The following is a 57671-nucleotide window of genomic DNA, read 5'->3' as shown; positions in this document are numbered from 1 at the left end:
TGCGGAGTATTGTAAGAAGATTGCTCCTGCCAAGCAGCAACCGAAAATCATTGCATGCGGGGGACGTGACCAGGCTTTTACCCGCTTCAAGACCGCAGTTCAAAATGGCAAAGCAGGTGAATCCTGTGCCCTGCTGGTTGACTCAGAAGGACCTGTGAGACCAGATTCTCCTCCAGCGATCTATCTTCAGACCCATGATGGATGGAACTTCGCTCATTTACCGGGCCATCAGGTATTTCTTATGGTTCAGGCTATGGAAGCATGGTTTCTTGCCGATCGCAATGCCTTGATCGCCTATTATGGTGCAGCATTTCGCCCCAATGCCCTTCCTGGCGATGAACGACACATAGAAACTATCTCCAAAGATGATTTAGAACCATGCCTGGTGAATGCGTCTCGGGCCACAAAAACCAAAGGTTCCTACCATAAGACCAGACATGCCTTTGCACTTCTTGCAGAGATCAACCCAGACAAAGTTGCAGCTGCCTCTTCCCACGCCGCTGCACTACACAATTTCATTCGATCACAATGACAGCTTGCAATACCCAAGGCCTAAACGGCACCTACAACTCTAGGTATTGTGCGGATCGATGCTCTTGAACCCATAGGTTTCGTACCGCGTCGTAAGCTTGCCACCGCGCAGCGACACCACCGTAAAGCCCTCCGCCGCACCCAGGCGAGTTCCCTGCCACCAGTTGCCGCTGACCGCACCGCTGGTGATGTAAGGAACGCCGTGCCACTCCACACGCTCGTTGACGTGCGTATGGCCTTGCAGAACGCCGAGCACATTGTGCCCCTCAAAGAGCTGAATCACTTCGCTGGAGTTGGCCACCGTATTCCCGTGGTGTGCCGGGGGCGTCGCCGGCACAGGGGAATAGGAATCGATGGCGCTGACGATAGGAATATGGCTGGTGACAATGATCGGCGTTCCCGCAGGCTGCGCCTTCAGATCGTCCGCGAGCCACTGCAACTGCGCCGCATCGATGCGGCCCTCATACGCACGGTCGGGCGTGAGACCGATGGAGTCCAGCACGATGAAGTGCGTGCCCTTGTGTTCGAAGCTGTAGTACAGCTTGCTGACGTGCTCTTCGTAGTACTTCTTGCCGTACTGCGGGTCCGTGGGCTCGATGCCGCTCTTGGTGTAAATGCCAAGGCAGTCGTGGTTGCCGATCGTGTGATGGACCGGCAGGCTCAGATCCTGCTGTGTCTTGTCGTAAAGATCGAAGAGGCTGATCGAACGCGTTTTGGGTACAGCTAATCCGTCGAAGATATGATCTCCACCCTGGATGGCGAAGTCAGCCTTGAGCGTGCGCATCTTCTTGAACGCCATATCGCAGCCTTTGGTGGCATCGAGTTCCGGCTGAATATGGGTATCGGTCAGGAAGATGAAGTCGAAGTCCTGTGCAGGGGCGGGAGCGGGTTCAGCCTGCGCCACCGGCGAATGACCGAGTGTAGCAACGGTTCCAGCGGCTCCTAGAAGCGAGAGAAAGTGGCGACGATCCATAGACATGATTTCAGCTTATGAATTGAATGTTGCATTGGCGTAAATCTTGCCCTTAGCTATTCCTCAAGACTCTCGTCAGGCCGATCGGGCTGCGTTTGATACACCGCTTCCACCTGCTCCAGCGTGTCGATCTCGCTGACCGGCTTGTCCCGCCGGATATGCAGGATGCGCGGAAAGCGCAGCGCAAAGCCGGAGGCATGACGCGTGGACCGCATGATGTTGTTGAAGGCCACCTCCAGCACGATCTGCGGCTCGACCGTGCGGAAGTATCCGCGATCCTCAAGTGTGTGGGCCTTGAGCCATTCGGTCATCTCCAAAATCTCCGCGTCCGTCAGGCCAGAGTACGCTTTACCAACGTTCAGCAATTGGCCAGCTTGTCCCCGCACGGCAAAGGTGTAGTCGGAGAGCAAACCCGCACGTTTGCCGTGTCCGAACTCCGCCCCGGTAATGACCACATCCAGCGTCGCGAGTTCGCGTTTCAGTTTCACCCACGCCAGGCCACGACGCCCCGGCAGATACGCCGAGTCGGCCCGCTTCAGCATCACGCCTTCGTTCGCTCGTGCGCGCGCATCCCGGTACGCCTGGTCGATGGCCGCCGCGTCCGTCACAGGTTGAGAGGGTGACAGCATCCACCGTGTCTTCTGTTCAGCGACTGGAGTTGTCTCCAAGAACAATCCAGCCTGGTCTGTCTTGCGAGTCGAGTCAGCGGTCAAAGCGGAACGCGCACGCTCGCCCCACCGCCCTACAACTTCCTCCAGAAGCGCGCGCCTCCTGGTCAGCGGAAGAGGCAACAAAAGCTCGTCTCCCACAAAGAGCAGGTCGAAGGCCATAAAGACAGCGGGAATCTGCCGACGCACTTCATCGCTCACCACCTTGCGTCCGATTCTCTGCCCCATCACCGCAAACGGCAGCGCCTGCGCCTTCCCATAGTCCCAGCCAAGAATCTCTCCATCCAGAATCATGGGCTCCTCTACCTGCGCGAAGGCTTCGGCAAGCTCCGGAAAGCTCTGCGTAATGTCCTCGCGATTGCGCGAGTAGATCGCGACACGCCCCGGTTGCGAGGAATCACCGCAATGCACCTGCGCCCGCATCCCGTCATACTTGTCTTCCAGAAAGGCAAGCACTCCAGAACTCCCGGCAGACGGCTCTCCGCTCACCGACGCCGCAATCTGCGCATCCTCTGCGAGCCCCTCCTCTGCCGCATCCCTGGCGACCACCTCCTGCACGGGAGCAAGATCGACAAAGTCCTCGCCAACACGCTTCTTCCGCGTCTTCTTCGGCTTCGCAACCTTCGCAGGCTTTTCCTTCGCGGGCGCCTCGGTAAATCGTTCCACCGCAGCCTCGGGCGTCTCCACTGGCGACGCCAGCATGAACCCCAGGGGATGAAACAAGGTCATGCGTGCCGCGGCCAGCGTTCCCGCAAAGGCGCGCCCTACGGCACGCACCAGGTCCGCCTCCAGCATCACGGCATGACGTACCGCAGCCACCTCAGTGCCCGACGCCACAGCAATCGCTTCTTCGATCAACGATTGCTTCACGCCGATTCTCATGTCGCCGAGCATCAGCTTCAACAGATACTTCGCCTCGAGCGCCGTAGCGTGTGTCAGCAGCCCCTCCACCAGAGACGAGCGCGCAGCCGTCGTACGCGCCACGGCCATCACGGCAAACGCATCCGCCACATCGTCGAGTGTCAGAGTGGCCGTCGACGAGGCTTTGCCATGAGGAGCCACCAGCAGGTCATGCGCCGCAGCCCCAAGATCGCCGTGCCGTCGATACGCTGCGGTGAGTTGAGCATGATCCACGCCTGCAACCGCCAGCACAGCGCGACTCAGCAACGCACCGCCTGCATTCAGCTTGCGTGCATCGTTTTCCGCAAAAGGCTGGCCTGCCAAATACAGCGCAAATCGTCCCGCATCGGTGCTCTCCGGAGCAGCCGCATGCAGAGACGCAATCGCCTCGGCGATCGCCGCACGTTTTTTCAGGCGGCTGCCCTCCCGCGAGAGCTTCTCCGCCAACGTCGCCAATGACACAAAGAAAGCCATAGAACCTTCAGGTCCTCGTCCTTCAGTAGGATGCAGCAAGCCGCTACAGCGAGAAGGGCCATTCTTTCCAGGGGACAGCCAGGATTTCTACCCTAAACCCCAAACTGCTGCAGATGATGGTCCACATGTTTGTACATCAACCTCGCCCACTCCTCCGGTGTTAGCCACCCAAAGAAGCTATGCGGATGCTTCGTGCACCCTGCGGGACCGTTCTCTGCGAAGCAGCCAATCATCTCCTGCAGCCTTTGCCGTTCTGTATCGAAATCGCGATCGTCATTCACCACCAGCTCTTTGTCCGTCGGCATGCTGTGTCGAAACGGTTTCTCATTCAGTGCAATCGATCTCGCGAAACGCCCGAACAACCGGCCAGGCATGCTGCGCGGCGGAAAGGTTCGTCCCGCGATCATCTCGAACTGAGCAGAGAGATGGGCCAGCGCCTGCGCTGGATTCATCTCGCCCCATAGCCGTTCGCTGTCAGGCCGCAGCCTCGCAATCCTCCCCTTCACCTCTTCTACCGTTGCTGCTTCAAATAAATTTCGCATGGAAATTCTCCTCGCAGTCGTCTCGCTCAAGGCTTGTATGGAAAGAGAATAACGAAGCTTTGGCAGTTCTGTCCTCTCACAAACATCATGGGAAGCAGAGTCGTGAGTTCTCACGGGCTGACGAATATCTCGTATCTCGAAACTCGTGACTCGAAGCTGAAAGCAGCCATTCGAATGCCTGGAAGTTCAACCACACTACTCGTTAGCAAGCCGTTTAGAAGCCACAAAGGAACGCCGCTATCTAGGTCGTCTGCAGCTTCAGATCCTTGAAGGTAGCTTCAAATCCTGGACCGCTCGGAGCAGCGCACATAATCCCCACCTCTACCGGTCGAGTCGGCTGAAAATATCCCATACGAACGGAGGTGAATTGAACGCCGTTCAGCGAACAGAGCGTCTCAATAGAATCCCGCTTGCGAATCACTCGCCACCAGACAGGTTCCGTGTCAGAGAGGTCCGGCAGAGTCGACCCGTCGGAATAGTTGCGTGTGAAAACAACGCTCGCAAATCGCTTTCCATCGATGAACTCGGTGCCGCATCTCATCCAGTTTTCGCTGTCCAGCCTGACCATCAGCCCCGCCTGATCGTACTGCGTTGCATACTTGCCATTAATGCAGGCTGTGAAGGTAAAGTCTCCGGGCACTGAAAGATGATCGAAGTGCCCGCTATCGGCGATATAGCCATCGAATGTCTTCTGCCAGAAATCCGTCTTGGCACGGCTGCGAACGACAATCTGTTCGCCGGCAATCTTTGCGGAAGCGGGTTCGTTCAGCCACGTCATGCGTGACAACAAACTATCCTGAGTGGTTGGAGCAGCTTCCGCCTTGCGGGCCTGATCGAATAAAACCACGCCTGCAGTAAGCGCCAGGGAACCTTCGATAAATCTCCGTCTATTCACCAAAATTCCGCCCTATCCTTTGTGTGGATTTTTCGATCAATCAAACCATTCAATACGGCTGCTGGGAATGCGCCAGCTTAACACGTACGTTGGCGTCCTGGCTGAGGCGATAAGGAGGTCGAGCAGAAAAACCGGCGAAAGTCGCAGAAGCAGGGTTATTTCTACCGGGATTCTTGGCCCTGCGCTTTTCAACCACGGTCTGACTAGAATAAGGTCACGACCCCAGCGAGGATATTCCAAAGCCATGCCCGCCAACGAAAACACCGAGAACAGTGTCTGGAACAATCCAGAGTATCGACAGGACCTCGCCTTCGCCAAACTCACCGAAGAGATGCTCGAGCGCCTGCGTTCCTATGGCCGGGAGGAGGCCTTCCCCGCGAACGTCCCGCTGTTCACTCACGGAGAGCGGCAGGTCGATATGTACGTCGTGCTCGACGGGCAGGTCGATATCTCTCTGCCCGCAACGAATGGCGAATCCAAGGTCATAGCCCATCATCAGAGACTTGATTTCTCCGGCGAATTGAATCTTCTGACCTCACAGGGATCGCTTGTAGAAGCGCGAACGGTTCGCGCAAGCCGCCTCCTCCGCATCCCGCGTAACGAGTTGCAGAGACTCATGCGCGCAGAAGGCGATATCGCCAATCTCATCACCTCAGCGACCATCTGGCGTCGCATCGGCATCATCGCCGAAGCGACCAGTGGAATCATCCTCATGGGACGCGCCAACGATGCGGAGACTACGCAACTGCAGCGCTTCCTTATCCGCAACAGCTATCCACACAGAATCGTTGAGGAGCCTGCCGAGGAGACCGCACAACTCGATGACCTATCCGATCATGAACCCACGCCGACCTTACCTGCGGTGGTCCTCTCCGATGGCCGCATCCTGCGGCGGCCCACCATCACGCAGCTTGCCGACGAGCTAGGCATCACCGAGCTTCCCGATCCCGAGATGATCTACGACGTGGCCGTCGTCGGCGCCGGACCTTCAGGGCTCGCCGCTGCTGTCTATGCAGCATCGGAGGGGCTCTGCACCATTGTGATCGAGGGCACCGCTCCCGGAGGCCAGGCAGGCACCAGCTCCAAAATTGAAAACTACCTCGGCTTTCCAACCGGAATCTCCGGCCAGCGCCTGGCGAGCCGCGCCCAGTTGCAGGCGTTGAAGTTCGGCGTACGCTTCGCCATCTCCAGAGATACGGTCACGGCGGAACAGATCGATGGCATCCACAAGCTGACCCTCGCGGGTGGTATCCCGGTCTGCTCACGATCTGTCGTGGTGGCCTCCGGAGCGCAGTACCGCAAACTTTCGGTGGAGAACTACGGCCAGTATGAAAACCGCGGGATCTACTATGCGGCCACTGCGATGGAGTCCCTGCTCTGCCGCGACCACGAGGTAATCGTGGTGGGTGGTGGCAACTCAGCGGGACAGGCCGCGGTGTTTCTATCCGGCATCGCAAAGCATGTGCATCACATCGTGCGTGGCAAGTCGCTGGCAAACACCATGTCGCAGTATCTTATCTCGCGCATCGAGAGCTCCTCGCATATCACGCTCTATACCAACTCGGAGATCGTGAAGCTCGAAGGCGAATCGTCCCTCGACTGCGTCACCTGGATCAATCGCGGAACCGGCGAGTCGACAAGAAAGCCGATCGGAAGCGTCTTCGTGATGATCGGCGCCGAGCCCAACTCCGGCTGGCTCTTCGGCACGGTACGGCTGGACAAGAAGGGCTTCATCCTCACAGGAGGAGAAGACGGCTTTGACGGTACTCCCTACGCGACCAGCGTGCCAGGGATGTATGCCGTCGGCGATGTGCGCTCCAACTCCGTGAAGCGCGTGGCGTCAGCGGTCGGCGAAGGTTCCGTAGTCATCTCAGACGTTCATCGCTATCTTGCAGACCATCGCAACAAGTTCGCCGCCGAGCCGAACTCAGCACTGGCAGCCTTGCGATCGGTAAGTGCCGCAGCTACCCAGCAAAGCTAGAACAGCCCCGAAGGGGCGACATATCCCAGCCCAGGGCGAAGCCCTGGGTTCCGTGGCGAAAAAGAAGATGAGCCCTGAAAGGGCGTCCTATCGATGCTCGACGAGATAGATCGCATGTTCAGCGCTCCCCCTATTCGTTGAGCATTGTTACTCTGACGGATAAGGCGCTGTAGCCTATTGATAAAATCGCCGGATGAATTCTCCAGCAGCCAGTTCGATATCCGGCAATGCGCAAGGGCCCTCCGATCAGGATTTGATTCGGGATATACGCAACACCTCCAATCAAGCCATTGCCGCTGGCGATGCCGCAAACTTCGCCGCCAGCCTGGACGAAGACTTTGTGGTCGTAACTGGAAACGGATCACTCCTCTCACGCGAGGCGTACATAACAGCGTTCGCCAAGGACTTTGAAGATCCGCATTCGATTCGATTTGAACGCATCGTCGATTCGATTGAGATCTCGGATCTGCTTCCGCTGGCCGCCGAACACGGCCATTGGGCAGGACGCATCTCCGGCGGCCCGATCCTTTTCGGTGGAACCTACCTGGCCATGTGGCGCAGAACGGAACACGGCTGGAAGCTGCGGTCAGAGCTATTCATTGCACTCGCATGCAAGGACGCTGCCGCGGGTGAAAGCTATCGTCGGCGGTACGGAGCAACGCTTACAAAATCTGAGCCGTAATGTCGGCACTCGCCGTGCGCACAAGCGATTTAGGCATAAACTATCGGGAACATTTGGGACACGATGCTCGTATTGCCAAACGATGACCTGTCACGGAGTCAACTTTGAAGCCTTTGAGTAGCTACCGAGTTCGGCCATTGGGACTTATATTTGCGCTGACCGTGTTTCTCTTTTGCATGTCCTCTTCTCTCTGTGCGCAGGAGAAGAGCGATACAGCCAGACAACATTTCGCCCTGGTGGGTGGCCGAATCTATCCTGACCCTTTTTCCAAGCCAATCTCTGATGGCACCGTCCTGATTGAGAATGGAAAAATCACCGCCGTCGGAACGAAAAACAGAGTGCATGTCCCGCCGGGCTTCGATACCGTGGATTGCACCGGCAAGACAATCGTCGCTGGCTTCTGGAACAGCCACGTTCATTTTACCGAGCCAAAATGGGAAGGTGCCGCAAGTCTTCCGGCCACGCAGCTCAACGCGCAGCTTCAGCAAATGCTCACGCGCTATGGCTTCACTTCAGTCGTTGATACTGGTTCCGATCTGCCCAATACCGTTGCCATTCGCAAGCGAATTCAATCCGGCGAAGTGATGGGGCCGCGCATCCTGACGGCCGGTTTTCCGCTGTATCCCCACGACGGTATCCCCTACTATGTGACCGAATCTGTACCTTCAGCGCTGGTGAAACAACTTCCTCAGCCGGCCACACCGGAAGAGGCCGTGCGGGCCGTGGATGAAGACGTCGCTCAGGGAGCAGACATCATCAAGTTGTTCGTGGTCTCTATCGTCACCCGCGATGGAAAGCACACGACTTTGCCCATGTCCCTTCCGATTGTGCAGGCCGCAACCGCCGAGGCCCACCGGAAGGGCAAGCTGGTGTTCGCACACCCGTCTACTAACGAGGGCGTGGAACTGGTTCTTCAGGGCAAGGTAGATGTACTCGCCCATACAACGGAAGAAGCTGTCGGGTGGACCCCAGCAATCGTTAACCGCCTGAAGGCCGCCAATGTCTCCCTGATCCCGACTCTCACCTTATTTAGTGGCGAAGATGGCCCTGACACCAACCATCAGGGAATCCTGCAAGAGGTGAAGAGTTACTCCGATGCCGGCGGGCAGATTCTCTTTGGCACAGATATCGGCTTCATCACCGACTATCGCCTTCTTACCAGGGAATACGAGTTGCTTGGTCGCGCAGGCCTGAACTATCGGCAGGTTCTGGCCACACTCACCACTGCACCTGCCAAACGGCTCGGGTTTGCCGCAACGGCTGGCCGTATTGCTACAGGTCAAGATGCCGATCTGGCCGTCCTTGATAGCGATCCGGCCGATGACATAACGGCATTTTCGCGGATCAAGATGACCCTGCGTCGCGGACAGATCATTTATCGAGCAGAAGGTCAGTAAGCAAAGAATTGCAAAGCCAAACCTGGTCAAAGCGGAGACCAGTTGACGTGGTGCTAAAGCATTTTCGCGAAGCGGTTTGTCATCACCTATCGCCCTCGATGGGCTCGATACCAAGAACCAGCAGGATCGCCTCCGTCACGAAACCTTTTCGTAGAGGTCCTTGCATGCTTGTTCCTTGTAGAGAAAGACCCGTGGTCAACGCCATAATGATGTCGGCAAGATCTTTCGGGTCAGAGGGTGGCTTTCGATCAAGCTTGGCAAACAGTTTCGTAACCAATCCAGCCATAGTATCCCGGTGAGTGCGGTGTAGCTTGGCATAGGTCTTCGCAAATGTCTTATCGCGACAGGCTTGCAATTGGAACTCCGCAGAAAGTAAACCGAAGTCGAAATCTGAGCCACGTATGGTTTCAGAGCTGCGGATTTGCGAGAGAAGCTCCGGCGCGGGAATGTCCTGCGCAAGAAGCTGAGCCAGAGCTTCAATCTCGCGCCGCTTATGGGCGTCGAGAAGTTCGAGGAAGATAACTTCTTTGCTCTCAAAATTGGAGTAGAACGCTCCCTTGGAGTAGCCCGCACTCTCCGCGATCAAATCAACCGATGCCCCCTCATAGCCAACCCGTGCAAACAATTGCGCTGCGGACTCCAGAAGCCTCGTCCTGGTCTCGAGCCGGCTTTCCTGCCGGGTCAATCTCTGCTTCATCGCTTTAGTCACGTTTCCAGCATAGCGCACGAAAACTATTTGCAACCCAAATACCGTTCGGTATATCTATACTGAACAGGATGTACAAAAAAGCAACGAACACGAGGATCAGCAGCTAATGGCTAAAACAATTTTGATCACCGGCGCCTCCAGCGGTATCGGACGAGCTACCGCACTTTATTTCGCCGAAAAGGGCTGGAATGTCTCAGCAACCCTGCGCGACCCGCTCAAGGCCGACCCCATTCTTCAGCATCCGCAAATCAGCCTGTTCGCTCTGGATGTAACGAATGCGGATTCCATCGCGCAGGCGATCGCCGATACGTTGAGCCGCTATCAAAAGATCGATGTGCTGCTGAACAACGCAGGCTACGGCCTGTTCGGCCCGGTGGAAGTTCTGGACAGTCAACAAATCCAGCAGCAATTCGCAACGAATCTCTTCGGCCTGATCTCGGTCACGCAGCAGGTTCTTCCCTTCATGCGGGCCGCGGGCGAAGGTTTGATCCTCAATATCTCTTCCATCGTTGGCCGCATGGCGCTTCCTTACGCCTCGTCTTACATCGCGACAAAATTCGCAGTGGAAGGGTTGAGCGAATCGATGCGCTATGAGTTGGAACCGTTTCATATCCGCGTCAAGCTAATCGAACCCGGCAGCATCAGCACCGAGTTCGGCAAAGGCAGCATGCAAATGGCGGTAAGTGGCCCTTATCGAGAAAGCATGAACAAGTTTCTGAATGTATTCACGAAAAGCAGCTCTAAAGGAGCCAGGCCGGAGGAGGTTGCGAAAATCATCTACCGTGCTGCGAACGATGCGAGCAATCGATTACGTTACCTCGCCAAACCCGGCCCATTCTTTTGGATGAATCGAATTCTGCCGGATGCGATTTGGCGCCGGTTGCTGGTGAAAGCCATGGTGAAGTAACGCTCGCATGACTCCAGACACTCTCTACAGACTCGCTCCCACGTTGTTCAGTATTTGATATTGCGCCGCTCTTTAATATTCTCTATATTCGGCATATGTCGAATATAGAGAATATTAAAGAGAAAGAGAGTCGCCAACATTTCATTCGGGATATTGCCAGGATCCTCGTTTCAGCCGGAGTTCCAGAGGCCGCGGCGCGGCTATACGGTTATCTGCTACTGAGTGAAAGCCCAGTCAGCCTGGATGATATTGTTGCCGAACTCGAAGTCAGTAAGAGTACCGCAAGCGTAGCAGCGCGGCTATTGGAGACGTTTACACTTGCGCGCCGTCAGAGCCAGCGTGGTACGCGCTCCATTTTGTACGAGGCCTCGGATGATTTCGACGGCATTCTCAAGACCCAAATGCGGTATATGGAGCAATTGACTGAACTCCTCAGACAAGGCGCTCGCAAGACCCGCAGCAAGGCGGCGCGCAATCGACTGGACGTCATGGCCGATTTTTACTTACTGAATCGCAACGCATTGGAATTGGCACTGCAGAAATGGGCTGCGCGCAGGTAGTAGAGGTCCTGCGAATGGCTGTGCCACTCAACAGAGTGGAGCGAACATCGAGAATTGTGAAGTTTGCAAACGGCATCAAGAGTGAAACAGATCACAGGCATCACTCCTCTAGTCGACTAAGTCCCCACAATGGGATTCAAACACAGAAAGGCTGATGTGATTTCAAACCCAAGGATTCAGCTCAATAGCGAAAACACAACCGCAGCCGTGAAATATTTTGTGGGCAGTGAAACCTCGGTATTTTCGATATCGGATCTGCGAATTCCCATCTGGTCGATCTTGGCGACCCTGGGGCTTGGTCTTCTGGTCCTATTGCCAGGCGGCTTCGTATATATGTGGGTCGCACGACACATCAGCGCCGAAACCAGCCATACGATGCCGTGGCTGGGTGGCTATGTTGACCATGCTGTAATGCTGGTGATTGCGCTTGTGTTGTCCGCCTGGTTGAGCAAAGGGCGGCTTGCTGAGTATGGGCTGCGATGGCCACAAGGCAAGAGTTACGTGCTGTCTGCGCTGGTCTGGGGCACTTCGTTTGGGGTGTTGATGACGGCAGTAGACTATTTCCCGCAGATACTGAAACGTATTCCTCCACCAGAGCATCTTTCACTAACTCCTTTGAGCCTGATCGGGTGGCTTGGCGCGTATGGGGTCGTTGTTGGATTCACTGAAGAAATTCCGTTCCGCGGTTTGCTCCAAACATTCCTCATGCGACACACCTCAGGTCGAATACGTTGTGGGGAGTTCGACATGCACGTGGGTGGAGTGATCCTGGCGCTATTGTTTGCACTTGCTCACATCACCAGTTTCTGGCAGGGAAACGTTTGGCTAGCCATTGGACAACAATCTTACGGCTTTGTGCTCGGCATCGTGTATGCATATTGGCGCGAAAAGTCTGGCAGCTTGTTGGCGCCCATTCTTGGGCACAACATAAGTGACGGAACGGAGTACGCCTTGATGTTTTTGATGACTTGGTTATGGCGCTAGCTTTCGCGTGCCGTTCCTTCATCCTGAAGGAGTGGATCGGTATACCAACGGAAATTTGATGGCAATCCTGCGCAAACGAAAAAGCGACAGCGGCTACGATAAAATCGTAGCCGCCGTCGCTTTTGATACTTCCTGTTCTTAGTGGCTCTTGCCCTGTGCCGAAGCTAGCTTCTCTTCCGCCACACGTGCCACAGCGTTAGCCTCGTCGTACTTGACCTGATCGTCGCCAGCCTCGTTCCAGAGCTCCTGCGAGTGCTTCAGCTCTGTCTCAGCCTCGGCTGGATCAATCTCTTCCGGATGCAGCGCCGTCTCGGCGAGGATCGTCACGCGCTCGGGGAGCACTTCGACAAAGCCCCAGGCCACGAAGAAGATCTGCTCACCGGCAGTACCACCGTGCAGGCGAACCTCGCCCGCACCAAGCTCCGCCAGCAGCGGAGCCGCGCCGTAGAGCGCCTCAAGATAACCCGACATCGAGGGCAATTCAACCGCCGTCGCCGTTGCATCGAGCAGCACGCGATCCGGCGTCACCAGCCGTACCTGCAGCAACCCCGAGTTGTTCGTAGTATCAGCCATTCTTTTGAAGCCTCGGATCAGGGACTAGCGTTTACTAATCCCTGATCCCTGTTCCCTAATCCCTGCCTTTAAGCCGTCTGCTTCATCTTCTCGGCAGCGGCGAGAACGTCCTCAATGCCACCCTTCAGATAGAAAGCCTGCTCCGGAATCGAATCATGCTTGCCTTCGATGATCTCCTTGAAGCTGCGCACCGTATCCTCGACCTTGACGTACGCACCGGGGATACCGGTGAAGATCTCGGCGACGTGGAACGGCTGCGACAGGAAGCGCTGCACCTTACGCGCACGCGACACGGTGAGCTTGTCCTCTTCCGAGAGCTCGTCGATGCCGAGAATCGCGATGATGTCCTGCAGGTCCTTGTAACGCTGCAGAATACGCTTCACGCCCTGCGCCACATCGTAGTGCTCCTGGCCCACAACGCGAGCCGAAAGCACACGCGAGGTCGAGGTCAGCGGGTCCACAGCCGGATAGATACCAAGCTCCGACAGAGGACGCGAGAGCAACATGGTCGCATCCAGGTGAGCGAAGGTCGTCGCGGGAGCCGGATCGGTAATATCGTCGGCGGGCACGTAGACGGCCTGCACGGACGTAACCGAGCCCTTCTTGGTCGACGTGATGCGCTCCTGCAACTCACCCATTTCGGTCGCGAGGTTCGGCTGGTAACCCACGGCGGAAGGCATACGGCCCAGCAGCGTGGAGACCTCGGAACCCGCCTGCGTAAAGCGGAAGATGTTGTCGATGAACAGCAGCGTGTCGGCGCCCTCGACGTCGCGGAAGTATTCCGCAACCGTCAGACCGGTCAGCGCCACGCGCAAACGTGCCCCCGGCGGCTCGGTCATCTGGCCGTAAATCAGTGCGGCTTTACTCTTATTGAAGTCGTGTACGTCGATAACGCCCGACTCCTGGAACTCATGCCACAGATCGTTGCCCTCACGGGTGCGCTCGCCGACTCCAGCAAACACCGAGAAGCCGCCATGCTTCATTGCAACGTTGTTGATGAGCTCTTGAATCACGACGGTCTTGCCGACGCCGGCGCCGCCGAACAGGCCGATCTTGCCGCCCTTCAAGAAGGGCAGGATCAGGTCGACGACCTTGATGCCCGTCTCGAACATCTCCTCCGAGGTCGACTGTTCGTCGAACGCGGGAGCCTGCCGATGGATCGGCATATGAGTCTTTGCATTCACCGGGCCGAGCTCGTCTACAGGTTCACCCAGCACATTGAGCACACGACCAAGCGTCTCGCGACCGACCGGCACCGTGATGCCTGCGCCGGTGTCGATGGCCTTCATGCCGCGAACCATACCTTCGGTCGCCACCATCGCGATGCAGCGCACGCGGCCTTCACCGAGATGCTGCTGCACCTCGACGATGACGTTCACCGGCTGCGGCGTGACAAAGCCGTCTCCGACGATGCGCAGCGCCTGGAAGATAGGAGGCATGTGCGCCTCTTCAAATTGCACGTCAACGGCCGGGCCGCTGATGCTGATCACTTTTCCGATGTTCTCTGCCATAACTTGTCTTACTCCGAACTCGCTGTTGCTTTTCTTTCTGTCATTCCCGGAGGGAATCTGCTTTCCCTACAGCGCTGCAGCCCCACTGACAATTTCGATAATTTCCTTGGTAATCGCAGCCTGACGAACACGGTTCATGGTGAGCGAAAGCTTATCGATCAGATCGCCTGCATTCTTCGTGGCCGCATCGGTCGCGGTCATACGGGCCGCATGTTCCGCAGCCGTCGATTCCAGAAGCGCATGGAAGATCTGCGTCGTCACATAACGTGGCATCAGGTGGCGGAACAACCGTTCGGGAGCCTGGTCGAAGATGTAATCGACTTCAGCCGTGCCAAACTTCTTCGCCTCTTGATCGATCTCCGTCTCTTCCGGCTCGTTGATCGAGACACCAGCGCTCTGCGCAGCCTTACCCGCTGCTTCCTTCTGCTCTTCGGTCATCTCTTCGAGAGCCGTCACTTCGTGCGATCCCAGCTTGCGGATGGGTAGAAGCTTCTCCACCACAACGCGCTGCGAGATCACCGACTTGAACTCGTTGAAGACGATGTAAACCGAATCGATCTCACAGTGCTCGTACCGGTCGACGATCGAATGCGCCAGTTTGGTCACTTCCTCGAAGTCGGTCTTCACCAGCAGTGTCGGATGTTCAGCCGCCACTTCAATCGGAACCTCACGATGCCGGATGTTCTCGATATGCTTCGAGAGCTCGTTGTCGTAAAGCTCTTCCGTGTGCTCATACACTGCAGCCGGAAAACGCTTCTTGTAAAAACCGATCGCCTTCTTGCCGATCGGTTCCAGGTCGAGATTCTGTCCCTGGGCACGGCGCTCGTCGATGAACTTCTGCGCTGCTTTGCCGATGTTCGAATTGAAGCCGCCGGCAAAGCCCTTATCGCCCGCCACTACCAGCACGAGCACATTCTTTTCTTCGCGCTCCACCAGCAGCGGATGCAAGATGTCGCCGGTCGCTTCATTGAAGAGGTCCGTGCGGCGCACCAGCGATTCCAACACGTTGGTCAGCATCTGCGCGTAAGGCCGCGCCTGCATAGCGCGCTCCTGGGCGCGGCGCAGCTTGGCAGCCGAGACCATCTTCATGGCCTTGGTAATCTGCCGCGTGTTCTTCACGCTGCGGATGCGACGCCGTAAGTCGAGTACGTTTGCCATGCGTTCTTAGGCCTTTGCCCCCGCGGTTGCGGCTTCCTTGCGTGCTGCGAGGAAGTCCTGCTTGTAAGCGGTGATTGCGTCCTTCAAGCCCTTGCGAAGATCGTCGTCCAGAGCCTTCTTCGACTCGATGCCCGACAGAACCTGGGGTGCCGCCGAATCCATGTACGAATAGAAGCCATCCTCAAACGCGCGAATGTCCTTCACTTCAACATCGTCCAGCAGACCCTGCGTTCCGGCGAAGATGATCGCCACCTGCTGAACCCATGTCAGCGGCTTGAACTGGGGCTGCTTCAGCAGCTCCGTCAGGCGTGCGCCACGGTTCAACTGGTTCTGCGTAACCTTATCGAGATCGGAACCGAACTGGGCGAAAGCCGCCAGCTCGCGATACTGTGCGAGGTCGAGCTTCAGCGTCGATCCAACCTGCTTGGTCGCCTTGATGGCGGCAGCAAATCCCACGCGCGACACCGACAGACCGACGTTTACGGCAGGGCGAACGCCCGAGTTGAACAGATCGGTCTCGAAGAAGATCTGGCCGTCGGTGATCGAGATCACGTTGGTCGGAATGTAGGCCGAAACGTCGCCAGCCTGCGTCTCGATGATCGGCAGTGCGGTCAGCGAACCGCCGCCCAGCTCCTTCGACATCTTCGACGAACGCTCCAGCAGACGCGAGTGCAGATAGAACACATCGCCGGGGTACGCTTCGCGGCCTGGCGGACGGCGCAGCAGCAGCGAGATCTCGCGGTACGAAGCGGCGTGCTTCGAGAGATCGTCATAGATGATCAGCGCGTGCTTGCCGTTATCGCGGAAGTACTCGCCCATCGCCGTCGCGGCGAACGGGGCAAGGTACTGCATCGGAGCGGGCTCGGAAGCCGTAGCGGCAACCACGATCGTGTAAGCCATCGCGCCGTACTCTTCGAGAGTCTGTACCACAGCAGCAACCGACGAGCGCTTCTGGCCGATCGCGCAATAGATGCAGATCAGGTCGTTCTTCGCCGAGTTGATGATCGTATCGAGCGCGACCGAGGTCTTGCCGGTCTGGCGATCGCCGATCAGCAGCTCGCGCTGACCACGGCCGATAGGAATCATCGTATCGATGGCCTTGATGCCCGTCGCCATCGGCTCCGTAACCGACTGGCGCGCAATCACGCCGGGAGCGAGGCGCTCAACCGGAAGCGTGTGCGGCGTATTGATCGGGCCCTTGTCGTCGATGGGCTGGCCGAGCGCGTTGACCACGCGACCGATCAGCGCTTCGCCCACGGGCACGGACATAATCTTGCCCGTACGCTTGACCTCATCGCCTTCCTTCAGCTCGCTGTAGTCACCGAGAACGACCGTTCCTACCTGGTCTTCGTCAAGGTTCATCGCAAGACCCATGATGCCGTGCGGGAACTCGATCAACTCACCGGCCATAACCTTGTCCAGGCCATGGACGCGTGCGATACCGTCGCCGAGGGTGATGATCGTGCCGACCTCGTCGACCTGCACGCGCTGCTCGTAGTTCTCGATCTGCTGGCGAAGGAGTTCTGTGATCTCGTTTGCCTGAATCTGTGCCATGCTCTTCCCTTTTCTTCCGTCTCTTCCAAACTCTTAATGCTGCGCTTTGTACTGTCTAAGCTCGTGCGGCAACTAGCCGCTGCTTCAACTGTTGCAACTGTCCGCGAACCGAACCATCGTACACAGTCGATCCGATACGGACCACTGCGCCGCCCAGCAACGAGGCATCCTCACGATACGTAGCCCGCACATGCTGACCACCCGCAAGCTTTGCCACCTGCTGCTCCAGCAGATGACGATTGTTATCGTCCAGCGGACGAGCCGTAACGATCTCGGCCTCCGCCACTCCCGTCGCCTCATCGGCAAGCGCCAGGTAGGCTTCCAGAATCTGCCGCAGTTCATGCAGACGCTGATGATGCGTAATCACAGCAAGAAAATTACGTGTCGCCGAGCTCATGCCGAGCCGTGCTGCAATCGCATCCAGCACGCGCAGCTTCTGCTGTTCGGGAATAGAGGGGTCCTCAAGGACCTCACGCAGATCGGCGCTGCCCTCAAGGGTAGCGGCAAAATCATTGAGCTGTCCCTGAACAGCAGCCACATCAAGCTTCTGCTCGGAGACCACAGCGGCAAAGGCACGGGCGTAGCGGAGATCGACGATTGCCATTAGTTCTGGCCTCCCTTATCCGCGCCTAGACGATGCGCAAAGCTTTCGACCAGCAACCGGTCCGTCTCAGCCGTAACCACCAGCTTGCGCGCTGCCTGCTCCACAGCAAGCTCCGCAGCGTACTGCTGAATCTGACGCTGGGCCAACGTAGTCGCAGCCTGAATCTCAGCCTCAGCCGCGGCGATAATCTTCGCCTTCTCATCTTCGACAGTGGCCTTGATACGCTGCTCATCGCGAACAGAGTCGGCCTCAGCCTGCGTGCGCATTCCTGCGATCTGCGCATCCAGCTTGGCCAGCCGCTCTTCCACTGAACTCAAGCGAGCCGCAGCTTCCTGCGTTGCCGTACGAGCATCGACAAGCTTCTTCTGGATCGAGGTGCTGCGATTGCGAAAGGTCTTCGGGAGCGTCTTCAGCAGGCCGTAACCGACCAGAATTGCCAGAACGATAAAGTTGAAGACCTCGAAGGCCGTCGCAGCCTGGCCAGACTTCATCCCCAGCATGGCGCCAAACTTCTGCACCGTCGGAGACTGGCGATACGCCTCGTTCTCGTCCTTGATCTCTTCCTTCTTCTCAGGAACCGCGCTATCCGGCGCGCTCCGCTCTCCGCCATTGGCGAGAGATCGCGACTGAGGCTGGCTTGCAGCCTGCGCAAACAGGACATGAGTTGGCGCCGAGAGTAGAACAGCAGCGAGTGAAAGCAGTGCGAGCCCACGGAGCCCGGTACGGAGTGAGAAACGAAGCATTACTGGTGCGCCTCCGAGATGTTGGTTCCGGCGGGGAGCACGGCACGGAGAATGCTATCGCTCAACTGCGCGGTCGCGCTTTCAATCTGAATACGTGCGGTAGCAGCGGAGGTCGCAATGTCCTTGCGCGCCACACGAATGCGCTCCTGGGCAACTTCACGGGCAGAGGCCAATGCAGCATCGCGCTCGCTATTCCACTGATGCAGCTTCTGCTCGCGCGCGGCGACGATCTCAGCACGCGCGGCACGCAGCTTGTCCTCATAGGCGGCCGTCTCGGCTTCCGCCGCGGAGATTGCTCCACGAGCCTGCTCGACTGCACCGGTGGTGCGTGCGCGACGCTCTGCGAGGGTACGCTCCAGTGGCTTCTGCACCAGCAGGTTGTACGCGATCACCAGCAGAACGAACAGGATCATCGTCGGCACAGAGCCGAGCACAAGACCGCCAAGTTGATTAAGTATTTCCATGAATTTTCAGGGTCTTACAGAGGACAAGGGACATAGACTCGTGCCCTTTGCCGGCTCTCGCGCGGCGAGTAGAAATTGCGGCGCAAATTACTGGGGTTGTTACGAGTTAGTTGTAACAAACGCATAAGTGGAAAGTCAAAAACGAGGTGCGATAAACGATGTACTTGGCCGGTTAACAGCCACATTCAGAATAGCAAAAGAAATCGCGCCGCCAGGGCTGAAATTTACGCCATCGTGACACGAAAGGCATACACTAAGTGCACCAGCCGGGACCCGTTCCGGGTCGTGCAGGCCGCGTGATAAGGGGACACCACCTCCGCTCCCCTCTCAGGCGGCCTGTATTGTTTTTGTACAGTTTTCCCTGCAATTTCACCCCTCAGGCAATGCCTCCTCCTCGCGGAGTTGGTACTGCCGATAGCGCCGCAACAACGTCGCCGGCCCCAGCGCTGTCAGATAGACGAGATTGCCGTCAAAACGCTGTCCCGAAAGCGTCGCCCCCCGCTCCAGCGCCGACAAAATTCGCCCCTCCGACTGCGGAATCCGGAACCGAACCTCTATCAGGGGATCGGAGGTCAACGCCGCGTCGATGGCATGCAACAAATCGTCCAGCCCCGCACCTGTGAGCCCGGAAACAGGGATTGCCCCCGGCGCAAAAGGAGTCTCCGGCGGCAGCAGATCGATCTTATTCAGCACCTGCAACGTCTGTTTTTCCCCGACATTCAGCTCGGACAACACAGCCTCTACCTGGGAGCGCTGCTCGTCGAGCGTCGGACTGGCGGCATCGCGGACGTGCAGCAGCAGCTCAGCGCGTTCCACCTCTTCGAGCGTCGCGCGAAAGCTGGTGACCAGCGCATGAGGCAGATTGCGCAGGAACCCCACCGTATCCGACAGCAAAACCTTGCGCCGCGAGGGCAAAGTGAGCTGCCGCAGCTTCGGATCGAGCGTAGCGAACATGCGTTCGGAGGCCAGCACCTCCGCTCCCGTCAGGGAGTTGAACAGGGTCGACTTGCCGGCATTGGTATAGCCCACCAGGGCGACCGTCGGCACCGGCACCGCCTCCCTGCGGCCACGCTGCTGGCGGCGAATCCGCCGTACGGCTTCGAGCTGCTGCTTGATACGGTCGAGACGAAGATTGATCCTGCGGCGATCGGTTTCGAGCTGCGTCTCGCCGGGTCCGCGCGTTCCGATGCCGCCGCCAAGCTGCGACATCGATTTGCCCTTTCCCGCCAGCCGTGGAAGCTGATACTCCAACTGCGCCAGCTCCACCTGCAACATGCCCTCTCTCGTCCGCGCATGGCGCGCAAAGATGTCTAGAATCAACTGCGTACGGTCGATGACGGTACAAGGCAGCCGCGCCTCCACGTTGCGCGCCTGGGAGGGTGTCAGGTCGTGGTCGAAGAGCACCAGGCTCGCCCCGGTAGCGGCTACGGTCGCGACGATCTCGTCAAGCTTACCGCCGCCCACCAGCGTCGCCGGATCGGGATGAGGGCGGCGCTGGATCAGCACTGCCGCTATAGTCGCGCCGGCCGACCGCGCCAGCTCCTGGAACTCGGCCAGAGAGGCATCGAAGTCAAGGTCCGCAGGCTTCGGCGCGCTCGCCGAAGCATCGATCTCCGGCTCTTCGCCTATAGCGGAGCGATTGAGAATGGCCGCAGCGGCACGTGCCTGCTGCGCGGCAGGAGAGAGCCGCCGGCGGTCCGCCGTAAATTCGACGGCGACCAGGACTGCCTGCTCCCTGGTTGCCTGCTGACGTGCCCGCAGAAGCGCCTGCTCCTGCGCTGCGACAAGGCGGGAGTCTTTGATGCTCGGTGAATGTTTGCTCGACAAAGTTTGAGAACCTGTTCAGAAACTATCAAACTATCGCAAAAAGAGACGACAAGCCATAAGGAACATAACTAGAGCTCCCTTGGCGAATCTCTTTCGTTTGCAGACAGTTTCCAGCCAAACCTCAGGCTCGTCGATCAACCGTTGCGCAGCACAGCTTCCACCGGCGCCACGCCTGTAGGCGGAACGCGATGGTCACGCAGCTCTGTAGGCCGGCTTTCGCCGTGCAATCCGGAGCGGCCGCTGACCACGGTAGAGATCGCATGCTTGAAAATGAGCTGCTCCTGCGCGTTGTTTTCCAGCAGGACGGAGTACTTATCGAACGAACGAATCTTACCCGTCAGCTTGACGCCGCTTACCAGGTAGATGGTGATAGGGCTTTTGTCCTTGCGGACCGTATTCAGAAACGTGTCCTGAATGTTCTGTGCCGGCTTTGAATCCATGTGGGCCGATCTCCTTTTTCATGCGATACATTCCAAAGTGACAACCCGTCTCAGACTCAGAACGCGAGCTAAGACGTGCAGCTCTACAGAGTTTGCAGGCATTCACCCTGACAAAGCCTCCCCGGATAGAGCCAAGCCCTTCGAGGGAGATTCCAACGCCTTGTCTGATGGTTAGACGAGCCTGCGCTGCAATGGTTCCAACTACAATGTTGAACGATGGTTCATAACGTTCGACAAAGCTCTCTGCAACCTGTTCCGATGCTCGATTTCTCGCGCGAGTTTGCTACGATTCGTGAAGAAGTGATGGCGGCCGTCTCCGCTGTCTGCGAATCGCAACGTTTTATCCTCGGCCCGGAGGTCGCTCGCTTCGAACAAGCCGCTGCCGCGGCCTGCGGAGTGCCTTTCGCTATCGGCTGTGCCAGCGGCACCGATGCCCTCTGGCTGGCCATGGCAGCCCTTGAAATCGGCCCGGGCGATACGGTCATTACGACCCCCTTCAGCTTTTTTGCCACCGTCAGCTCGATCCTTCGCGCGGGCGCAACCCCTCTCCTGGCAGACATCGACGAGCGCACCTTCAACCTCTCCCCCCACGCAGTCGCAGAAGTCCTCAACGCCCCGCTCCCGGCGGGGGCAGGCAGGGTGGCGGCGGTCATGCCGGTGCATCTCTACGGCCAATGCGCGGAGATGGACGAATTCACCACCCTTGGCCAGAAACACGGCTTCCGCCTCGTAGAAGACGCCGCCCAGGCGTTCGGAGCGAGTTGGAATGGAGTCGTGGCCGGCGGCCTCGGCGACGCTGCCGCGTTCAGCTTCTATCCGACCAAGAACCTCAGCGCCTTCGGCGACGCAGGCATGATGACGACCCGCGACGCAAAGTCCGACGAACGCGCCAGAATGCTGCGCGCCCACGGCATGCGGCAGCGCTACTTCCACGACGAGGTCGGCTGGAATTCGCGGTTGGATACCCTGCAGGCAGCCGTTCTTGAAGTGAAGCTACGCCGTGTGGCCGCAGGAAACCAGCGCCGCCGCGAACTCGCCGCCCTGTACGACCAGCACTTCCGCGAGGCTGGCCTGGTAGGTACTTCTACAGCGGAAGGACTGGTACTCCCCTTCACCGATCCGCGTGCCGAACACGTCTTCCATCAGTACGTAATCCGCGCTCCACGCCGCGATGAACTGCGAACCTTCCTCTCAGAACACAAGATCGGGACGGAAATCTATTACCCCCTGCCGCTGCACCTGCAGGAGAGCCTCAAATCCCTCGGGTACAAAAAAGGCGATTTCCCCATCAGCGAACGCGCTTCGGAAGAGGTTCTGGCACTCCCAATCTACCCGGAACTGCGTGAGGATGAACTGGATACGGTCGTCGAGGCCATCAGACGGTTCTATTCATAACCGGCAGTGGCTCGCAATCGGCAGCGCATCAGCCATGCCTGTTTCGTTCACACCTGTTTCGTTAAGGGCACGGCTGAACACGCTGCCACCGCGGTTGAGTGACACACGCTCTCCATTACCGGCTGTTACCGCCTGCGCTTCTTAGCTTCCTTCGCCTTCTTCTCCGGCTCAGGATCAGGATGAGCCTCCGCCGGAGGCTCCGTTCCAGGAGCGATCAGAATCCGCCGGCAGATATTGCCTTCCAGGCGATACGTCTTTTCGATCGTCTTCGCCGGAGAGTAGATTCCCGTCACCGGATCAGGCGTCGGAATCGAAGCATCTCCCGCCAGCACTCGATAGCTGAAGGCCGGCAACTGAATCGCCGAGTTCGGAGCATGGCCATACGGATCGATATTGGCGCCTACGACAACCGGCAGATAACCTGCGATATTGTGCTCGCGAAACGCCGTCTCATAGCGATGTTTCTTCGTATTCCAGATAAAGACCCGAACCTGGTTGAAGTCGTACGGCAAGCCCGCCTTGTAGGGGCTGAGCAGGGTCAGATACTCCGGAATACTGGTAACGGTCTGCCCGTTGTTCAGGATGCCTGAATCGGGATCGTCCACCATGGTCAGCACATAGGCACCGATGATCCGCTGCCCCTCGGCGTAGCGCACCAGCGTGTCAGGAGCGTCGACATCGATCAGGTGGGAATAAAGCCACCCCGTATCGCCCTTCGCATCCCGAACCAGCCACCAATCCTCCATCACAGGCGCCGGAGGCCCTTCAGGCTGATCGGCCGCCGCGTCCTTCCCTGCGCCGGCCTTGCCTGCGCGGCCATTCCCCGCCGGTTTTGTAGCTGGCGTGGCAGCCCCGGGCGTGACAGGCTTTGCAATCGTGGCACGCCCCAGCAGACTCAGCTTGTCGCCCTCGGCCAGAAGAAAGAATCGGTCCGTCTTCAGGCCCGGGGCGATGTGCATGTACACCTCGTCGCGAGTAGCCGCAGAGGTAATCGCACGATCGCTAAGATGCTTCAGCCGCAACGCCTCGAACTGATCGGCCAGGCCCTGGTCGGCGACGTTCTTCTCTTTGATCCAGCCGACTTCCCCACGCGGCGTCCGCACCTTGACGAAGCGCCGGGCGCGTTCGAGCACCACCAGCTTCTCGCCATTGGACACGGTCCCCGTACGGTTCGAGACAGGGGCCACCCGGTCTCGAAGGGTGTCCTCTTTCGCGGTCACGTAGACATAGGCGTCCGCAGGCTTGACCCTGAAGTGCGAACACCCCGCCAGCCCCAGCGAAAGAATCACTGTTACCGCAAGCAATGCAACTGACTTCGGGTTGATACCAAGCATGTTCAGGCGGTGCCTTTGTGAAAGAAGATCCAGCGCAATAGAAATAGCGACATCAACAGGGTAACCCGGCAGGTTGATGTCGTGCTTTCTATTGCAGGGGTGTCACCGCCATCACGACCGGTACGCTGGTGGACGTACCGTTGTTCGCCGTAGTACTCGAAACCGTAAGAGCTCCTGTGGAACCAATGGCATACACCTGGACCCCGGCCGTGCCATACCCCGCAGCAACGAGATATTTGCCACTGCTGTCCACCCCGATGGCACCAACCGTCGATGGACCAGCATAGGGAGACCCTGTCAATGGGGCAAGGATACCGGCGGTGGTAGCCGAAAAACCGGAAAGATTATTTGCCGTCAGGTTCGCAGTGTATACATTGCTTCCGTTGACCAGAATGGCACGATTGCCTGCCCCTGTATCGGAGTTGGCAGCCGTATTCGTAATCTCCTTATAAGAACCACCGTTCGATGCAACTTGATAGACCGCGACCGAGCCTGTTCGGGAAAGGTAGACTTGATCGTTTTCGTCGATAGCCACTCCAAAATCGCCAACAGTCGAAGTGGTAAAGGTAATCGGATTCGCGGTGATGGAGTCGATGACTTCGTTCGTAAGGGGAACAATCACATCCCCCGCCGTGCCGAGTGTCACCACCAGGAAATCGCCCGTGGGAGCGACCTTGATCGAAGCTCCGCTGGTACCTATAAGAGGCAGCGGAAAACCTGACGTCACGGCCGTGAGAGCACCGTTCGAGCCGATCGAATATTGGTCCAGACTTGTACCGACCGTAGAGAAATCAAGAACGTACAGATATTTGCTGTCAGGCGAGATATCCATGGCAGACGCATTGAGGGTCACTGCGGCTTGGGTGCCATTCACATTCGACAATGTGCCGGTTGAACCAATCGAATACGTGTAGACCGCTGTATTCACTGTGGACGAGACAAATAAGAAGGAATTGTTCGGCGTAATGGCCATGGCGGTCGGCTCATAGCCCAGGGAGATTGGGGAATTCGAAAGCGCCAGCGGCGCTCCGGTCGACACGTCAAAGACGCTGATGGAGCTCGTGCTCGACGTGCTGTTGGAGACATAGGCATAGTCTCCGCTCGTTGTTCCCGTCCCACCACCGGTGGACGTCGCCGGGCAACTCGGCTTCCCCTCGCATTGGAAGAAGTTGCCGCACCCCGTCAGGCCGAGTGCCGTGACTGCTCCCAGCAGGGCGACGATGAAACGAATTGAGGTTTGTCGAGAGGGGATGGCCATGCGTCGAGTCTCCATAACTGGTCGTTCTATGATTTTCTCAGGATTGCCTGGGGACAGTCAGAACCTGTTCCGGATACGGTCCCAGACGATGGCAATCATTCGTATAGAGAGTAGGACGCAATAGCGCCGCAACCGTTTCGCGGTTTCTTGCATATTGAAGCAACCGCATGCGTTTCTTCGGTGCGAAGCATCCTTGCGATGCCGTATCATCTAGCCTGTATGCCCAGTTTTTCCGACAGCATCTTCCTATTTATCCTCGCGCTTCTGCTCTTTGGGCCGAAGAAACTGCCTGTCCTGGCCCGAGAGATCGGCAAGTGGGTGGGTGAGTTCCGCCGTGCTTCCAACGAATTCAAGATGCAGATGGAAGAGGAGCTCCGCCAGTCCGAGCAGGCCGATCGTCAAAAACAGATCGCCGCCATGGAAGCCGCCGCGCCGGTCACGCCCGCGATAGCAGAGCCCGAGCATCCCCATCTGGCCATTCCCTCCGAGACCTCCTCCGAGGAGACTCACGCTGCGGTAACCCACGACGGAGAAACCGCCTCCACCGAGCACCTCGCCGAGACAACGGAGAGCCCGAAGCCCCTGCCCATTGCGACCTCCGGTGAGTTGAACATCATGCCTCCGTCCACCGGCCTGCCTGTACCGCAGACCAGGAATACCGATGCCCTCGGAGGCCTGCTGGAGTCGATCCCAGTCACCGAGGAACACCAGCCTCAATCCGAAACCCAGGCCACAGAGCCTGTAGCCGAGACGGTTTCACCTGAAATGCTTGAGTACGCCCGGGAGAGTGCGTCACATGGAGACTGATCTGATCGACCGCGCGCGCTCCGCCGTACAGGACCGGGCCGAACTTCCGGGCATGAGCCTGATGGAACACCTGGAAGAGCTACGTAAGCGCCTGATCTGGTCCGTCGGGTTTCTTCTCATTGGCTTTGCCGTGGCCTATGTCTTCCACGTCCGCCTCTACAACTACGTGCAGGCCCCGGTCACGAACCTGGGCCTCAAGCTCAACTTCACTCACCCCACGGACGGCCTCAACCTCTACATCAAAACGTCGTTCGTCGGCGGTGTGATCCTGGCTTCGCCCTTCATCCTGTACCAGATCTGGCTCTTCATCTCGCCCGGCATGTATGCCAACGAAAAGAAGTACGTCTGGCCTTTTATGTCGGCGACGGTCCTCCTCTTCCTCGCAGGAGCCTGGTTTGGCTATGTCTGGGTACTGCCCGAGGCCATCAAGGTACTCGTCCTGGACTTCGGCAAGCAGTTCCACCCCATCCTTACGATTGAGGACTATACGGGATTCTTCCTCGCGGTGATCCTCGGCCTGGGAATCACCTTCGAGCTGCCCATCCTGATCTTCTTTCTGGCGCTCTTCGGCATCGTCGACGCCAAGTTCCTGCTGAAGCACTTCCGCTATGCCGTGCTGGCGATCTTTCTCATTGCCGCGGTGATCTGCCCGACGCCGGACCCCATTGGCATGTGCCTCTTCGCATCGCCCATGCTCGCGCTGTACTTCATCGGCGTCGCCGTTGCATTCCTCGTCCATCCGGCGGCACGCGACAAGCGCAAACAGGCAAAGGGAGCCGCCTGATGAACTTTCGCTCAAGAGCCCTGCGTCAACTGACAGTTCTGCTCGCGCTCGCAGCCTACTGCGTGTCGATGCCATCAGCCAAAGCCCAGACACACGCCGTCTCCGGCCAGGCCATCTACAAGCTTACGCAGGAATATCTTGCAGCCGCGCCGAAGCGTTACATCGGCTCGCCCGGCCATGCCGCCGCGGAAAACTTCATCAAGCAGCACTTCAAGCCTGAGGCCGCCAAGGGCAACCTCGTCACCGACAACTTCTCCGCGAATACGCCCATCGGGCAGCTCAGCATGACGAACTACATCGTCAAGTTTCCCGGCAAGAAGGACGGTATCATCGTTCTCGCCACGCACTACGAGACCAACTACCCGCTCAAGGACATCAACTTCTTCGGAGCCAATGACGGCGCCTGCACCACGGCTCTGCTCATCGCGCTCGGCCAGTACTATCGCGAGCATCCGCCGCAAGGCTACTCCGTCTGGCTGGTCTTCGACGACGGCGAAGAAGCCATCAAGGAATGGTCCAGCTCCGACTCCCTCTACGGCACGCGCCACCTCGCCGCCAAGTGGTCGGGCGACGGTACCATCAGCCACATCAAGGCCTTCATTGTCGCCGACATGATCGGCTGGAAGAGCATGAACATCACCAGGGAGAGCAACTCGACCCCCTGGCTGCTCGACCTCCTGGCAAAGTCCGGCAAGGACACCGGCCACGTCAGCTATCTCTTCCGCGACTCTCAGGCGATCGAAGACGATCACCTGCCCTTCAAGCAGCGCGGCGTTCCAGTCCTCGACATCATTGACTACCAGTACGGAACCGCGCAGGACCCCGAGGCCTTTCACCACACAGAAAAGGACACCATCGACAAGATCAGTCCGGCAAGCCTGCAGGTCTCGGCCGATCTATTTCTGGACGTCGTCAAGCTCATCGATCAGCACTAAAGAAATAGCTCAGCACTAAAGAAGAGGATCACCTCTCACCTTGACACCTCTCTCCCACTGGATCTGGTTTCACGTCGCCATCGTCGCTCTCCTGGCACTTGAATACCTCCTGCACCTCGCGGTCCCCAACACCAAACGCAAGGCCATCTACGCGACCATCCTCTGGGTCGCCGCCGCGCTTTCGCTCGCAGCCGTTCTAGTGCGCTTCTATACCTCCGCCGGAGCGGTACAGTATCTGGCCGGCTACGCGATCGAAGAAGCGCTCTCCATCGATAACCTCTTCGTCTTCCTGCTGCTCTTTCGGCTCTTCCGCATTCCGGAGGTCCGTCAGCCACGCGTTCTCTTCTGGGGTGTCGCCGGAGCCATCGTCATGCGTGGCGCCTTTATCGCCGCGGGCCTCGGCCTGTTGCACCGCTTCCACTGGATCAGCTACGCCTTCGGCGCTATTCTCCTGTTCGGCGCCATCCGCCTGCTCCGCCCCGAAAACCCGAACGACGCCACCCAGACCCCCGGCTGGATTCGCTGGCTCTCCACGCTCTCCCCGATCAGCGAAAGCCAGGACCACTTCTTCGTCCGCCAGAACGGCCGCGTAATGGGCACCATCCTGCTGCTGGCGCTGGTCGCCGTCGAACTTACCGACATCGTCTTCGCCCTCGATTCCATCCCTGCGGTCCTGAGCATCACGCGCCAGCCCTTCCTCGCCTACACCTCAAACATCATGGCGGTCATGGGCCTTCGCTCGCTCTACGTACTACTCGCGGCGATGCTCGCCAAGCTGCGCTTTCTACACTTCGGACTCGCGGCTGTACTGGCCTTCGCGGCCATCAAGATGCTGCTTGGCGCCTGGATTGAGATCGGCCCCCTGGTATCGCTTGCGGTAATCGCAGGCCTGCTCAGCGTAACCATCGGAGCGTCTCTGCTCTTCACCCGCCCCGCGACACAACCAATCTCCTCTTAGCTCAATCCCTCATCGCTCTCTGCTCTACAAGATCCCCTCTCTCCCCCGCGTAAACCAAATCCGACGCGGCGCGATATCCTCATAAAGATGAGCAACAACACAAAGATTGCAGTACGCACAGCATCCTCCACCTACGAGGTCGAGATCGGCAGCGACCTGTTGCCCCATATCGGAGCCCGCGTCGACTCCCTGCTCAACGGCGGCCTGAGCGCTGGCAAGCAGCGCGTCTTCGTCGTCACCTCGCCGGAGATCTGGAAGCTGCACGGCGAACGCCTTGCGAGCGGTTTCCCCTTCGCCCCCGTACTTCTCAGTGTTCCCGCAGGCGAGCAGCATAAGCGCCTCGCCACAGTCGAACGCCTCGCCGAAGAGATGGCCCAGCACGGCGCGGACCGCGACAGCATCCTCCTGGCCTTCGGAGGTGGCGTCATCGGCGACATGACCGGCTTCCTCGCCGCGATGTACATGCGCGGCATTCGCTATGTGCAGGTGCCGACCACGCTGCTGGCACAGGTCGACAGCTCCATCGGCGGCAAGACCGGCGTCAATCTCGCCGCAGGTAAGAACCTCGCCGGCGCATTCCATCATCCGCTCGCGGTCTACGCCGATACCAGCATCCTCTCCTCTCTCCCCCCTGCTGAGTTGCGTGCAGGGCTGCAGGAGTCTGTGAAGGCGGGCATCATCCGCGACCGTGCCCTCTTCGACTTCCTGGACACCGAAAGCGCAGCCGTACTGCGTGGCGATCGCGACGCCCTGACCCGCGTCGTCGCTGACAGCGTGCGCGTCAAAGCCGATGTCGTCAGCGCGGACGAACGCGAGTTGGGCCTGCGCATGATTCTCAATCTCGGCCACACCCTCGGCCACGCCATCGAAGCCGCGACACAGTACAAACAACTACTGCACGGCGAGGCCATCGCCTGGGGCATGATTGCTGCCACTGGCATAGCGGCCCATCGCAACCTCATCACCGCTGACGAAGCGGCCCAGATAGAACGCGTCGTCCGGGCCTATGGCCCCCTGCGCAGCTTTACCACAAATGCCACGGAGCTCGTCGCACTGACAGCCAAGGACAAGAAGAACCGCAGTGGAGCACGCTCCTTCGTTCTGCCCCTTGGCATCGGAGACGCAACCGTCGTCCGCGACGTCAGCGAAGCCGAGCTGCTCGAAGCCGCCGCAGCGATGATGTCCGAAGTAAACAGCCTGCAGGTGACAGCTTGAGCCCCGTCGAGCACGAACAGGCGCTCGGCGCACGCCCCTCCGGTGAGGCCACCGAAACCGCAGCCGCCGAGCACGTCCGCGATATCTTCAACTCCATCGCGCCGAGCTACGATCTGCTCAACCATCTGCTCTCCATGGGCCTCGACCGCCGCTGGTGGCTGCGCGCCGCGCGCAGCTTTCGCGATATTCTCGCCAATCCGAAATCCCGAGTGCTCGACCTCTGCTGCGGCACCGGAGATATGACCGCAGCCCTGCTGACCCAGCGCCCCGCCAGCGGAGAGCCCGCCATCGGCCTCGACTTCTCCGCCGAGATGCTCAGCCGCGCACGCACCAAGTACGCCTCCGCCAATGTGGACTGGGTCGAAGGCGACGCGATGCACCTGCCCTACCCGGACAACAGCTTCGACCTCGTCACCTCCGCCTTCGGCTTTCGCAACCTGACGAACTACGCCGAAGGCCTCGCCGAGATCCACCGCGTCCTGCGCCCCGGAGGCCGCATCGGCATCCTGGAGTGCAACCAGCCGGACGGCCTCAGCGGTGCGGGCTATAACCTTTACTTCAAGCACGTCTTGCCCATCGTCGGCGGCATGATCTCCGGCGATCGCGCGGCCTATCGCTATCTTCCAGCTTCAGTCGCCCGCTTTCCCCGTCCCCCACAGATGCTGGCGCTCATGGCCTCCGCAGGCTTCGCGGATTCGGCGTGGGATGGCTACCTGCTGCGCGCGGCAGGGCTCTATCGCGGCACGAAACGATAGCGATACGTGTATCCTCAGGGCAATGCAAGGCGAGTCGACGGCAGAACTGGAACAACGTAGCGCAGCCAAAAGCGCGGCGGCCCTGTCGTCTCTGATGGCCGCGCTCGCCATCACGCTGTTGAAGCTCATTACCGGCGTTTTGACCGGTTCACTCGGCATGTTGAGCGAGGCCGCACACTCCGCCATCGACCTCATCGCCTCCGCCATCACGCTGATGACGGTACGCGTCTCAGATCGACCTGCGGACGAGCAGCACAACTACGGCCACGGCAAACTGGAAAACCTCTCCGCCGCGCTCGAGACCATCATCATGGTCGCCTCCTGCGTCTGGATCACCATCGAGGCCGTGCAGCGCATTCTGCATCACAAGCATCTCGAACTGCGCTGGTCCGTCTGGCCATTCCTCGTTCTAATGCTCTCCATGGCCGTGGACTTCACGCGCTCCCGCACCCTGCACCGCATCGCCGAAGAGCAACGCAGCGAAGCCCTGGAGGCCGACGCACTCCACTTCGGCACCGATCTCTGGTCGGCGGGAGCCGTCTTCCTGGGCCTGCTCGCCACATTCATTGGCGAGCAGTTGCATCTGCCCGGACTGGAATACGCCGACCCCATCGCAGCCCTCGCCGTGGCCGTCATCATTCTGTGCGTCACCTGGAAGCTGGCACGCCGGACCCTCGATTCCCTTCTGGATGCGACTCCGCCCGAAGCCCGCGAACAGATTCGCCACGACCTTATCCAGAACCTCGAAGCCACCGACGGAATCCTCTACGTCAAACGCGTTCGAGTGCGCCGCGGCGGATCGGATTACTTTGTCGACCTCACGCTGGGTCTACCGCGCAACCTCACCTTCCAGCGCGCCGAACAGATCGGCTTTGCCGCCACCACGGCCGTGCAGAAGCTGCTGCCGGGAGCCGATGTGGTCATCCACACGGTGCCGGTCGCGGCGCTACGCGAGAGCGTCTTCGACCGTGTCCGCGCCGTGGCCGCACGATCGAACCTCGCCATCCACGACGTCAGCGTGCAACAGTACGACGGCGCTCTGCACGTCGAGCAGCACCTCGAAGTACCTGAGACGATGTCTCTCCGCGAGGCCCACGACATTGCAACCCATCTCGAAGCCGAGATGCGCCGCGAGGTTCCTGGTATCGCCACGGTGTTGACTCACATCGAGAGCGAACCCGCCACGATCGCACACCCCGCCCAGATCGGAGCCACGGAAAATCTGACCAAACAGTTGCTGGCGACCGCCCTCATCTTTCCCGAGATTATCGACATCCACGAGATTACGGTCACGCGCGGCCACGGAGGCTCTGCGAGCAGTGTGCAGGTCAACTGCCACTGCACCCTCCCCGACGATCTGCCGATGTCTCGCGTGCATGAAGTCATCACCGAGTTCGAGAGCGAGTTCCGCCTCCACCATCCCCAGGTCTCCCGCGTGCTCATCCACCCGGAGCCGGCAACCGACAACCGCCGCTAGTCGCTTTGGCTTTGGCTGTTGCTTTTCTGGTTGTCATTCCGAGGCGTAGCCGAGCGAACCTGCTTCCTCCCGTTCTTTGCCAGTCCCAGCACAATCCGCCCCGCGACGCTAAAGCGTCACGGTTTGCGCTTCGCTTTTTTCGGATCATCACCACCCCAGGCATCGAGGCAGTACAAGACAAGAGGTTCTGCATCTATCTGTTCTGTATGCTGGGAATGCCATGAAGCAATACTTCCAACTGGCCCTTACTGCACTGTCGATGATCGCGGTAATCCTCATCTCCGCCGCGCTCACGCTGCGGATTGCGCTGCATGGGCACGAGTTGTCCGTACCGAACTTCTCCGGCATGACGGTCCCCGAAGCCAGTGACGCGGCCCTGCGCAGCGGACTCGACCTCACCATCGAGAACAGGTTTTACTCCACGACCGTCCCCGCCGGCCGCATGTTGTCGCAGGCCCCGGCTGCGGGCTCCCGCGTGCGCCGCGGCTGGCAGGTGCGCGTAACCGAGAGCCTGGGACCACAACAGGTCACCATCCCCGACGTGGCAGGCGAGCCTCTGCGGCAGGCCTCGATGGACATTCGCCGCATGTCGCTGGACCTCGGCACGATGGCCCACATCGACGCTCCGGGAGCCCCCGACGTCGTCCTCGCGCAGACGCCTCCGCCAAATGCAGGTGTCGATCAGCCGCGCGTCAGCCTGCTGCTCAGTTCCACGGCGAACGGTGCCTCCAGCGCGTTTGTGCTGCCCTCGTTCGTCGGCCTCAGCTACTCAGCCGCGAACCACGCCGCCGCCGCTCTCGGGTTGCGCGTCTGGTACATCGCGGACACACCTCCGGCTCCCGTCACACCCAAACCACCCCAGGCCGGAGGCATAAAGCTCGACGCCAACGGACAGGCCATCGCCATCTCTGCAACACCGGCAGCACCCGCAGTGCCGGCAGCCCCAGTAGGACCTGTTACAGGGCAAAAGCCCGAGTCAGGCTACCGCGTCAACCGGGGCGACGCTGTTCGCCTCATCTTCGGACATACGGTTACCCAGGGCGGAAATCAGCCAGGAAATTAAAGCCGCAAGTTAGCATTGCTCCAAACTGCAAACGCGGAGTACGTCGAGTCCACCAAGTTTGCGCAAAGTAAACTCTGCGCAAACTTAGCGCCCTTCGCGCACTCGGCGTTTGCAGTTTGGATCAACACAGCAGCCGCATCCCCCATACTCTGCCAGGAGGGTCTCCAACCTCCTGAAGACTGCCCACGTCTGAAAAACGAGACGCCTGGCTCCCTTTCCCTGGAACAAGATGAGATCTGGGCCAACCGCCTACGCAGAAATATTTGACTACAAGCTATGACGAATGCTACATAGGGTAGCAGGAATATTCCGGCCTTACCTTACGTAAGACCTCAACACCTGCTCTGTTCGTCGAACCTCCAAAACATCGGATTCGAGCCAACCCATACCCTGCCTGAGGATTCTTCATGCGTCGGATGCAACGGTTGCCCTCCCTTCGTTCAGCTATCGGGATCCTTATGCTGTTCTTCATGGCTCTTGTTCCCTGCACCGTCTCCGCGCAGGCGACAGGCGGGCTCCGCGGTTCGGTCCTCGATCCAAGCAGCGCTGTCATCCCTGGAGCCACGATCACTCTGACCAGGGGCAGCGAAGTCCGCAAGACCACCTCCGGTTCGGACGGTGCCTACACTCTTCGCGATCTGGAGCCTGGCAGCTACCGGATCGCGGTTACCGCTCCCGGATTCGTTCTCCCGCCCAACGCAATGGTCGCGATCGCATCGGGCCATACCAGGCAACTCAACCTCACCCTCTCCATCGCCGTCGAACAGGAGAACGTGCAGGTCAACGGGCAATCCTCCGGGGTCAGCGTCTCTCCCGATGAGAACGCCGGAGCCATCATCCTCAAAGGCGATGATCTCGACGCGCTCTCGGACGACCCGGATGAATTGCAAAATGAGCTGCAGGCGCTCGCCGGGCCGGCTGCTGGTCCCAATGGGGGGCAGATCTACATCGATGGCTTCACCGGGGGCCAGCTTCCTCCCAAATCGTCGATCCGGGAGATTCGGGTCAACCAGAACCCCTTCTCTGCGGAGTTCGACAGCATCGGCTATGGGCGGGTTGAAATCCTTACCAAACCCGGCTCGGACAAATTCGGCGGCCACGTCACGTCGCTTGCAACCGATTCCTCGCTCAACACGAACAACGCACTGGTTCCCGACACCCCCGAATATCACCTCTACTTTCTTCAAAGCGATGTCACAGGCCCACTCACCAGGCATTCTTCCTATTTCATCAGCATCTTCGGTATGCGGCGGCAGGTGCAAAACATCATCGATGCGACCAACCCATCGAACCTATCGACACAGCTTCTCGCGACCAATCCCAATCCGTCGTCCATCCTGGACATCAACCCGCGCATTGATTTCCAGCTAGGAGCGAACAATACCTTTTCCATCCGCGATGCGTTCCACCGCAACGTGGCCTCCGGCAACGGCGTGGGCAACCTGAACCTGGCAAGCCAGGCGCTCAATGCAATCAACTATGAGAACGCCTTGCAGATCAGCGACACGATCGTCGTCAATCCGCACCTTATCAACGAGACACATTTCCAGTGGCGGCGCATACGAAACAATCAGTACGCCGTCGTCACGACACCGACGCAAACGGTGCAAGGCGCATTTACCACCGGCGGCAACTACGCCGGCACCAATACGGATCACCAGGACGTAATGGAACTACAGAATTACTCCACGGCCACCGCGGGGAAACACACGATCCGCTTCGGCGCCCGGCTTCGCTCTTACCGCGACGCCAATGTGACAACCTCCGGTGAGAACGGTCAGTACAACTTCCAGAACACCTCGCAATACGAGGCCTGCCTTCCATCGCCCAACCCAGGCTGTGCCCCGGATCAGTACCAGGCGGTCGTCATCAGGAATCCGCTCGCACGCGCCCTGCTCTTTGACGCAGCCCTCTTCTATCAGGACGACTGGCGCGTCCAACCCGGACTCACCTTCAGCTATGGTGTGCGGTATGAGGGCCAGAATCGCATCCGCGATCACGCAGACTTTGCACCACGCCTCTCTGTAGCGTGGGCGCCGCACTTCGACAGCAAGAAGCCGCCCAGGACCGTCCTGCGTGCAGGTTACGGCTGGTTTTACACTCGCTTCACGATGCCGGGCCAGTTAGGTTCAGGTACGGGTACGCCCTACGTCATTCAGACCATTCACCAGAACGGAGTCAACCAACAGTCCTACGTCATCAACAATCTACAGCCGCAGCCCGGGGGCTACGACCTGGATGCTTCTCTTCCCGCGAGTACGCTACAGAGCTATCCCGGTTCGACGCCCGCCATCGATACGATAGACCCGCACTTTCATGCTGCCCTTAACATGCAGGGCGGCGTCGGCATCGACCGCACACTCTGGAAAAACACCACCGCCAACGTCACGTATCTCTTCACACGAGGCGTCCACCAGTATTTTACGAATGTCGTAACAGCGCCTGCATTCGACGTGGGCAGCTACACGATCACCGGCCCGCCGCCCACGGTCTACAACAATCAGTTCCAGTCCGGCGGTATCTTCAATGAAAGCCAGATCACCGCTACGTTCGGTACGCATTACAAAAAACTCGGCATCAACGCCAACTATGCCTTCAGCGATGCGAAGAGCGATACCTCCGGCGTCACGTACGTCCCTTCGGTTGCTCAAAATCCCGGGCTTGACTATGGGCGCGCCAGCTTCAGCATTCACAACCGGCTTTTCCTGCTTGCCACCTACACCGCGCCGCACGGCATCACCATCGCGCCGCTCCTCGCAGCGCAGTCCGGCACTCCCTACAACATCACCATCGGCGACGACCTGACCGGCAACAACCAATACAACGCCCGTCCCACCTATGGAACCTGCGGCATACCAGATGTCGTCTCGACGCCCTTCGGCTGCCTGGATGAGAACCCCGCCGGAAAAAATGAGAGGATGATCCCCTACAACCTTGGCACAGGCCCGGTAAACGTCGCCTTTCACATGCGTGTCAGCAAGAGCATCGGCATTGGTCCCCATATCAAGACACAGACCGGAGGCCCCAACATGCAGGCGGGCGGAGGAGCACTGAGCGGCAATCAGCAGCAGATCAAGCTCGACGCGAGCGTCCCACGGCGTTACAACCTGACCTTCATCGCCGGCGCACTCAACGTGTTCAACATCGATAATCGCGGAACCCCGAACGGGACCCTCAAGTCTCCGCTCTTTGGTCAATCCGTCACCCTCGCAAGCGGCCCCTTCGGCTCACCCGCACCAGGAAATCGAGTTGTCTTTCTGCAGGCGATCTTCAGCTTCTAGGGTGCGTCATCCAACTGACCTTGGAGTGAAATCGAACGGTGCAAACAGTTTGCGGCGGCACTGTTTCGTTAAGGGCATGGCTTCAGCCATGCCGCAAAAACGGCTCCGCAGGAGCCTACCTCTCTGCCGAAGGCCCGAGTGAAGCCCGCAGGGCGCAACGACTGAATTGCCTTCCTTGGTTGAGGCGAACCACTCCAACCATCGGAACGAATCTCCGCAGAGCGATCGAGAAGGAATGATTCAACGCGCTCCACCTGCCGAATCTTCCTCCGTACCCTCTACCCCCGCACAAAGACCGCCGCGAAGAAACCATCGCCCTCAAACCCCGCCCCCGGCAACGTCCGCAGAAACCCATCGCGCGTAAGCTTCGCAACGTTCGCCTCGGCAGCCAGAACTCCCTGCCCCTGCAACTTGGCAACCACCGGCTCTGCCGAGACGAGAGAGATGCCGATCTTCTCCTTAATCCCTTCAAAGACCACTTTCACCACCTGCTCATTCTCCTCCGGCTCCAGCGAGCAGGTGGAGTAGATAAGCCGCCCACCGGGCGCAAGCCGCAGAAGCGCCGCAGAGAGAATCGCTCTCTGCCGCTCCGCCTGTCGAGCCAGATCACTCGGACGCAAGTGATGCCGAATCTCAGGGTTCCGCGCCAGTGTTCCAGTACCGCTGCACGGCACATCGCAGAGGATCAGATCGAAGAGTCCCTCATCTTCAGAAAGAGTCGAAGCATCAGCCTCAACCGTGCGAACCTTTTTGCCGTGAGCGTCCCGCTGCAGTCGCTGCGCCAGCGCACGCAGCCGGTACGAACTGACATCCGTCGCCAGTAGCTCTGCCAGCGGATGGCGCTGTGCCAGCAACAGGGTTTTGCCGCCCGGAGCCGCACAGCAATCCCAGATGCGTTGCGCCCCGGAGACACTGGCAGCCGCAAGCTCGCCCACTAGCCGCGAGCCATCGTCGAGTCTCGGCTGGCTTCCACCTTCTTCGGTATCTTCCTGAGAAAAAAGGCTTCCATCCCTTGGCTCCTGCTGGTCGTACTCGCAGATGGCCAGCGCTGTGGCCCGGCCATAGTTCGTCACCCACCGCTCGGCAAGCCACGAAGGATGTCCCAGCCGCTCGGCAAATGCAGACGTCGACTCATGCAGACGCTGCCCCAGAGGCTTCGCTGCAGCCAGCTTACGAAGCACGGCGTTCACCATCCCCACGGCGTAAGGGTGTCCCGCCGCACGGGCAAGCTCGACACTCTCACTCAATGCCGCATGGGCCGGAATGCGATCCATATGCAGCAGTTGGAAAGCACCCAGCCGCAGAGCCGTCTGAACGGGCTGTGCCAGCGTCAGTTCAGGCCGCTGCAGCAAGGGCTTGATACGGGCATCGAGCGCGATCTGCCAGCGCAGCGTGCCCAGCACCAAAGCAGTGGTCAGATTCTTGTCCGCCTGCGAAAGCAGCGCCAAACCCGAGCCATACAAAAGATCATCGCTGTGGGCGCTACTGGTCGCCACACGTTCGAGAATCTCGAACGCCGCCAGGCGCGCCGGGGTAATGCTGGCAAGCGGCTTCTGGGTGGACTTTGCGGCTGGTCGTTGGGGAGGCCTCCCCTGAGTCCTTCCGCCCGGGCCTGGTCTGCGCGGGTCAGTCAAGGCGCTCACCCGCATGAAGCTGAAAGTCTCGCACGAAGTTTATCCCCGCAAGTCGCGGTTTCCCCTCAAGCTGCACCTCGTCGAGCACCAATAGCGTTCCCTCCGCCGCACCAACAAGCAGTTCACCCGTGGACCAATCGAGCTCCCCGGGAACCAATTTCAAATCCGCAGAGGAAGGATGCATGCGATGAACCAGGAAGCGCTTGCCATGCAATGTTGCATGGGCTCCCGGCCACGGATAGAACCCGCGCCAGCGGTTGTAAGCCTCCTGCGCCGTGCGGTGAGCGAGGTCGAGCTTCCCATCCTCCCGTGTCAGCAGAGGCGCAAGTGTGGCTTCATCGTGGTTCTGCGGCCTGCCCGCGAGCGTCCCCTTCGCCAGTCCGTCGAGCGTCTGGAGCACGACCTCAACCCCAACGTGCGAAAGCTGTGCGAAAAGTTCGACCGCCGTCGTGTCCGGCCCGATAGGGACTCGTTTTTCCAACAACATATCCCCTGTGTCGAGTCCGGCGTCGAGGCGCATCGTCGTCACCCCTGTCTCGGTCTCGCCCTTCGCGACTGCCCATTGGATCGGAGCCGCGCCCCGATACTTGGGTAGCAGAGATCCATGCAGGTTGATGTTGCCAAAACGCGGCAACTCCAGCATCCAGTTTGGAATGATGCGGCCATAAGCGACCACCAAAATGGCATCTGGCTGGATTCCTTCGAGTGTTCCACGAAGTTCCTGGTCAGATTTAATCCGCTCTGGCTGCAGCACGCGCAACCCGCGTTGGAGAGCCAGCCGCTTCACCGGCGGCACCTGTAACTCCATCTTGCGTCCGGCCGGCCGATCCGGCTGAGTAAGGACCAGCGCAACCTCGTGGCCCGCATCCAGAACGGCACGGAGCGTCGGGACAGCAAACTCCGGGGTACCGCAGAAAACCAGTTTCATTGCGTCTACCACTCACCGTTCTTCTGTAGCTTGCGAATGCGCCTGTGGACAAGGTCCCGTTTCAGGCGGCTGAGGTGCTCAATAAAGAGTATCCCGTGCAGATGATCAATCTCGTGCTGTAGAGCCCGAGCCAGCAATTCTTCACCCTCTACTTCAAAAAACTCGCCCTTTACATTCTGAGCGCGCACCTTAACCCTGGCTGCTCGACTCACCTTCTCGCGAATCTCCGGAAGGCTCAGGCAGCCCTCTTCTTCAACCTGCTTGCCCTCGCGCTCGATGATCTCAGGGTTGATGAGCGCCAATTTATCTTCAGGTCGCTCTTTGAAACTTACGTCTATCACTGTGATCTGCTTGGAGATGCCGATCTGCGGTGCCGCTAGGCCAATCCCCTGCGCAGCATACATGCTCTCAAACATCTCGTCGACAAGTTGCGCCAGTTCGGGTGTGAACTCGGTGACCTTCTCTCCCGGTTTGGAGAGGACAGGATCTGGATACTTCACAACCTCGTGGATCTTGTGCGGCTTGGAGTCTTTAGGACTCGGCTTGGCTTCGTTTTTACTCATCGATCAAAAGGCTCTTATCTGCTCGCAGTAGCTGCTGAAATTACGGTGAAGCTCACGGAGGCTGTCGCCTCCAAATTTTTCTATGACCAGCCGCGCCACCGCAAGCGCGACCATGGCCTCGGCAGCGACTCCGGCTGCCGGAACCACACATACATCAGAGCGCTCATAGGCGGCCTTGGTGGTCTCACGCGTCTCAAAGGAGACCGAAGCAAGAGGACGGCGCAGCGTCGAGATCGGCTTGAGGTACCCACGGACGACCAGGTCCTCACCGTTGGAGATACCGCCCTCGATACCGCCGGCATTATTATGCTCGCGGCTGAAGCGGGTAAACTTTCCGGCATCTTCCGATACGGGCTCAGCCTCATACGCAATCGCGTCGTGCACCTTGGAACCAGGCGACTGCGCCGCAGTCACTCCCCTGCCAAGCTCCACGGCCTTGACTGCCTGGAGACTCATCACGGCCTGGGCCAGCAGTCCGTCAAGACGCTCGTCCCAGTTAACGTGCGTTCCCACGCCCGGAGGCAGGCCATGAACGACGACCTCGAAGACCCCGCCGATCGTGTCACCCGTACGCAGAGCCTGGTCGACCTCAGCCTTCATGCGGGCCTCAGATTCCGGGTCGACGCAGGCCAGCAGGACATCTTCGCGCTGGGCGATCGCCGCAATCTCGGCAAAGCTGGCTTCGCGCGAGAGCTCCGCCGAGCCGACACGAACGACGTGGCTCGCAACCTCAACCCCAAGAGCTCGCAGCAGCAGCTTCGCAATCGCACCGCAGGCCACCCGTGCCGCCGACTCACGTGCCGAGGCGCGTTCCAGAATATAGCGCGCGTCTTTAAAGTCATACTTCAAAGCACCGGCAAGGTCCGCATGACCGGGCCGAGGACTGGCAACGGCCTTGTGCTTCTCCGCATCCCCCTCGCCCACCGGCAGAATCTCTTCCCAGTTCTTCCAGTCGCGATTCGCAAGCGTCATCGCGATAGGCGAGCCGATCGTCTTGCCATGGCGTACGCCGGAGAGGATGTGAGCGGTGTCACGCTCGATACGCATGCGGCCACCTCGACCATAGCCCTGCTGGCGGCGCCAGAGTTCGTGGTCGAGAAACTCCTGATCGACAGGAACACCCGCCGGAAGTCCGCTGATGAGGGCTACGAGGGATTCGCCGTGGCTTTCGCCGGCTGTTGAGAATCGAAGCATGGAGAGTTAATTATAACGAGCAGAAAGGCCTGATCCCCGGTCTGCCTGGCAGCCTTCTGTTTTTGGCTCCTTACGAGCCTCTGCGGCACGGTCATCGCAACCAGATATCATGGCTTCCATCCGCACCTTCCTACCCGAAAGGTAGCTCAATGTTTCGCAAGCTCGCTCTTCTGCTCTGCACGCTCTCCACCGTCGCCGCCTCAGCCCAGACCATCCAGATTCAGGTAGACCTCGATAAGCCTCTCGGAGCAGATAAGCCCATCACCAGCTGGTTCGGCTACGACGAATCGAACTACACCACCATGACCCATGGCCGGGAGCTGCTGCGCGAGCTGCATGACACCAGCCCGGTCCCCGTCTATATCCGCGCGCACCATCTCCTCACCTCCGGCGACGGCGTCCCCGAGCTCAAGTGGAGTTCCACCAACGTCTACACCCTGGACGCCAAGGGCCACCCCGTCTACAACTTCAAGATAATCGACGGTATCTTCGACGCCTACCAGCAGGCCGGCGTCCGTCCCATGGTCGAGCTCGGCTTCATGCCCGAAGCCTTGGCCAGCGGCCCCGCGCCCTACAAGGTCAGTTATCCCCGTACGCTCGACGGCAGTGTCCAGAGCCCGCCAAAGGATTACGCAGCCTGGGGCGAACTCTGCCGCACGCTCGCCGCTCACCTCGTCGCACGCTACGGCCGTGACCAGGCGGCGCAATGGTACTGGGAGGTCTGGAACGAACCCAACATCCCCTACTGGCACGGCACCCAGCAGGAGTACGACAAGCTCTACGACTTCGCCGTCGCCGGCGTCCGCGCGGCTCTGCCCGAAGCCCGCGTAGGCGGCCCGGCAACCACCAGCCCGCGCGACCCCAAGGCCGTGGCCTTCCTCAACGCCTTCCTGCAACACGTCGCGCACGACAAGAGCGCCGCCAACGGCCAGCCCATCCCGCTAGACTTCATCTCCTTCCACGCGAAAGGCGAGCCGAAGATCATCGACGGCCACGTCCGCATGGGCCTCGACAAAGAGCTGCGCGACGCCGACAAGGGCTTCGCCGCCATCGCCACCTACCCACAGTTCCGCAATCTCCCCATCATCCTCAGCGAAGCCGATCCCGAAGGCTGCGCCGCCTGCTCCGCCAAAGAGAATCCCTCCAACAATTACCGCAACGGAACGCTCTACCCGGCCTACACCGCCGCGGCGCTCAAGGGACTCTTCGACCTGCAGGACCGCCACCAGGTCAACCTGCTGGCCATGCTTAGCTGGTCCTTCGAGTTCGAAGGCAAGGACTACTTCCAGGGCTTCCGCACACTCGCCACCAACGGCATCGACAAACCCGTCATGAACGTCTTCCGCATGGCCAGCCTTATGAGCGGTCAGCGCGTCGCCACCACCAGCACCGGCCAGATCCCGCTCGATGACATCCTCAGCTCCGGCGTGCAGCACGCGCCTGACATCGATGCTCTAGCCACGCATGCGGACCGCAGCGCCGCCATCCTGCTCTGGAACTACCAGGACGACGACCTCCCCGCCGACGACGCCCCCACCTCCGTCACGGTGCACGGCATCCCCGCCGCTGTCCACCGCGTCCTGCTCCAGCACGATCGCATCGACGCCACTCACAGCAACGCGTACACCGCGTGGATGGCGATGGGCTCTCCCCAACAGCCCACACCCGCGCAATATGCACAGCTCAAGGCAGCAGGCCAGCTTCAGTCATTGACCTCACCCGAATGGCTTGACGTTTCCAACGGCAGCGTCATCATCCCCGTCACGCTGCCCCGGCAGGCCCTCTCGCTCTTGCGCTTGAGTTGGTAGCCACAAGCCTTAAGGCACTCCTCCGCCAACACTACACAGCGCGAAGCGCGTTCCCTGATGCTTCAGCATCAGGGAGACGGAGGGAGCCGTAGCCTTTAGGCTACGGAATTAGAGCTAGGCAAGAATTGGGCTTCAGCCCCGGGCTCTTTGTTCGCAGCCGAAAGAAAGCCCGGGCCTAAAGGCCACATATTTACCAGCCCCCTTATTCCGTAGCCTAAAGGCTACGGCTCCCTCCGCCCCGCGACGCTAAAGCATCACGGTTTGCGCTATTCAACGTGATACACATGCGTACCGCTGCCGATCTCTTCGGTCTTGCCCTTCGGCAGCGTAACGGTAGCGGTGGTGTTTGCCGGAATCGTGATGGTGAAGCGATGCCCGCTCTCCTGCCAGTCCGAGATGATGGTTCCATAGGCAGAGTCGTACTCAGTGTGGAGCTGCGGAAGCGCAGGATCGAAATGCGGGTGAATGGTCAGGTGATGATAGCCAGGTCCCGTAGCGTCTGTATCGATGCCGGCGGCGCGGCGATAGACCCAGGCCATCACAGACCCAAAGGCATAGTGGTTATAGGAGTTCATCCCAGGGTCGCCTGTATCGCCATTCCAGCGCTCCCACCACGTAGTAGCGCCCTTCTTCACCATGTAGCCCCATGAGGGATACGTGTCCGACAGAAGAAGTTTGAAGGCGAGATCGGAGCGGTCATTCTCGTCGAGCACAAACAACAGGAACGGAGTGCCGAGGAAGCCCGTTGTGAGATGGTTTCCGTGCGCCTCGATATCCTTCGTAAGCCGATCGATCATCCTCGCACGCAGCGCTGGCGGCGCAATCCCAGTAAAGATCGTAGCCAGGTACGCTGTCTGTGTATTGCCTTCGACACTGCCATCTTCCTTCACGAAAGCCGTACGGTAGGCAGCAGCGATGCGGTCATACTGCTGCTGGTATTTCTCAGCATCTGCCGTGCGGTGGAGTGCTGTAGCCATCTCCGCCATCTCGCGCGCAATCAGCGCCCAGTAGGCGGTACCGATGAGATCCCTGGGAGTGTTCTGGTCCGGCGCAAGCCAATCTGCATAGTTATTGCCGAGGGCCTTACGCCGGATGTAATCCGGGTTGTTGCTCAGAATGAAATCCATCCAGCGTTCCATCGCCGGCCAGGAGCGCTCCACAACAGTAGTGTCACCATACTGCAGCCATGCGGCATACGGAATGAAGACACCTGCATCGCCCCAGCCGGGCGCCCCGGGATTCGGCCCTAGAATATTGGGCGAAACATCCGTGAATGCCCCTGCAGCCGTCTGCGCGTCCGTTACATCGAGCATGAACTTGTGCGTGAAGGCATCGATGTCGAAGTTATAGGTGCCGGTGCGCCAGAAGACTCCGGCATCGCCCATCCAGCCGAGACGCTCATCCCGCTGCGGGCAGTCGGTGGGAATCGAAACAAAGTTACCTCTCTGTCCCCACGCGCCAAGCTCATTCATCTTGTTGAGAGTCTCGCTTGAACTGGTGAGCCGCACGGAGGGCTTCGCCGGAAGACTATTGAAGACAAGGCCGTCGATGGTAGCGAGAGTAGGCGGGGTTGGCGGGGCTGTCCCGACGTAGGAGAACTCAACGTAACGAAAGCCGTGGAAGGTGAAAGCAGGCGTCCAGGTCTCGTCACCATCACCGGAGAGAACATACGTATCCGTAGCATCGGCGTTGCGAAGGTTCTCTGTATAGATGCTCCCATCCGGATTGAGCCGCTCGGCATAGCGCAGACGCACCACCGTGCCACGTGGGCCACGAACGTGAATGCGAATATTGCCGACCATATTTTGCCCCATGTCATAGATGGTCGGATGAGCATCATTTGCGGGATCGAGCTTACGGGGATGCAGCGTGATCGTGGTGTTAACCAGCAGGTCCGGCTGTGCCGTGAGCACCATGCCGCTATCCGGCGGGGCTGCGGCAACAGCGGCCGTCCAGCGCATAGCGTCGAAGCTCGGCGCGCTCCAACCCTGCTGCGCGAGTCGCGCATCGTAGGACTCTCCGCCATAGATCTCGGAGAAAGTAATCGACGCGGAAGCGGTGAGCCAACTCGGGTCCGTGGCGATCGTCTGATGCGTGCCATTCGCGAGTGTCAGATCGAGCTGCGCGCGTAGAAGGTTAGGTCCTGGTGTGTAACGGAAGCCGCTCCACGTCATGGGCGAGCTATACCATCCGCCGCCAAGAACAACGCCGATTGCATTTGCGCCATGACTAAGCAACGACGTCACATCGTAGGTCTGGTAGAGCACGCGTTTATGGAAGTCCGTCCAGCCCGGCGCGAGCAGAGAGTTGGGCGCCACAGCTTTGCCGTTGATGAAGGCCTGGTAAGCACCCAACGCCGTAATACTCAGACGAGCCGTGCGAATGGACGAATCAACACTGAAGCTCTTACGCAGGAGTGAAGCATCCGTTGCAACACGGTCCGGCCCCGGCACAGCTCGCTGCCGGTCTGTGCCCAGGCCGAACGATTGAGAGAGCGCGCCTACCGTCTGTGCGCTTTGCCAGGCACTCTCAGGAGTCGCACGCGCCTGCCACTGGTCATTGGTGACGATGCGCTCCTCTTTGCCGTCTTCATGTGTGAGATGAATCGATGCGGCAAAGGCCGATGGTGCCGTCCTGGGCGGCTCGCCCGCCTGATGCGAGATCACGTCGACCTCAATCTCATTGTCGCCAGGGTGGAGCAGGAAGGCCATCTCTTCACGGTCAAAGGCGCCCCACTCATCGTGATGCCCTGTGACATGACCATTGACGCGAGCAACGAACTGCCCGCGTGCGAGCACATGAAGGCTCGCTGCGTTGGGCTTGTCCGTGAGATGCAGGTGATAAAGAAAGTGAGCCGGAGTAGCGGAGAGCACGTGCATCGGATCAGAATTCGCCAGCCAGATCCAGCGAATCGAGCCAAGCTCCTGCTCGTCGGCAGGGTCTTTACGCGTAATCCACTGCCCCTTCCAGTCGGCAGCACTCATAAGACCCGTCTCAAACCATGCCGGTGCGGACGTGGTCTCTTTGCCTTTGTTATCCCAGGTGCGAACCGTCCACACATACCGCTGCTGCGGCTTGAGCCCAGCGCCGGCGTAGGCAATATTCACCGACTCCGAAGATTTAATCCGTCCCGAATCCCAGGCGTCTGCTTTGCCAGGGCGAAGATTCTTTGCCTCTGTACTAACCAGAACTTCGTACGCCGACTGCGTCCAGTTCGTCGTCTTCGCATCGCTCTGCCAGGAGAACGTGGGATTCGGCGTATCGAGGCCAAGCGGGTTCTCAAGTGCGTTAGTGCGAAGATGAACCGGCTCGGCTTTGACACACGTTACCAGGATGAAAAGAGATAGAACGAGCTTTAGCATTGGGGTTGAGCTCTCCAGGTTTCAATTGGAAGATATCACCTATCGAAATAATGATAGGCCAGAGATCACGACTGCTGCTGCCCACATCATGCACCGCGAGTATGGGGAAAGAACGGAGGGCTTCTTTTTATACTTCATTTATTTAGTTGCAAACCTGTCTGCACTCCTATACAAATCTACCCATCCGAAGATGGACTAGCAGTCGTTGGATAACGTATCTCCCCGCTTTCCTTTCTGCAAAGAGAAAGCAGCAGCCCCGCAGACTTAAATCGTATTTCGAGGTCCAGTCCCATGACGACAACTACGCTGCCGGCGACGACCGCTGAGCTCACAAGCAAGCGCATCCCCTCAGTCGACGTTCTGCGTGGTTTCACGTTAGCCGCCATGATCCTGGTCAATGCGGCGGGCGAATGGCCCCATGCCTACTGGCCGCTGAAGCACGCCCAATGGAATGGCTGTACGCCGACCGACCTGGTCTTTCCGACCTTCCTTTTTCTTACAGGCACATCGCTGGTCTTCTCTTTCCGCTCCCGGCTGGCACGCGGCGTCGGAAAGCGGGAGCTATTCCTGCACACGCTGAAACGATCCGTCATTCTTTTTTTCATTGGCGTACTCCTGAACGCGCTTCCCTTCTTCCATCTGGGAACCTTGCGCATCTACGGCGTATTGCAGCGCATTGCCTTGTGCTATCTCTGCGTAAGCATCCTTTATCTATGGAACCGCAAACCGGCATTCCTCTTGTCCGTAACGGTACTGCTGCTATTGGGCTACTGGATTCTCATGCGCTGGGTTCCGCTGCCGGGCGGACTGATTCCAGGACGTGACGTTCCCCTGCTGGATCCTGTTCGCAACTGGGTGGCGATCTGCGATCGCTGGTTGCACCTGGGACGGCTGTACGAAGTAACCCGCGACCCCGAGGGACTCTTGAGCACGCCACCGGCAATCGCCACCACTCTCTTAGGAGTTCTGACTGGCATCTGGCTGCAATCGCAGAGAACCATCAAAGAGAAGAGCGCGGGCATGCTGATTGCAGGAGCAGCCCTGGTCGGCAGCGGCTTGTTATGGAGCGTCTGGTTCCCTCTCAACAAGAAGCTGTGGACCAGTTCCTATGTTCTCTTTGCCGCCGGCTGCGCCCTGGTCGCCTTGGGCCTCTTCACCTACCTGATGAAGGACGACCGCAAAGATAGCTGGTGGAGTTATCCCTGGCTCGTATTCGGCACCAATGCCATTGCCGCCTACGTTCTATCGGAAGTGATAGCCATCGCGATCTCCGCCATCCATATCCCCGGTGGCGACGATAAGCTCACGTTGAAGAAGTATCTATTCACCCATCTTTTCGCGCCCTTCGGCCCCGGGATGGACTCTCTTCTGTTTTCCCTCTTCTTCGTCCTTGTATGCTTTGTGCCGATATGGGTTCTATTTCGCAGGCGCATCTTCATCAAGATCTAAATTAGGACTGGGCACTCACAAATCTTTGCGCGCGGGTACTTCTTTGCAGCCACACGAGCGTCGAAGCACCAATCGATTGGCCAGCACAATCGGTTCCCTCTTCATCCTCTTACTGGGATGCCCCTCAAGTTCGGCGAAGAGAAGTTCCGCAGCCGTTCTACCCAGATCTTCTATGGGCTGTTGAACGACGCTGATAGACGGATGCAATGTCGCAGCCAGCTCAAAGTCATCGAATCCAAGCAGGGCAAGACGTGAAGGAATCGGAATCCTAAGTTGACGTAGTATCTGCACGACGGCAGAGGTTGAGCTGTTCTTCAGGGTAAACACGGCATCAGGTGGCCGGCGGCTCTTCAAATGTATGGCGAGCGAGCGAGACGCCAGGGCCATATCCTCCGCGCCCGTGTCCACCAGTGGCTGCAGTCCTGCTTCCTCCATCGCCTGACGATAACCACGCACCCGTTCACGAATCGTATAGAGCTCTGGTTCACTGACCAAACAGAGAATGCGCTTATAACCATGCTCGATCAGATGAAGTGTGGCCTTGCGAGCGGCTTCGAAATTATCCGAGAGAACACTCGAACAACCGCTGCCAAACAGTGGCCGATCGAAGGTCACTACCGGGATACCGCTGTTCCGGACAAACCTCGCAAGCTCCCTGTTTTCAGGATCGGAAGGCACAAGCAGCAACCCATCCGGCCGATGCCGCATCAACACCTCCAGGCTGCTCATCTCATCGCCGCACTGGTTCCTGGTAACAGCAACGATCAGCAGAGAGTCGTGAGCTCTGGCTACTTTGTCTGCTGCTTCCGCGCAGCTGGCGAAGAAGTGATCGGCGATGCTGGGCACCAACAGGCCTACGGTTTTGGTGCGTCCTCCTTTGAGTACGCGTGCCGCATGATTCGGCATATAACCGAGTTCTTGAATGGCGGACTTGACCTTCCGCATCGTCCCTGCGCTGACGTTGACGCCGCCATTGACGACACGCGATGCCGTACCAACACCAACACCAGCCAGTCGAGCCACCTCTGAAAGTGTTGGTTGCGGATTGCGCTTTCTCATTAAGGCTGGTCGAAGTCCATCTGCGAAATCTTACTCCAAACTGAATATTTTATAAACTAATTTCCTTTTGCCACTTCGCGGCGATATAGGCCCAAATACTGGCTTCCCTTTGCACACGCCAAAGTTTTTCCTATGAAATCCACTTTTACGGTATTGACAGTTCACTGTTTGCTTTCTTACTATCGTCGCCAATTTGGAAACGTTTCCAAAATCTGTCGGCGCAAGGATGTCCTGCACGCCCGGGCAACCTCGCAGGCAAGCATATCTACGTGGAGATCATATGCAGGATCAAGCGAAGAGAAATTCCATCTTGTCCGTAAACCTGTCTCGGATGATCAGAATTCTGAGATTCTCCTCTCTCCCCCTCCTGCGTCGACAGTGGAGCCGTTGTAGCGAATGCCAAAGTAACAGCTCATAACGAGGCCAATGGGCAGGACCGCATCGTGCAAACTACAGCCTCTGGCTCTTACACCATCACGAATCTGCCCCCCGGCAATTACACGGTGAAGGTGGAAGCAAAAGGATTCGGGACCAGGGAGCAGAAGGGCACCCATCTCGACCCCAACATCGGCAGCCGATACGATGTCGCACTGATCGTAGGCGAATCGAACACAACGATCGAGGTGCAGGCGGACGCGAATACACTGCAAACCGAGTCTGCTGCGGTAGGACAGTTGGTAACCAGCGAGCAGGTGAAATCCATTCAGTTGAATGGTCGCAACCCCATCTATCTCTCCCAGTTGGAACCGGGTGTTACCCGCAATGCTCCCTTGTCGTCTTTCAATTTCTCACCGGACTTCTCGGGACCTACCATCAACGGCGCGCGCAGCAATGAGAGCATGCTCACGCTGGATGGAGCGCCCATGATCCGCACACGCGCAAACGGTACATCCACTGGCGTAGGCGACGTCGATTCGATCTCTCAGGTTCAGATTCTTACGACGAGTTATCCTGCACAGTATGGCGGTACGTCAGGTGGCGTCATCATCCAGGTCCCGAAGAGCGGCACTAGTAATTTTCACGGCACGGCTTATGAGTATCTCCGCAACTCATTTTTCAACGCCAACACCTGGACCAGGAACCAGTCAGATCAGGTTGCGAACAGTGGTCATCCACCCCCCTTTCGCTACAACCAATTCGGCTGGAACCTCGGTGGCCCGGCCTATATCCCCCATGTCTTCAATCAGAACAAGCAGAAGCTCTTCTTCGAAGCCGGTCAGGAGTTTCTCCGGTACCGACAGAATGCGACACAGACGGGCACTGTTCCTACAGCATTGATGCGCGAGGGAAACTTCAGCGAATTACTAGGGCCGAATATCTTCTACAAGACACCCGTCCAACTGGTGATTCCCGGAACAAAGCAATCGTATCCGAACAACGTGATCACGAGCGGCCTTAGCCCTAACGGTATTGGGCTACTGAATTCCTACCCGCTGCCGAATGAGACAGGTAACTCCGGCTTCAACTGGGAGGCCTCCGAACCGTACCCCCAGAACCAGAGAAAAGACACGCTCGTTCTGGATTACATCCCCTTTGAAGCACATCACATTCGCTTCAGCGTGTTGAACTATAACTACAATCAGATAAGTCCCTTTTCCAGTAACTTCACCCACTTGCCTCAAGTGTGGAACTGGCCCAACCAGGTCGGTATCGTCCATTACACCTGGACGATCAATCCGACGACCGTGAACGATGCGACCTTTTCAGCCTCGGCAGATCATGTAACGATCACCAACGATCTATCGAGTGGTCTCTATAACCGCAATCTTTATGGAATTGATTATCCGTATCTCTTCCCTGCCGACCAAAAAGAAACTCCCAATAAAATTCCGACGGTTGAAATTGCTAACTTCACAACAGTAAATGGAGGTCCGTATCCCTCGCACTCAGGTGGCCCTATCTTTACTTTCGCCGATAATCTGACCAAGGTCATAGGAAGACACACTTTGGTGTTCGGTGGAGTATGGCAGTACTCAGGAGAAAATAACAACGACCAGATTAGTGTGAGCAGTACTACCCCTGGCGCAACGAACAACCAGAACGGCCAGTTCATCTTTACGGACAGCCGGACCGGTCATCCCACCACCAACGCCGCAGTGGCAAATACCGCGCTGGGCCTCTTCGATACCTATGGTGAGATTGGCCAGAAGACCTACACACTATTCCGTGGACACATGTACGAGGGCTTTGCACAGGACCAATGGCGAGCTACACCGAAGATGGTGCTGGAGTACGGCATCCGTTACAGCGTCATGCAGCCTTACTCCGCACTCTGGAGAAATCAGTCCGTCTTTGATCCGAAGTCCTATAATCCCGCAACGGCGCCAACGGTCGACCCCACCACCGGATTTACAACAGGGGGTGATCCCTATGATGGTGTAGTGATTCCCGGCAGCGGCTTCCCCAGTTCGGCCAACGCTCACCTTCCTGCAAATATTCTGAATGGACAGTTTCAGGGTCTCTTCCGCGGTTATGGCTCCGGCTACTCCAAAACAGTTTATTCAGATGTTCAGCCGCGTGTCGGCATCACCTATCAATTCAACCCGACAACTGTCTTGCGCGCCGGCGGTGGACGTTTTGTTCAGCGCGTGGGTATTAGTGACTCGGTACAACTAGGCGGCAACGCTCCCTTCCAGAACAGTGAGACGGTCACAGCCGGGTCTGTAGATAATCCGGGCGGAGTAGGAACAAATTCCCTGCCGCTGGCCCTGTCCTCTCAGGCATACAACTTCCCCAATCCCGAGGCCTGGAGTTGGAATGTCGCGGTAGAACAGGATTTTCCGAAGTTTGCTACGCTGACCCTCTCGTATGTAGGACGTCGCGGTCTTCATCTTTCCCAGTTGGAGAACATCAACCAGCTTCAACCGGGCACGGTGCAAGCCAATCCGACCGTCATCGCACCGGATGCACTACGACCCTACAAGGGGTTCTCAACCATTCTGCAGGATACGAATGCAGGAAGCTCCATCTATCACTCGATGCAGCTCAATCTAAAACGCCGCATGACGAAGAACGTACTCTTCGGGGTCGCTTATACCTGGTCGAAGAGCATGGACTTCGGATCGAGTGCGGGCTACGAGCTTCCGAACTACTACAACACTGCCTCAAACTATGGTCCTAGTGACTTCGACATCCGCAATATCTTCGTATTGAACTATGTCTGGGATCTCCCCTATGCATCGCACTCGACCAGCAGGCTGGTTCGCAGCACGCTCGGAAACTGGCAGATTTCCGGCGTCACTCAAGCGCAGACCGGTATCCCAGTGCAAATCGGCACCGGGGACGACTTTGCCGGGGTTGGTCCGGGAGCAGGAACTCAGCTATGGGATGTAACCCACACTCCGTACCTGCAGAAGCGATTCAGTGGAAACGGCAGCACCGGTCACTGGTTCGACCCGACGGCGTTCGTTCAACCTGCGCCCGGCACTCTGGCGCCGCGCGGTACTCGCAACCTCGTGTATGGTCCAGGCTTCCAGAGCTGGAACATGGCACTGATCAAGAACATTCATCTCATTCCTAACCACGACAATCATGTATTGACGTTCAAGGCAGAAGCCTTCAATCTCACCAACCATCCGAACTGGGATGCGCCAGATAGCAACCCAACGAGTTCCACCTTCGGCGAAGTGACATCGAAGGGAACGACCTACGCCTCGGATCGCGAGCTGCAGTTTAGCCTGCGATATGAGTTTTAGGACTCTCGGCACAGGTGCAAACGATCCGGTTCCGCCTGTGCCTTGCACATTGTCACGAGTAACCGCACTCTCAAATCAACCCTGAAGCGCTCCAGACGAACAGCCGGAAATGCCAGTAAAACATGGCATTTCCGGCTGTTTGCTGTCCATGTCCTTTCGATAATCTAGGGCGTGTCATCAAACGGCACCTGGAGTCTGGTCGAATGGTGCATTCAGTTTGATGAGCCACGAATCGGAAGGGCCCGGTTTCAACCGGGCCGAAAAAGCCGGGTTAAAGCCTCCTTCCACTCTGCCGAAGGCTGAAGCGGAGGCGCAGCCGGAGCGACTGAATTGCTTTCTTTGAGTGCGGCGAAACGAGTGGGCACATCCTCGAATGTGTCCCCGGTGGTCCTCGTGCAGCCTGGGCCACACGAAGAAAGGCAATTCAGGCGTTGCGCCCTGTGGGCTTCACTTCGGCCTTCGGCAGAGTGGAAAGAGCCTCTCAACGCTGCCTTTGCGGCATGGCTGAACAGCTGAAGCCATGCCCTTCCGATCCCTGCCTCATCAAACTGAATGCACCATTCGACCAGACTCCAGGTGCCGTTTGATGACACACCCTAAGTCGCGATAAATGATTACCTTACGGAAGGGTTTGTTTGCTTTTTGCATTTCTGGCTATCATTCCGATAAACGGCACAGTATCCGGAGAAGAAGCAAAACTTCTTTCTTTTCTTAATTTATTTAGTTGCAAACCTGTCTGTACTCCTATACAAATCTATCAATCCGAAAATGGACCGACGGTCGTCGGAACAAGCATCTACCCACTTTCCCTTTCCTGAAAAGAGAAAGAAGCAGACTTGCAATCGTTTTTGAGGTCCGGTCATGACGACAACTACGCAGCCGACAGCGGTCGTCGAGCATACAGGCAAACGCTTGTTCCCGCTCGATGTTCTGCGTGGCGTGTTCCGATGTGGGTTCTATTTCACCGGCGAATCCCCATCAAGATCTGAACAGAAACCGCAATTTTAACCTTGCGCGTTCAGTCTAGTTGTATATATGATCAGACAACTTTAACAACTTGTTTCATAAAGTTCCACCTCGGCCCTTCGCGGGCGTTGAACCAGTGATTTTTTTGCTGCGGTTGTTGCTACCCGTAACAGAAGGAACCAGGAGAGTTCACGTCAGACACCTGGCACGATGTCCAAAGCCATTCCCTCTAACGGCGGGAACAGGCGGTGTTGATCTTTCCGTTCCACGTATTCGCAGGCACGCAGATGTTCGCAGGCAGACAGTTTTTGGAGGACACCACAAATCCAAAAGCCTATATCCACCCTATTGCCGCAACAGATTTACTTTCGGAGGCTCCACATGCGTACTCAACGAAACCTAAGAAACTGTATTTTGGTGTTAGCGCTAGTCCTGCTGGCCTGCGCTCCCTCTTTCGCTCAAACCATTACCGGATCCATCACAGGAACCGTGACAGATCCGAGCGGAGCCGTTGTGCCAGGCGCCAAGGTGGTCGCAACCAATGTGCTGACAGGCGTAGCCACCCCCACAACGACCAATCCAAACGGCATCTATTCGCTGCGTTTTTTGCAGATCGGACAATACAAGGTCACGGTTGCGTCACCCAACTTCGCAAGTCAGACCACTAGCGTCTTCACCCTCGAAGTCGACCAGGAAGCCCGAATCAATATAGGGCTCAAGATCGGTGAGGCCTCCAGCACTGTCGTTGTTACCGATACCGCACCCATCCTGAATACCGAAAATGCAACAACCGGCGATACCATCACAGCCGAAGCGGCCACCGAGCTTCCAGTCCAATCCCGTAACTTCTCCTCGCTCACGCTATTGGTTGCCGGAGCGATCTCTCCTAATCCCCAGGCCTTGGATAATGTAGGCCGCGGCGCATACAACGGCGGATTCGACGTCAACGGAAATCGCGAACAGAGCAATAACTATACCCTCGACGGCGCCGACATCAATGAAGCCATCGATAACTACATCGGTTATAGCCCCAACGTCGATGCGCTCGGAGAAGTACGCATCATCACCGGCAACTCCACGGCAGAGTACGGCAACGCCAACGGCGGCCAGGTAGTTATGGTCACCAAGAGCGGCACGAACCACTTCCACGGCAATGCATTCTTCTTCGGTGAAAATCAAAATCTGAATGCCAACACCTGGTCCGCCAAACACACTAACCAGCCCCGCTCTCCCTTCAATCGCGCGATGTTCGGCGGCACCTTCGGCGGCCCCGTCCTCCACGATAAGCTCTTCTTTTTTGTTGACTATCAAGGAGCCCGCCAGCATTTTTCGGCGGTAGAGAGCCGAGCCGTGGTCCCCGCGGCCTTCCGCACCGGACCGGGAGTAACAAGCTCCGCTGCGCTTTATCTCTTTGCCCATCCCGAGCTTTATCCTGAGCCGAATGTTCCCGTAGCCCCCGGAACCGTCCTCGGCAACTACGTTGGATCTTCCAGCCAGGCGACAGTGAATGATCAGGGCGACGCGAAGGTCGACTGGAAGATCAGAAATAGCGATACCATCTCCGGTCGCGTCTCTATTGGCCGCGAGCATGATGGCTACTCCAAGGTAGCTCTGCCTACGGATATTCCAACCAATAATAACGATCCCTACACCGGTTTTATTTTGAACTGGACGCATATCTTCTCGCCTAGCATCGTCAATGAGGCGCGCGGGGGCATCGGTCGCACGCGCTACATCCAGACACCTACTGACGTCTCCGGACAGTGGGGACTTACCGGCAATGCGAAACTTGGCATACCAGGTACGCAACTAGTTCCGGGCTTCAGCACCCTCGTCATCGGCAATGGCGCTAACTCAGGATTTGTCGACGATATCGGCGCTCCGCAGGGACAGGACGGCAACGGAGATTACGGCGGCATCGACAGCGATAGCATCGTCAACGCCTTTACCTATGGAGATAACCTCACCTGGCAGCTCGGCAAGCAAACGTTGAAATTTGGCGGCCAGGCGCTGCGCTACCAGGAGAATCGTTACTACTCCGGGAATGACGGCACCCTTGGCCACTTTGACTTCAATGGCAATTTGACCCAGTTTCTCGCAGACGACGTTACCTCTGAGGGGCAGGGCGCGTTGACGGGACGCTGGGGTCAACGGCAATGGAGAGACGCCTTCTTCGTGCAGGATGACTATAAGTTCACCCCGACCCTAACGTTGAACTTCGGTCTCCGCTGGGAGTATGACCAACCCTATACCGAGGTCAACAACAAACAAGCAAACATCAACATCACCACCGGAGTCATTACCGATGCGGGCGTCAACGGAGCACCGAGAGCCCTGTACAACGCCTTCTACGCTGGATTTATGCCAAGGCTCGGTTTCGCCTGGTCTCCGCACATCCTCAGCGATAAATTCGTAGTCCGTGGTGGATATGGCATGACAAACTTCCTCGAAGGCACCGGCGCAAACCTTCGTCTTACGCTCAATCCACCGTTCTTTGTCGACGCCTCCTGCACCAATGTGCTGCCTTGCGCCAACGGAGCTGCCTTTCTCAGTATTAACAATGGCTTCTATCGTCCTTCCGACCCGAACGTCTTTGCGGGTACCGTGCGCGCCTGGCAGCCAACCCTGAAACCTGCGCTGATTCAGCAATTCAACCTCACCACGGAGTACCAACTTAACGACGTGACCTCCCTTACGGTTGCCTATCTCGGACAGAATGGAAATCATCTCGTCGATCCGCGTCAGGCCAACCAGGCGGCATGTTTTACGTGCGCTCTCCCCATTGCTACGCTTTCCAAAGTAAATCCGGCGTTAAGCCAGATCGCCAGCATCAGCTATACGGAATCCGAAGCTATGATGAACTACAACTCGCTGCAGGTAACTCTGCGCAGGCGTGTTAGCCATGGACTCGAGTTCCTGGCTAACTGGACGTACAGCAAGGGTCTAAGCAATAACCTTGGCTACTACGGTGCAAGCGGTGGCGCGGGCGATTCACAAAGCGCCTACTGGCAGGATGCCTACAATGGGGGCGCCGACTATGGTCCTACGTACTTCGATGCCAAGCACAATATCTCCTTCTCCGGCATCTACGAACTTCCCTTCGGCCGGGGTCGTCAATTCGGCGGTGGCATGAACCGCATTGAAGATGAGGTTGTTGGCGGCTGGAAGGTCAGCAGCATTCTGAGCGTCCACACCGGCTTCCCCATCACCGTCTCGTCTGACGCCTACTATTCGAACAAGGTCAACTCCAATGCGGCTCGCGGTAATCATCTTCGCGCCTTGAAGGTTGTGAACCGTTCGGAGACGAAGTGGTTCGGAACCGATCCTTCGGCAACGCCATGCTTTAGCGATATCGATAATGGAGTCTGCGCCTACAGCGAACAAAGCGCAGCGAGCTTTGGCAACGCCTCCGTCGGCTCGGAACGCGACCCAGGTTATCAGCAGGTAGACTTCTCTCTATCGAAGGATTTCCGAGTCACGGATGGTACTCACTTCGAGTTCCGCAGTGACTTCCTGAATGCTTTCAATATGGTCAGCCTGGCCCCGCCAAGCAACAACGCTTCGGTCAATTTTGGAAGCCCGGCCGGCACTCCCAACGCATTTGGCATCATCAACAACACCGTCAACGAGCCACGTAATATTCAGCTGGCTCTGAAGTTCGTCTTCTAGCTTAGGGGTGTTACTCAACCAGAAGACGGCGAAAGACACCTTTCGCCGTCTTTTTTACCGCCGCTCCACTGCCTTTCATCGGCATGACTGAAGTCAATCAATTCCCAGGCAAAGACGGGGTGAGGAGAGAGATTGTCGAAAGCACCTATCCAAACGCTCCCTCCCATCCAGCCTCTGGATAAAACAGGATTCATCCCTCTTTACTTCCAGATTCAGCAGACACTGATGGAACGGATTCGTTCCGGCAAACTGGGAGAAGGCGACCCTCTCGCGTCGGAAGAGGAACTCGCCCGTATCTACCAGGTAAGCCGAATGACCGCACGCCAGGCTCTGCAAGGCCTCAAGAACAGTGGCTACGCTTTTAGTCAGAAGGGACGAGGCACTTTCGTTACCCGTCCGAAGCTGGAAAAAAGCATCATGCACCTGAGAGGCTTTACGGAGGACATGAAGCAACGCGGCATGGTCCCCAGTTCCCGGCTTCTGGAACAGACCGTCGTGAAGACCACGGTAGAACTTTCAGCACAGCTAAAAGTTCATCAGGAAGAAGCAGTCCTGCGCTTGCGGCGGCTACGCCTGGCGGACGGCATTCCCATGGCGCTCGAAGTAACTCACATCCCACTCAAGCAATTTCCTGGACTGGAAAAAATCAGCTTCGCGAATAAGTCTCTATATTTCGTGCTGCGCGAAAAGTTTGGAGTGCACGCTGCCTGGGCCGATGAGGTGATTGAAGCTCTCCCCGCAACGCGCGAAGAGTCGGAGTTACTCACCATCCCGAAGAAGGCCAGCGTGTTATCCATCTCCCGCATCATTATGACGACGGAAGAGACACCCATTGAAGTAGCCTGCTCGCGTTACCGTGGCGATCGCTATCGCGCCTCTATTCGCATTCCAACCACGAATATCGAATAGCTCTAGACCATTTTACCTTTAGGTGTAGTTTCCGAACCGGAGTCTGAGCCATGCTTTTGCGTCTTGTGGTGTGATGGTCTGTAGAGCTTGAGCGGT

Annotated in this window: 44 protein-coding genes and 1 pseudogene (1 of these 45 running past the window's edge); 23 read left to right on the top strand and 22 right to left on the bottom strand. The window is 58.1% G+C overall.

Annotated features, from left to right (window positions below; translation table 11 throughout):
- Positions 1 to 532 carry the 3' portion of a DUF4276 family protein gene (locus HDF15_RS12700; protein ID WP_184256078.1) on the top strand. 71 nt of this gene lie to the left of the window's left edge, so the window shows 532 of its 603 coding nt (coding positions 72-603); the start codon falls outside the window, past its left edge; its stop codon occupies positions 530 to 532.
- A 39-nt stretch (positions 533 to 571) separates the two neighbouring features.
- Here HDF15_RS12700 and HDF15_RS12695 read toward each other — a convergent pair whose 3' ends face one another.
- The 4 genes from HDF15_RS12695 to HDF15_RS12680 all read right to left on the bottom strand — a co-directional run bounded on the left by HDF15_RS12695 (position 572) and on the right by HDF15_RS12680 (position 4983).
- Positions 572 to 1510: a metallophosphoesterase gene (locus HDF15_RS12695; protein ID WP_260331041.1), complete on the bottom strand. Its 939-nt coding sequence runs from the start codon at positions 1508 to 1510 to the stop codon at positions 572 to 574.
- A gap of 50 nt (positions 1511 to 1560) precedes the next feature.
- A complete protein-coding gene (locus tag HDF15_RS12690) occupies positions 1561 to 3546 on the bottom strand; it encodes an ATP-dependent DNA ligase (protein WP_184256076.1) in 1986 nt (661 codons plus the stop codon).
- A 92-nt stretch (positions 3547 to 3638) separates the two neighbouring features.
- On the bottom strand, positions 3639 to 4088 hold the full coding sequence (locus tag HDF15_RS12685) for a DUF1569 domain-containing protein (RefSeq protein ID WP_184256074.1): 450 nt from the start codon (positions 4086 to 4088) through the stop codon (positions 3639 to 3641).
- Between the two features lie 241 nt (positions 4089 to 4329).
- Complete coding sequence (locus HDF15_RS12680) at positions 4330 to 4983, bottom strand: DUF1349 domain-containing protein (protein WP_184256073.1); 654 nt, start codon at positions 4981 to 4983, stop codon at positions 4330 to 4332.
- 244 nt (positions 4984 to 5227) lie between these two features.
- Here HDF15_RS12680 and HDF15_RS12675 point away from each other — a divergent pair, with 244 nt between their 5' ends.
- From HDF15_RS12675 to HDF15_RS12665, 3 genes are all read left to right on the top strand, one after another.
- Positions 5228 to 6964 (top strand): cyclic nucleotide-binding domain-containing thioredoxin-disulfide reductase, encoded by a 1737-nt coding sequence (locus HDF15_RS12675; protein WP_184256070.1) that lies wholly within the window; start codon positions 5228 to 5230, stop codon positions 6962 to 6964.
- A gap of 193 nt (positions 6965 to 7157) precedes the next feature.
- Positions 7158 to 7646: a nuclear transport factor 2 family protein gene (locus HDF15_RS12670; RefSeq protein ID WP_184256069.1), complete on the top strand. Its 489-nt coding sequence runs from the start codon at positions 7158 to 7160 to the stop codon at positions 7644 to 7646.
- Between the two features lie 176 nt (positions 7647 to 7822).
- Positions 7823 to 9043, top strand: a complete 1221-nt coding sequence (locus tag HDF15_RS12665; protein ID WP_184256067.1) for an amidohydrolase family protein — start codon at positions 7823 to 7825, stop codon at positions 9041 to 9043.
- An 82-nt stretch (positions 9044 to 9125) separates the two neighbouring features.
- Here HDF15_RS12665 and HDF15_RS12660 read toward each other — a convergent pair whose 3' ends face one another.
- Entirely contained in the window at positions 9126 to 9770 is a 645-nt protein-coding gene (locus HDF15_RS12660; RefSeq protein ID WP_311733093.1) for a TetR/AcrR family transcriptional regulator, read from the bottom strand.
- Between the two features lie 88 nt (positions 9771 to 9858).
- On the opposite strand from HDF15_RS12660, the gene HDF15_RS12655 reads away from it, so the two are divergent.
- The 3 genes from HDF15_RS12655 (at position 9859) to HDF15_RS12645 (ending at position 12203) form a co-directional block, all read left to right on the top strand.
- Positions 9859 to 10659 (top strand): SDR family oxidoreductase, encoded by an 801-nt coding sequence (locus HDF15_RS12655; RefSeq protein WP_184256065.1) that lies wholly within the window; start codon positions 9859 to 9861, stop codon positions 10657 to 10659.
- A 95-nt stretch (positions 10660 to 10754) separates the two neighbouring features.
- Positions 10755 to 11219, top strand: coding sequence for a GbsR/MarR family transcriptional regulator (locus HDF15_RS12650; protein ID WP_184256063.1), 465 nt, complete (start codon positions 10755 to 10757; stop codon positions 11217 to 11219).
- Between the two features lie 129 nt (positions 11220 to 11348).
- Complete coding sequence (locus HDF15_RS12645; RefSeq protein WP_184256061.1) at positions 11349 to 12203, top strand: CPBP family intramembrane glutamic endopeptidase; 855 nt, start codon at positions 11349 to 11351, stop codon at positions 12201 to 12203.
- 138 nt (positions 12204 to 12341) lie between these two features.
- On the opposite strand, the gene atpC is transcribed toward HDF15_RS12645, so the two are convergent.
- From atpC to hfq, 9 genes are all read right to left on the bottom strand, one after another.
- Complete coding sequence (gene atpC, locus HDF15_RS12640; RefSeq protein ID WP_184256059.1) at positions 12342 to 12776, bottom strand: ATP synthase F1 subunit epsilon; 435 nt, start codon at positions 12774 to 12776, stop codon at positions 12342 to 12344.
- 68 nt (positions 12777 to 12844) lie between these two features.
- Positions 12845 to 14287: a F0F1 ATP synthase subunit beta gene (gene atpD, locus HDF15_RS12635; RefSeq protein WP_014265249.1), complete on the bottom strand. Its 1443-nt coding sequence runs from the start codon at positions 14285 to 14287 to the stop codon at positions 12845 to 12847.
- Between the two features lie 66 nt (positions 14288 to 14353).
- Positions 14354 to 15445 carry a F0F1 ATP synthase subunit gamma gene (locus HDF15_RS12630; protein ID WP_184256057.1) on the bottom strand — a complete coding sequence of 364 codons (1092 nt, stop codon included), beginning with the start codon at positions 15443 to 15445 and terminating at the stop codon, positions 14354 to 14356.
- A gap of 6 nt (positions 15446 to 15451) precedes the next feature.
- Entirely contained in the window at positions 15452 to 16999 is a 1548-nt protein-coding gene (atpA, locus tag HDF15_RS12625; protein ID WP_014265247.1) for a F0F1 ATP synthase subunit alpha, read from the bottom strand.
- Positions 17000 to 17054: 55 nt separating this feature from the next.
- Positions 17055 to 17603 carry an ATP synthase F1 subunit delta gene (gene atpH / locus HDF15_RS12620; protein ID WP_184256055.1) on the bottom strand — a complete coding sequence of 183 codons (549 nt, stop codon included), beginning with the start codon at positions 17601 to 17603 and terminating at the stop codon, positions 17055 to 17057.
- Entirely contained in the window at positions 17603 to 18346 is a 744-nt protein-coding gene (locus HDF15_RS12615) for an ATPase (RefSeq protein ID WP_184256053.1), read from the bottom strand. The genes atpH and HDF15_RS12615 overlap by 1 nt, the downstream gene beginning before the upstream one ends.
- On the bottom strand, positions 18346 to 18810 hold the full coding sequence (locus HDF15_RS12610; RefSeq protein WP_184256051.1) for a hypothetical protein: 465 nt from the start codon (positions 18808 to 18810) through the stop codon (positions 18346 to 18348). The genes HDF15_RS12615 and HDF15_RS12610 overlap by 1 nt, the downstream gene beginning before the upstream one ends.
- A 369-nt stretch (positions 18811 to 19179) precedes the next feature.
- Positions 19180 to 20637, bottom strand: a complete 1458-nt coding sequence (gene hflX, locus HDF15_RS12605) for a GTPase HflX (protein ID WP_184256049.1) — start codon at positions 20635 to 20637, stop codon at positions 19180 to 19182.
- Between the two features lie 134 nt (positions 20638 to 20771).
- A complete protein-coding gene (gene hfq / locus HDF15_RS12600) occupies positions 20772 to 21077 on the bottom strand; it encodes an RNA chaperone Hfq (RefSeq protein WP_014265242.1) in 306 nt (101 codons plus the stop codon).
- 258 nt (positions 21078 to 21335) lie between these two features.
- Between hfq and HDF15_RS12595 the strand changes: the two genes are divergently transcribed.
- Positions 21336 to 22472: a DegT/DnrJ/EryC1/StrS aminotransferase family protein gene (locus HDF15_RS12595; protein WP_184256047.1), complete on the top strand. Its 1137-nt coding sequence runs from the start codon at positions 21336 to 21338 to the stop codon at positions 22470 to 22472.
- 125 nt (positions 22473 to 22597) lie between these two features.
- Here the strand turns inward: HDF15_RS12595 and HDF15_RS12590 are convergent, their stop codons facing one another.
- The gene (locus tag HDF15_RS12590; RefSeq protein ID WP_184256046.1) at positions 22598 to 23806 is read right to left on the bottom strand and encodes an SH3 domain-containing protein; all 1209 of its coding nucleotides are present in this window, start codon (positions 23804 to 23806) and stop codon (positions 22598 to 22600) included.
- Between the two features lie 88 nt (positions 23807 to 23894).
- Positions 23895 to 25064: a beta-propeller fold lactonase family protein gene (locus tag HDF15_RS12585; RefSeq protein ID WP_184256044.1), complete on the bottom strand. Its 1170-nt coding sequence runs from the start codon at positions 25062 to 25064 to the stop codon at positions 23895 to 23897.
- A gap of 219 nt (positions 25065 to 25283) precedes the next feature.
- Here HDF15_RS12585 and HDF15_RS12580 point away from each other — a divergent pair, with 219 nt between their 5' ends.
- From HDF15_RS12580 to HDF15_RS12540, 9 genes are all read left to right on the top strand, one after another.
- Positions 25284 to 25871, top strand: a complete 588-nt coding sequence (locus tag HDF15_RS12580) for a twin-arginine translocase TatA/TatE family subunit (protein WP_184256042.1) — start codon at positions 25284 to 25286, stop codon at positions 25869 to 25871.
- Positions 25861 to 26655, top strand: a complete 795-nt coding sequence (tatC, locus tag HDF15_RS12575) for a twin-arginine translocase subunit TatC (RefSeq protein ID WP_014265236.1) — start codon at positions 25861 to 25863, stop codon at positions 26653 to 26655. The genes HDF15_RS12580 and tatC overlap by 11 nt, the downstream gene beginning before the upstream one ends.
- Positions 26655 to 27590, top strand: coding sequence for a M28 family peptidase (locus tag HDF15_RS12570; protein WP_184256040.1), 936 nt, complete (start codon positions 26655 to 26657; stop codon positions 27588 to 27590). The genes tatC and HDF15_RS12570 overlap by 1 nt, the downstream gene beginning before the upstream one ends.
- 40 nt (positions 27591 to 27630) lie before the next feature.
- A complete protein-coding gene (locus HDF15_RS12565) occupies positions 27631 to 28548 on the top strand; it encodes a TerC/Alx family metal homeostasis membrane protein (RefSeq protein ID WP_184256038.1) in 918 nt (305 codons plus the stop codon).
- Positions 28549 to 28635: 87 nt separating this feature from the next.
- Positions 28636 to 29763: a 3-dehydroquinate synthase gene (gene aroB, locus HDF15_RS12560; RefSeq protein ID WP_184256036.1), complete on the top strand. Its 1128-nt coding sequence runs from the start codon at positions 28636 to 28638 to the stop codon at positions 29761 to 29763.
- Entirely contained in the window at positions 29760 to 30518 is a 759-nt protein-coding gene (gene ubiE / locus HDF15_RS12555; RefSeq protein WP_184256034.1) for a bifunctional demethylmenaquinone methyltransferase/2-methoxy-6-polyprenyl-1,4-benzoquinol methylase UbiE, read from the top strand. The genes aroB and ubiE overlap by 4 nt, the downstream gene beginning before the upstream one ends.
- A gap of 22 nt (positions 30519 to 30540) precedes the next feature.
- Positions 30541 to 31995 (top strand): cation diffusion facilitator family transporter, encoded by a 1455-nt coding sequence (locus HDF15_RS12550; RefSeq protein ID WP_184256032.1) that lies wholly within the window; start codon positions 30541 to 30543, stop codon positions 31993 to 31995.
- Positions 31996 to 32215: 220 nt separating this feature from the next.
- A complete protein-coding gene (locus HDF15_RS12545) occupies positions 32216 to 33058 on the top strand; it encodes a PASTA domain-containing protein (RefSeq protein ID WP_184256030.1) in 843 nt (280 codons plus the stop codon).
- A gap of 407 nt (positions 33059 to 33465) precedes the next feature.
- Positions 33466 to 36339, top strand: coding sequence for a TonB-dependent receptor (locus HDF15_RS12540; protein WP_184256028.1), 2874 nt, complete (start codon positions 33466 to 33468; stop codon positions 36337 to 36339).
- A gap of 278 nt (positions 36340 to 36617) precedes the next feature.
- On the opposite strand, the gene HDF15_RS12535 is transcribed toward HDF15_RS12540, so the two are convergent.
- The 4 genes from HDF15_RS12535 to aroC are packed head-to-tail and all read right to left on the bottom strand — an operon-like array spanning position 36618 to position 40658.
- Positions 36618 to 37982, bottom strand: a complete 1365-nt coding sequence (locus HDF15_RS12535; protein WP_311733101.1) for a transcription antitermination factor NusB — start codon at positions 37980 to 37982, stop codon at positions 36618 to 36620.
- Entirely contained in the window at positions 37966 to 38901 is a 936-nt protein-coding gene (gene fmt / locus HDF15_RS12530; RefSeq protein WP_184256023.1) for a methionyl-tRNA formyltransferase, read from the bottom strand. Before fmt ends, HDF15_RS12535 begins: the two co-directional genes overlap by 17 nt.
- Positions 38902 to 38906: 5 nt before the next feature.
- Positions 38907 to 39464 carry a peptide deformylase gene (gene def / locus HDF15_RS12525; RefSeq protein WP_014265225.1) on the bottom strand — a complete coding sequence of 186 codons (558 nt, stop codon included), beginning with the start codon at positions 39462 to 39464 and terminating at the stop codon, positions 38907 to 38909.
- Positions 39465 to 39467: 3 nt separating this feature from the next.
- Positions 39468 to 40658 (bottom strand): chorismate synthase, encoded by a 1191-nt coding sequence (aroC, locus tag HDF15_RS12520; protein WP_014265224.1) that lies wholly within the window; start codon positions 40656 to 40658, stop codon positions 39468 to 39470.
- Positions 40659 to 40807: 149 nt separating this feature from the next.
- Between aroC and HDF15_RS12515 the strand changes: the two genes are divergently transcribed.
- Positions 40808 to 42466, top strand: a complete 1659-nt coding sequence (locus HDF15_RS12515) for a GH39 family glycosyl hydrolase (protein ID WP_184256021.1) — start codon at positions 40808 to 40810, stop codon at positions 42464 to 42466.
- A gap of 266 nt (positions 42467 to 42732) precedes the next feature.
- Here HDF15_RS12515 and HDF15_RS12510 read toward each other — a convergent pair whose 3' ends face one another.
- Entirely contained in the window at positions 42733 to 45828 is a 3096-nt protein-coding gene (locus HDF15_RS12510; RefSeq protein ID WP_184256019.1) for a family 78 glycoside hydrolase catalytic domain, read from the bottom strand.
- 291 nt (positions 45829 to 46119) lie between these two features.
- On the opposite strand from HDF15_RS12510, the gene HDF15_RS12505 reads away from it, so the two are divergent.
- Positions 46120 to 47277: an acyltransferase family protein gene (locus HDF15_RS12505; RefSeq protein ID WP_184256016.1), complete on the top strand. Its 1158-nt coding sequence runs from the start codon at positions 46120 to 46122 to the stop codon at positions 47275 to 47277.
- A gap of 15 nt (positions 47278 to 47292) precedes the next feature.
- Here HDF15_RS12505 and HDF15_RS12500 read toward each other — a convergent pair whose 3' ends face one another.
- Complete coding sequence (locus HDF15_RS12500) at positions 47293 to 48336, bottom strand: LacI family DNA-binding transcriptional regulator (protein WP_184256014.1); 1044 nt, start codon at positions 48334 to 48336, stop codon at positions 47293 to 47295.
- 437 nt (positions 48337 to 48773) lie between these two features.
- Between HDF15_RS12500 and HDF15_RS25905 the strand changes: the two are divergent.
- From HDF15_RS25905 to HDF15_RS12485, 4 genes and pseudogenes are all read left to right on the top strand, one after another.
- Positions 48774 to 48869: pseudogene (locus HDF15_RS25905) on the top strand (carboxypeptidase-like regulatory domain-containing protein); the annotation flags it as partial.
- Complete coding sequence (locus HDF15_RS12495; RefSeq protein ID WP_311733100.1) at positions 48846 to 52031, top strand: Plug domain-containing protein; 3186 nt, start codon at positions 48846 to 48848, stop codon at positions 52029 to 52031. The pseudogene HDF15_RS25905 and the gene HDF15_RS12495, both read left to right, overlap by 24 nt.
- A 1383-nt stretch (positions 52032 to 53414) precedes the next feature.
- A complete protein-coding gene (locus HDF15_RS12490; protein ID WP_311733099.1) occupies positions 53415 to 56666 on the top strand; it encodes a carboxypeptidase regulatory-like domain-containing protein in 3252 nt (1083 codons plus the stop codon).
- Positions 56667 to 56798: 132 nt separating this feature from the next.
- Positions 56799 to 57575 (top strand): GntR family transcriptional regulator, encoded by a 777-nt coding sequence (locus tag HDF15_RS12485; protein WP_184256010.1) that lies wholly within the window; start codon positions 56799 to 56801, stop codon positions 57573 to 57575.
- The last annotated feature ends 96 nt before the right edge of the window (positions 57576 to 57671 follow it).

Source organism: Granulicella mallensis (assembly GCF_014203225.1).
Lineage (GTDB): Bacteria > Acidobacteriota > Terriglobia > Terriglobales > Acidobacteriaceae > Granulicella > Granulicella mallensis_A.
Note: the sequence above shows the minus strand (reverse complement) of the source record. Positions and strands in the feature narration are given on the sequence as shown.

Bases quoted from the DNA above. Each gene is read 5' to 3' on its own strand.
- HDF15_RS12695 (WP_260331041.1), bottom strand. From the start codon at position 1,510: ATGTCTATGGATCGTCGCCACTTTCTCTCGCTTCTAGGAGCCGCTGGA.
- HDF15_RS12690 (WP_184256076.1), bottom strand. From the start codon at position 3,546: ATGGCTTTCTTTGTGTCATTGGCGACGTTGGCGGAGAAGCTCTCGCGG.
- HDF15_RS12685 (WP_184256074.1), bottom strand. From the start codon at position 4,088: ATGCGAAATTTATTTGAAGCAGCAACGGTAGAAGAGGTGAAGGGGAGG.
- HDF15_RS12675 (WP_184256070.1), top strand. From the start codon at position 5,228: ATGCCCGCCAACGAAAACACCGAGAACAGTGTCTGGAACAATCCAGAG.
- HDF15_RS12670 (WP_184256069.1), top strand. From the start codon at position 7,158: ATGAATTCTCCAGCAGCCAGTTCGATATCCGGCAATGCGCAAGGGCCC.
- HDF15_RS12665 (WP_184256067.1), top strand. From the start codon at position 7,823: ATGTCCTCTTCTCTCTGTGCGCAGGAGAAGAGCGATACAGCCAGACAA.
- HDF15_RS12655 (WP_184256065.1), top strand. From the start codon at position 9,859: ATGGCTAAAACAATTTTGATCACCGGCGCCTCCAGCGGTATCGGACGA.
- HDF15_RS12650 (WP_184256063.1), top strand. From the start codon at position 10,755: ATGTCGAATATAGAGAATATTAAAGAGAAAGAGAGTCGCCAACATTTC.
- HDF15_RS12645 (WP_184256061.1), top strand. From the start codon at position 11,349: ATGGGATTCAAACACAGAAAGGCTGATGTGATTTCAAACCCAAGGATT.
- atpC (WP_184256059.1), bottom strand. From the start codon at position 12,776: ATGGCTGATACTACGAACAACTCGGGGTTGCTGCAGGTACGGCTGGTG.
- atpD (WP_014265249.1), bottom strand. From the start codon at position 14,287: ATGGCAGAGAACATCGGAAAAGTGATCAGCATCAGCGGCCCGGCCGTT.
- HDF15_RS12630 (WP_184256057.1), bottom strand. From the start codon at position 15,445: ATGGCAAACGTACTCGACTTACGGCGTCGCATCCGCAGCGTGAAGAAC.
- atpA (WP_014265247.1), bottom strand. From the start codon at position 16,999: ATGGCACAGATTCAGGCAAACGAGATCACAGAACTCCTTCGCCAGCAG.
- atpH (WP_184256055.1), bottom strand. From the start codon at position 17,603: ATGGCAATCGTCGATCTCCGCTACGCCCGTGCCTTTGCCGCTGTGGTC.
- HDF15_RS12615 (WP_184256053.1), bottom strand. From the start codon at position 18,346: ATGCTTCGTTTCTCACTCCGTACCGGGCTCCGTGGGCTCGCACTGCTT.
- HDF15_RS12610 (WP_184256051.1), bottom strand. From the start codon at position 18,810: ATGGAAATACTTAATCAACTTGGCGGTCTTGTGCTCGGCTCTGTGCCG.
- hfq (WP_014265242.1), bottom strand. From the start codon at position 21,077: ATGGATTCAAAGCCGGCACAGAACATTCAGGACACGTTTCTGAATACG.
- HDF15_RS12595 (WP_184256047.1), top strand. From the start codon at position 21,336: ATGCTCGATTTCTCGCGCGAGTTTGCTACGATTCGTGAAGAAGTGATG.
- HDF15_RS12590 (WP_184256046.1), bottom strand. From the start codon at position 23,806: ATGCTTGGTATCAACCCGAAGTCAGTTGCATTGCTTGCGGTAACAGTG.
- HDF15_RS12585 (WP_184256044.1), bottom strand. From the start codon at position 25,064: ATGGCCATCCCCTCTCGACAAACCTCAATTCGTTTCATCGTCGCCCTG.
- HDF15_RS12580 (WP_184256042.1), top strand. From the start codon at position 25,284: ATGCCCAGTTTTTCCGACAGCATCTTCCTATTTATCCTCGCGCTTCTG.
- tatC (WP_014265236.1), top strand. From the start codon at position 25,861: ATGGAGACTGATCTGATCGACCGCGCGCGCTCCGCCGTACAGGACCGG.
- HDF15_RS12570 (WP_184256040.1), top strand. From the start codon at position 26,655: ATGAACTTTCGCTCAAGAGCCCTGCGTCAACTGACAGTTCTGCTCGCG.
- aroB (WP_184256036.1), top strand. From the start codon at position 28,636: ATGAGCAACAACACAAAGATTGCAGTACGCACAGCATCCTCCACCTAC.
- HDF15_RS12550 (WP_184256032.1), top strand. From the start codon at position 30,541: ATGCAAGGCGAGTCGACGGCAGAACTGGAACAACGTAGCGCAGCCAAA.
- HDF15_RS12545 (WP_184256030.1), top strand. From the start codon at position 32,216: ATGAAGCAATACTTCCAACTGGCCCTTACTGCACTGTCGATGATCGCG.
- HDF15_RS12540 (WP_184256028.1), top strand. From the start codon at position 33,466: ATGCGTCGGATGCAACGGTTGCCCTCCCTTCGTTCAGCTATCGGGATC.
- fmt (WP_184256023.1), bottom strand. From the start codon at position 38,901: ATGAAACTGGTTTTCTGCGGTACCCCGGAGTTTGCTGTCCCGACGCTC.
- def (WP_014265225.1), bottom strand. From the start codon at position 39,464: ATGAGTAAAAACGAAGCCAAGCCGAGTCCTAAAGACTCCAAGCCGCAC.
- aroC (WP_014265224.1), bottom strand. From the start codon at position 40,658: ATGCTTCGATTCTCAACAGCCGGCGAAAGCCACGGCGAATCCCTCGTA.
- HDF15_RS12515 (WP_184256021.1), top strand. From the start codon at position 40,808: ATGTTTCGCAAGCTCGCTCTTCTGCTCTGCACGCTCTCCACCGTCGCC.
- HDF15_RS12510 (WP_184256019.1), bottom strand. From the start codon at position 45,828: ATGCTAAAGCTCGTTCTATCTCTTTTCATCCTGGTAACGTGTGTCAAA.
- HDF15_RS12505 (WP_184256016.1), top strand. From the start codon at position 46,120: ATGACGACAACTACGCTGCCGGCGACGACCGCTGAGCTCACAAGCAAG.
- HDF15_RS12500 (WP_184256014.1), bottom strand. From the start codon at position 48,336: ATGAGAAAGCGCAATCCGCAACCAACACTTTCAGAGGTGGCTCGACTG.